At 51.3% G+C, this 57,021-nt stretch carries 58 protein-coding genes (1 of these 58 only partly in view); 33 read left to right on the top strand and 25 right to left on the bottom strand.

The window, feature by feature from the left end; all coding sequences use genetic code 11:
* Positions 1-2,199, top strand: the 3' portion of a protein-coding gene (gene rapA, locus ACW73I_RS13720; RefSeq protein ID WP_458029952.1) for an RNA polymerase-associated protein RapA. It extends 573 nt beyond the left edge of the window; the window shows 2,199 of its 2,772 coding nt (coding positions 574-2,772); the start codon falls outside the window, past its left edge; the stop codon is at positions 2,197-2,199.
* A gap of 49 nt (positions 2,200-2,248) precedes the next feature.
* On the opposite strand, the gene ACW73I_RS13715 is transcribed toward rapA, so the two are convergent.
* Entirely contained in the window at positions 2,249-2,608 is a 360-nt protein-coding gene (locus tag ACW73I_RS13715; protein WP_458029951.1) for a PilZ domain-containing protein, read from the bottom strand.
* 104 nt (positions 2,609-2,712) lie between these two features.
* Between ACW73I_RS13715 and ACW73I_RS13710 the strand changes: the two genes are divergently transcribed.
* Positions 2,713-4,032, top strand: coding sequence for a DEAD/DEAH box helicase (locus ACW73I_RS13710; RefSeq protein WP_458029950.1), 1,320 nt, complete (start codon positions 2,713-2,715; stop codon positions 4,030-4,032).
* On the opposite strand, the gene ACW73I_RS13705 is transcribed toward ACW73I_RS13710, so the two are convergent.
* Entirely contained in the window at positions 4,029-4,355 is a 327-nt protein-coding gene (locus ACW73I_RS13705; protein WP_458029949.1) for a cupin domain-containing protein, read from the bottom strand. The genes ACW73I_RS13710 and ACW73I_RS13705 overlap by 4 nt on opposite strands.
* Positions 4,356-4,384: 29 nt before the next feature.
* Between ACW73I_RS13705 and ACW73I_RS13700 the strand changes: the two genes are divergently transcribed.
* Positions 4,385-5,029: an HvfX family Cu-binding RiPP maturation protein gene (locus ACW73I_RS13700; RefSeq protein ID WP_458029948.1), complete on the top strand. Its 645-nt coding sequence runs from the start codon at positions 4,385-4,387 to the stop codon at positions 5,027-5,029.
* 5 nt (positions 5,030-5,034) lie between these two features.
* Here the strand turns inward: ACW73I_RS13700 and ACW73I_RS13695 are convergent, their stop codons facing one another.
* A complete protein-coding gene (locus tag ACW73I_RS13695) occupies positions 5,035-5,346 on the bottom strand; it encodes a DUF2288 domain-containing protein (protein ID WP_458029947.1) in 312 nt (103 codons plus the stop codon).
* An 89-nt stretch (positions 5,347-5,435) separates the two neighbouring features.
* On the opposite strand from ACW73I_RS13695, the gene ACW73I_RS13690 reads away from it, so the two are divergent.
* Positions 5,436-6,146 carry a TPR end-of-group domain-containing protein gene (locus ACW73I_RS13690; protein ID WP_458029946.1) on the top strand — a complete coding sequence of 237 codons (711 nt, stop codon included), beginning with the start codon at positions 5,436-5,438 and terminating at the stop codon, positions 6,144-6,146.
* 141 nt (positions 6,147-6,287) lie between these two features.
* On the opposite strand, the gene ACW73I_RS13685 is transcribed toward ACW73I_RS13690, so the two are convergent.
* Positions 6,288-7,403, bottom strand: coding sequence for an outer membrane beta-barrel protein (locus ACW73I_RS13685; RefSeq protein ID WP_458029945.1), 1,116 nt, complete (start codon positions 7,401-7,403; stop codon positions 6,288-6,290).
* A gap of 131 nt (positions 7,404-7,534) precedes the next feature.
* Between ACW73I_RS13685 and ACW73I_RS13680 the strand changes: the two genes are divergently transcribed.
* The 7 genes from ACW73I_RS13680 to ACW73I_RS13650 all read left to right on the top strand — a co-directional run bounded on the left by ACW73I_RS13680 (position 7,535) and on the right by ACW73I_RS13650 (position 14,579).
* Positions 7,535-8,833, top strand: a complete 1,299-nt coding sequence (locus ACW73I_RS13680) for an ammonium transporter (RefSeq protein ID WP_458029944.1) — start codon at positions 7,535-7,537, stop codon at positions 8,831-8,833.
* Positions 8,834-8,881: 48 nt separating this feature from the next.
* Positions 8,882-9,247: a hypothetical protein gene (locus ACW73I_RS13675; RefSeq protein ID WP_458029943.1), complete on the top strand. Its 366-nt coding sequence runs from the start codon at positions 8,882-8,884 to the stop codon at positions 9,245-9,247.
* 150 nt (positions 9,248-9,397) lie between these two features.
* Complete coding sequence (glnL, locus tag ACW73I_RS13670) at positions 9,398-10,471, top strand: nitrogen regulation protein NR(II) (protein WP_458029942.1); 1,074 nt, start codon at positions 9,398-9,400, stop codon at positions 10,469-10,471.
* A gap of 36 nt (positions 10,472-10,507) precedes the next feature.
* On the top strand, positions 10,508-11,923 hold the full coding sequence (gene ntrC, locus ACW73I_RS13665; RefSeq protein WP_458029941.1) for a nitrogen regulation protein NR(I): 1,416 nt from the start codon (positions 10,508-10,510) through the stop codon (positions 11,921-11,923).
* 94 nt (positions 11,924-12,017) lie between these two features.
* Positions 12,018-13,376 (top strand): hypothetical protein, encoded by a 1,359-nt coding sequence (locus tag ACW73I_RS13660; protein WP_458029940.1) that lies wholly within the window; start codon positions 12,018-12,020, stop codon positions 13,374-13,376.
* 20 nt (positions 13,377-13,396) lie between these two features.
* Positions 13,397-13,897 carry a hypothetical protein gene (locus ACW73I_RS13655; protein ID WP_458029939.1) on the top strand — a complete coding sequence of 167 codons (501 nt, stop codon included), beginning with the start codon at positions 13,397-13,399 and terminating at the stop codon, positions 13,895-13,897.
* Positions 13,898-14,096: 199 nt separating this feature from the next.
* Positions 14,097-14,579, top strand: coding sequence for a hypothetical protein (locus ACW73I_RS13650; protein ID WP_458029938.1), 483 nt, complete (start codon positions 14,097-14,099; stop codon positions 14,577-14,579).
* On the opposite strand, the gene ACW73I_RS13645 is transcribed toward ACW73I_RS13650, so the two are convergent.
* Genes ACW73I_RS13645 through ACW73I_RS13630 form a run of 4 tightly spaced genes read right to left on the bottom strand, consistent with a single transcriptional unit; the run spans position 14,573 to position 17,278 of the window.
* Positions 14,573-15,037 (bottom strand): nucleoside deaminase, encoded by a 465-nt coding sequence (locus ACW73I_RS13645; RefSeq protein ID WP_458029990.1) that lies wholly within the window; start codon positions 15,035-15,037, stop codon positions 14,573-14,575. The two genes, ACW73I_RS13650 and ACW73I_RS13645, sit on opposite strands and share 7 nt — an antisense overlap.
* Before the next feature lie 2 nt (positions 15,038-15,039).
* Positions 15,040-16,104 (bottom strand): homoserine O-succinyltransferase MetA, encoded by a 1,065-nt coding sequence (gene metA / locus ACW73I_RS13640; RefSeq protein WP_458029937.1) that lies wholly within the window; start codon positions 16,102-16,104, stop codon positions 15,040-15,042.
* 12 nt (positions 16,105-16,116) lie between these two features.
* Entirely contained in the window at positions 16,117-16,965 is an 849-nt protein-coding gene (locus ACW73I_RS13635; protein ID WP_458029936.1) for an ATPase, read from the bottom strand.
* A gap of 10 nt (positions 16,966-16,975) precedes the next feature.
* Positions 16,976-17,278 carry a DUF6763 family protein gene (locus tag ACW73I_RS13630; RefSeq protein WP_458029935.1) on the bottom strand — a complete coding sequence of 101 codons (303 nt, stop codon included), beginning with the start codon at positions 17,276-17,278 and terminating at the stop codon, positions 16,976-16,978.
* Positions 17,279-17,412: 134 nt separating this feature from the next.
* Between ACW73I_RS13630 and ACW73I_RS13625 the strand changes: the two genes are divergently transcribed.
* Positions 17,413-17,619: a SlyX family protein gene (locus ACW73I_RS13625; protein WP_458029934.1), complete on the top strand. Its 207-nt coding sequence runs from the start codon at positions 17,413-17,415 to the stop codon at positions 17,617-17,619.
* 31 nt (positions 17,620-17,650) lie between these two features.
* Here ACW73I_RS13625 and ACW73I_RS13620 read toward each other — a convergent pair whose 3' ends face one another.
* Positions 17,651-18,925, bottom strand: coding sequence for a D-alanyl-D-alanine carboxypeptidase family protein (locus ACW73I_RS13620; RefSeq protein ID WP_458029933.1), 1,275 nt, complete (start codon positions 18,923-18,925; stop codon positions 17,651-17,653).
* Between the two features lie 411 nt (positions 18,926-19,336).
* Here ACW73I_RS13620 and ACW73I_RS13615 point away from each other — a divergent pair, with 411 nt between their 5' ends.
* The 3 genes from ACW73I_RS13615 to ACW73I_RS13605 are packed head-to-tail and all read left to right on the top strand — an operon-like array spanning position 19,337 to position 21,425.
* Complete coding sequence (locus ACW73I_RS13615; protein ID WP_458029932.1) at positions 19,337-20,056, top strand: SIMPL domain-containing protein; 720 nt, start codon at positions 19,337-19,339, stop codon at positions 20,054-20,056.
* Between the two features lie 3 nt (positions 20,057-20,059).
* Positions 20,060-20,599 (top strand): metal-dependent hydrolase, encoded by a 540-nt coding sequence (locus ACW73I_RS13610; RefSeq protein ID WP_458029931.1) that lies wholly within the window; start codon positions 20,060-20,062, stop codon positions 20,597-20,599.
* Between the two features lie 55 nt (positions 20,600-20,654).
* Positions 20,655-21,425, top strand: coding sequence for a M90 family metallopeptidase (locus ACW73I_RS13605; protein WP_458029930.1), 771 nt, complete (start codon positions 20,655-20,657; stop codon positions 21,423-21,425).
* Positions 21,426-21,544: 119 nt separating this feature from the next.
* On the opposite strand, the gene ACW73I_RS13600 is transcribed toward ACW73I_RS13605, so the two are convergent.
* The 11 genes from ACW73I_RS13600 to ACW73I_RS13550 all read right to left on the bottom strand — a co-directional run bounded on the left by ACW73I_RS13600 (position 21,545) and on the right by ACW73I_RS13550 (position 32,351).
* Positions 21,545-21,976 carry a response regulator transcription factor gene (locus ACW73I_RS13600; protein WP_458029929.1) on the bottom strand — a complete coding sequence of 144 codons (432 nt, stop codon included), beginning with the start codon at positions 21,974-21,976 and terminating at the stop codon, positions 21,545-21,547.
* Between the two features lie 26 nt (positions 21,977-22,002).
* A complete protein-coding gene (locus ACW73I_RS13595; RefSeq protein WP_458029928.1) occupies positions 22,003-22,773 on the bottom strand; it encodes a class I SAM-dependent DNA methyltransferase in 771 nt (256 codons plus the stop codon).
* Positions 22,774-22,890: 117 nt separating this feature from the next.
* Positions 22,891-23,697 carry a trypsin-like serine peptidase gene (locus tag ACW73I_RS13590; RefSeq protein ID WP_458029927.1) on the bottom strand — a complete coding sequence of 269 codons (807 nt, stop codon included), beginning with the start codon at positions 23,695-23,697 and terminating at the stop codon, positions 22,891-22,893.
* Position 23,698: 1 nt separating this feature from the next.
* Positions 23,699-24,244: a hypothetical protein gene (locus ACW73I_RS13585; protein WP_458029926.1), complete on the bottom strand. Its 546-nt coding sequence runs from the start codon at positions 24,242-24,244 to the stop codon at positions 23,699-23,701.
* A gap of 30 nt (positions 24,245-24,274) precedes the next feature.
* Positions 24,275-25,321, bottom strand: coding sequence for a DUF4438 domain-containing protein (locus ACW73I_RS13580; protein ID WP_458029925.1), 1,047 nt, complete (start codon positions 25,319-25,321; stop codon positions 24,275-24,277).
* Entirely contained in the window at positions 25,318-26,103 is a 786-nt protein-coding gene (locus ACW73I_RS13575; RefSeq protein ID WP_458029924.1) for a hypothetical protein, read from the bottom strand. Before ACW73I_RS13575 ends, ACW73I_RS13580 begins: the two co-directional genes overlap by 4 nt.
* 10 nt (positions 26,104-26,113) lie before the next feature.
* A complete protein-coding gene (locus ACW73I_RS13570) occupies positions 26,114-27,211 on the bottom strand; it encodes a hypothetical protein (RefSeq protein ID WP_458029923.1) in 1,098 nt (365 codons plus the stop codon).
* Positions 27,212-27,289: 78 nt separating this feature from the next.
* A complete protein-coding gene (locus tag ACW73I_RS13565; RefSeq protein ID WP_458029922.1) occupies positions 27,290-28,312 on the bottom strand; it encodes a hypothetical protein in 1,023 nt (340 codons plus the stop codon).
* 29 nt (positions 28,313-28,341) lie between these two features.
* Entirely contained in the window at positions 28,342-30,078 is a 1,737-nt protein-coding gene (locus tag ACW73I_RS13560; RefSeq protein WP_458029921.1) for a hypothetical protein, read from the bottom strand.
* Positions 30,079-30,088: 10 nt separating this feature from the next.
* Positions 30,089-31,384 carry a hypothetical protein gene (locus ACW73I_RS13555; RefSeq protein WP_458029920.1) on the bottom strand — a complete coding sequence of 432 codons (1,296 nt, stop codon included), beginning with the start codon at positions 31,382-31,384 and terminating at the stop codon, positions 30,089-30,091.
* A gap of 28 nt (positions 31,385-31,412) precedes the next feature.
* Positions 31,413-32,351: a hypothetical protein gene (locus ACW73I_RS13550; protein WP_458029919.1), complete on the bottom strand. Its 939-nt coding sequence runs from the start codon at positions 32,349-32,351 to the stop codon at positions 31,413-31,415.
* 334 nt (positions 32,352-32,685) lie between these two features.
* Between ACW73I_RS13550 and ACW73I_RS13545 the strand changes: the two genes are divergently transcribed.
* From ACW73I_RS13545 to ACW73I_RS13515, 7 genes are all read left to right on the top strand, one after another.
* Complete coding sequence (locus ACW73I_RS13545; protein ID WP_458029918.1) at positions 32,686-33,480, top strand: hypothetical protein; 795 nt, start codon at positions 32,686-32,688, stop codon at positions 33,478-33,480.
* A gap of 390 nt (positions 33,481-33,870) precedes the next feature.
* A complete protein-coding gene (locus tag ACW73I_RS13540) occupies positions 33,871-34,887 on the top strand; it encodes an NAD-dependent epimerase/dehydratase family protein (RefSeq protein WP_458029917.1) in 1,017 nt (338 codons plus the stop codon).
* A 48-nt stretch (positions 34,888-34,935) separates the two neighbouring features.
* The gene (locus tag ACW73I_RS13535; RefSeq protein WP_458029916.1) at positions 34,936-36,054 is read left to right on the top strand and encodes a Rieske 2Fe-2S domain-containing protein; all 1,119 of its coding nucleotides are present in this window, start codon (positions 34,936-34,938) and stop codon (positions 36,052-36,054) included.
* 410 nt (positions 36,055-36,464) lie between these two features.
* Entirely contained in the window at positions 36,465-37,214 is a 750-nt protein-coding gene (locus tag ACW73I_RS13530; protein WP_458029915.1) for a TIGR04255 family protein, read from the top strand.
* Complete coding sequence (locus ACW73I_RS13525) at positions 37,207-37,551, top strand: hypothetical protein (RefSeq protein WP_458029914.1); 345 nt, start codon at positions 37,207-37,209, stop codon at positions 37,549-37,551. The genes ACW73I_RS13530 and ACW73I_RS13525 overlap by 8 nt, the downstream gene beginning before the upstream one ends.
* 7 nt (positions 37,552-37,558) lie before the next feature.
* Complete coding sequence (locus ACW73I_RS13520; protein ID WP_458029913.1) at positions 37,559-38,173, top strand: hypothetical protein; 615 nt, start codon at positions 37,559-37,561, stop codon at positions 38,171-38,173.
* Positions 38,174-38,432: 259 nt separating this feature from the next.
* The gene (locus tag ACW73I_RS13515) at positions 38,433-39,188 is read left to right on the top strand and encodes a Mut7-C RNAse domain-containing protein (protein WP_458029912.1); all 756 of its coding nucleotides are present in this window, start codon (positions 38,433-38,435) and stop codon (positions 39,186-39,188) included.
* Positions 39,189-39,199: 11 nt separating this feature from the next.
* On the opposite strand, the gene ACW73I_RS13510 is transcribed toward ACW73I_RS13515, so the two are convergent.
* Entirely contained in the window at positions 39,200-39,667 is a 468-nt protein-coding gene (locus ACW73I_RS13510) for a YbhB/YbcL family Raf kinase inhibitor-like protein (RefSeq protein ID WP_458029911.1), read from the bottom strand.
* Between the two features lie 277 nt (positions 39,668-39,944).
* Here ACW73I_RS13510 and ACW73I_RS13505 point away from each other — a divergent pair, with 277 nt between their 5' ends.
* The 6 genes from ACW73I_RS13505 to ACW73I_RS13480 are packed head-to-tail and all read left to right on the top strand — an operon-like array spanning position 39,945 to position 47,188.
* Complete coding sequence (locus tag ACW73I_RS13505) at positions 39,945-40,691, top strand: protein-L-isoaspartate(D-aspartate) O-methyltransferase (RefSeq protein WP_458029910.1); 747 nt, start codon at positions 39,945-39,947, stop codon at positions 40,689-40,691.
* Position 40,692: 1 nt separating this feature from the next.
* The gene (locus ACW73I_RS13500) at positions 40,693-43,164 is read left to right on the top strand and encodes a spermine/spermidine synthase domain-containing protein (RefSeq protein WP_458029909.1); all 2,472 of its coding nucleotides are present in this window, start codon (positions 40,693-40,695) and stop codon (positions 43,162-43,164) included.
* Positions 43,165-43,182: 18 nt separating this feature from the next.
* A complete protein-coding gene (locus ACW73I_RS13495) occupies positions 43,183-44,520 on the top strand; it encodes a KamA family radical SAM protein (protein WP_458029908.1) in 1,338 nt (445 codons plus the stop codon).
* Positions 44,521-44,532: 12 nt separating this feature from the next.
* Positions 44,533-44,967: an archease gene (locus ACW73I_RS13490; protein ID WP_458029907.1), complete on the top strand. Its 435-nt coding sequence runs from the start codon at positions 44,533-44,535 to the stop codon at positions 44,965-44,967.
* A gap of 45 nt (positions 44,968-45,012) precedes the next feature.
* Positions 45,013-46,443, top strand: coding sequence for an RtcB family protein (locus ACW73I_RS13485; protein WP_458029906.1), 1,431 nt, complete (start codon positions 45,013-45,015; stop codon positions 46,441-46,443).
* Position 46,444: 1 nt separating this feature from the next.
* Complete coding sequence (locus ACW73I_RS13480) at positions 46,445-47,188, top strand: DUF72 domain-containing protein (protein WP_458029905.1); 744 nt, start codon at positions 46,445-46,447, stop codon at positions 47,186-47,188.
* A gap of 119 nt (positions 47,189-47,307) precedes the next feature.
* Here the strand turns inward: ACW73I_RS13480 and ahcY are convergent, their stop codons facing one another.
* The 4 genes from ahcY to ACW73I_RS13460 form a co-directional block, all read right to left on the bottom strand.
* On the bottom strand, positions 47,308-48,561 hold the full coding sequence (gene ahcY, locus ACW73I_RS13475; protein WP_458029904.1) for an adenosylhomocysteinase: 1,254 nt from the start codon (positions 48,559-48,561) through the stop codon (positions 47,308-47,310).
* A gap of 97 nt (positions 48,562-48,658) precedes the next feature.
* Positions 48,659-50,287 (bottom strand): ABC transporter ATP-binding protein, encoded by a 1,629-nt coding sequence (locus ACW73I_RS13470; RefSeq protein WP_458029903.1) that lies wholly within the window; start codon positions 50,285-50,287, stop codon positions 48,659-48,661.
* On the bottom strand, positions 50,280-51,623 hold the full coding sequence (locus ACW73I_RS13465; protein WP_458029902.1) for an ABC transporter permease: 1,344 nt from the start codon (positions 51,621-51,623) through the stop codon (positions 50,280-50,282). Before ACW73I_RS13465 ends, ACW73I_RS13470 begins: the two co-directional genes overlap by 8 nt.
* Positions 51,623-52,600: an ABC transporter permease gene (locus tag ACW73I_RS13460; protein ID WP_458029901.1), complete on the bottom strand. Its 978-nt coding sequence runs from the start codon at positions 52,598-52,600 to the stop codon at positions 51,623-51,625. The genes ACW73I_RS13465 and ACW73I_RS13460 overlap by 1 nt, the downstream gene beginning before the upstream one ends.
* A 340-nt stretch (positions 52,601-52,940) precedes the next feature.
* On the opposite strand from ACW73I_RS13460, the gene lptM reads away from it, so the two are divergent.
* From lptM to xerC, 5 genes are read left to right on the top strand one after another with little or no spacing between them, the layout of a single operon-like run.
* Complete coding sequence (lptM, locus tag ACW73I_RS13455; RefSeq protein WP_458029900.1) at positions 52,941-53,090, top strand: LPS translocon maturation chaperone LptM; 150 nt, start codon at positions 52,941-52,943, stop codon at positions 53,088-53,090.
* 5 nt (positions 53,091-53,095) lie between these two features.
* On the top strand, positions 53,096-54,346 hold the full coding sequence (gene lysA, locus ACW73I_RS13450; protein WP_458029899.1) for a diaminopimelate decarboxylase: 1,251 nt from the start codon (positions 53,096-53,098) through the stop codon (positions 54,344-54,346).
* 7 nt (positions 54,347-54,353) lie between these two features.
* Positions 54,354-55,181 (top strand): diaminopimelate epimerase, encoded by an 828-nt coding sequence (dapF, locus tag ACW73I_RS13445; RefSeq protein WP_458029989.1) that lies wholly within the window; start codon positions 54,354-54,356, stop codon positions 55,179-55,181.
* On the top strand, positions 55,178-55,867 hold the full coding sequence (locus tag ACW73I_RS13440) for a DUF484 family protein (protein WP_458029898.1): 690 nt from the start codon (positions 55,178-55,180) through the stop codon (positions 55,865-55,867). Before dapF ends, ACW73I_RS13440 begins: the two co-directional genes overlap by 4 nt.
* Positions 55,868-55,870: 3 nt before the next feature.
* Positions 55,871-56,770 carry a tyrosine recombinase XerC gene (gene xerC, locus ACW73I_RS13435; RefSeq protein ID WP_458029897.1) on the top strand — a complete coding sequence of 300 codons (900 nt, stop codon included), beginning with the start codon at positions 55,871-55,873 and terminating at the stop codon, positions 56,768-56,770.
* Positions 56,771-57,021: the final 251 nt, after the last annotated feature.

The raw sequence follows: 57,021 nt of genomic DNA, 5'->3' as shown, positions 1-57,021 counted from the left end.
CACCGTCTTATTAATGAGCTAAGCCAACGCGTGTTGATCTTGGTGCCTGAGCCGCTGATGTATCAGTGGTTGGTGGAAATGCTGCGTCGTTTCAATTTGCGTTTCAGTTTGCTTGACGAAACGCGCTGTTTGGCTTGCGAGGGTGAGAATCCATTCGCCGCGGAGCAATTGGTGTTGTGCAGCCAGCAATTTTTTGCCGATTTCCCTGATCGGCAAATTCAAGCCTTGGATGCAGGCTGGGATATGGTGGTGGTTGATGAGGCCCATCATTTGGAGTGGAGTGCGGATGCGCCGAGCGCGGATTATTTATTTGTCGAACAGTTAGCCAATGTTGTTGATGGCCTCATTCTATTAACAGCGACTCCGGAGCAGTTAGGTAAAGAAAGCCACTTCGCCCGCTTACGCTTGCTGGACCCCGATCGGTTTTATAGCTTCGAGCAGTTTTTGGAAGAAGAAAGTCAATTTGCTCCGGTCGCGGAACTGGCCAATCAGTTGATTACCGGCCAGGTGTTGACCAAACCACAGCAAAGCCGTTTGAGAACGCTGTTGGAGCACGACAATGTGGAAAAGCTTTTGCAGCAGTTCGCTGAAGAGCCCAACAATAGTGAAATCCGGGAAGAACTCATCAAATTGTTGTTGGATCATCACGGTACGGGACGCATCTTATTCAGAAATTCCCGACATACCGTGCAAGGTTTTCCGGACCGCGAACGACACGCTTATCCTTTGCATGGCGAGGATGCCGCCGATCTGGCTTCCAGCCCGTATTTTATTTGGTTGGTCGATAAGCTCAAGGAATTGGGGCAGGAAAAGGCGCTGTTGATTTGTCAGCGTGCCGACACCGTCATTCGATTGGAACAATTGCTACGTCAGCATGTGGGGCATACCGCCGCGGTATTTCATGAGGGTATGAGCATCGTTGAGCGCGATAGGGCTGCGGCTTTTTTTGCCGACGACGAAAGCAGGGCACAAGTCTTATTGTGCTCCGAAATCGGCAGTGAAGGGAGGAATTTCCAGTTTGTTAGGCATCTGATTCTATTTGATTTGCCATGCAATCCCGATCTATTGCAACAGCGCATAGGGCGATTGGATCGCATTGGACAAAAGCATGTTATTCAAATCCATATACCTTATTTGATTGAAAGTCCGCAGCATCTTCTTTACCGCTGGTATGACGAAGGCTTGGATGCCTTACGCCGCAATTGCTCGGCAGCTGTACAAGTGGCCAAGCAATTGGATGCCGAGTTGAATGCAACACTAGAGGATAGCCGCAACCATGCAAATATCGACAGGCTTATTCAAAAAACCCGGGCGTTGACGGCACGAATAGAAGAGGACCTGCATAACGGGCGCGACCAACTACTTGAGCTGAATTCCTGCCGTCCGGCGGAGGCCGGCGCCTTGATCGCCCAACTTAATGCGATTGATCATGACAAAGGTTTATGGACTTACATGGAGGCGATGTTCGACTGTTATGGCGTTGATGTTGAATATCATTCTAAGGATTGCCATATACTGTGGCCGAGTGAAAACCTGCGCATCGCCCATTTTCCGATGTTGCAGGACGACGGGCTAACGATTACGCTAAGTCGTGACATTGCTTTAGCCAGAGAGGATATGCAGTTTTTGACTCAGGAACATCCCTTGGTATCGTCGGCGATGGATTTGGTATTGTCTAGCGAAACCGGCAACGCCGCGGTCAGTATCGTCAAACAGCCGCAATTAAAAGCCGGTCAGTTTTTATTGGAATTGCTTTTTGTCGTAGAATGCAGCGCGCCGGCGCATTTGCAAATAGGCCGTTTCTTACCGCATACGCCGTTGCGGGTATTGGTTGATCAGGATAAAAAGGACTTAACCGCGGCAATTTCGCATGAGTCCATGCAGGAAACTGCCGACAAAATTGAGAAAGAGCAAATCAGTTTGTTTCTGGGCCGTCAGCGACGACTCGTCCAGGACATGATTCAAGTTGGTGAACAGAAAGCGAGCGCGCGGATGCAAGATTTGATCGTAGAGAGTAACAATTGCATGATTGGGACGATGACTGCGGAAATCAAACGCATGGTTCGTTTGAAAAAGATCAACCCCGGCATTAAGACGCATGAAATCGAGCAGCTAAAGGAAATGACCATGCTGGCGCATGAGTGCATTCGAGATGCTCAGTTGAGACTGGACGCAGTGCGTTTCGTGATTGTTAGTTAACGAAATGAAAATGCTGAAAAATAATTGCTTTCAGCCCGAAACCCGATCCTTAATAAGTTTTGATGAAAACCGTTGTTTCATCGAGTTCCACGCATTCGAACATTAAGTCGTCGATTGAACCATGAATATGATCAACGTAATGCAGGCCGCATTCGTCGTCTGATGTTTGATGCTTTAGAACGCCATGAACACAAAATGGCGTGTTCGATTCAGGCAAAATCATGTTGATTTTAATGTTACCCACCATATCCGCGGCAATGGGTTTTTTCAACTTAACTCGAATTCCGCTGTAACTGATATCCAAAATATCCGCTTCCAGCGCAATCTCTTGGTTATCCGCGTCGAAAGCTAAGTTTGCCTGCAGACCTTTAGGTTTAATGCGTATATGGTTACGTTTTTCAGACTTCATGTTTTTTCCCTGGCTAGTGTTTAGTTTGATCTGCCTCTGCTTGTGGCTGCGCGCTCGGCTAAGTATAGAGCGTTTTAACAATAAAACCATCTTTGAGATAAGCAATGTTATTTTCAGAATTAGGATTGTCGGAACAAGTGTTAAAAGCGGTTGCCGAGCAAGGTTACCAAACGCCTACGCCGGTGCAGGAACAAGCGATTCCGTTTATATTAAAGGGCCGTGATGTTCTGGCGGGAGCGCAGACGGGTACCGGTAAATCCGCCAGTTTCATTTTGCCTTTGTTGTGTCTATTACAGCAACAGCCCATTCCGCAAAAGCCGCGGCCAGTCCGTCTGTTGATCCTGACGCCGACACGAGAATTGACCATGCAAGTCTGCGAAAGCGTTAAAGTTTACGGTAAACATTTGCCCTATTTTGCCGAAGCGATTTTCGGCGGGGTTAGCGTCAAGCCGCAAATTCAGAAAATGCAGCGCGGTGCCGATATTGTCGTGGCGACGCCCGGGCGCCTATTGGACTTGGTTCAGCAAGGACACTTGGAGCTGTCGCGCGTGCAGTATTTTGTGTTAGACGAAGCCGATCGCATGTTAGACATGGGTTTTTTCCGCGATATTAATAAAATCATTGCGTTATTGCCAGTCCGGCGCCAAAACTTGTTCTTTTCGGCGACTTATGCGGCGGAGGTGAGTGCCTTGGCTGAACGGATTCTGAGCGAGCCCGTCGAAATCGCCGTCGCAGGAAAAAATTCCGCTGCAGACACGGTTTCGCAATGGGTTTACCCGGTCAAGCGAGAAAATAAGCGCGAGCTTCTGTCCTATTTGATTGGGGATGGGCGTTGGCGACAGGTGTTGGTGTTCGTGCGAACCAAACACGGCGCCGACCGTTTATGTAAACAATTCATCAAAGACGGCATTCGTTGCGCAGCTTTGCATGGCGATAAAAGTCAAGCAGCGCGTACCCGAGCCTTGGACCAGTTCAAATCCGGTGAAATCACTGCGTTGGTTGCCACCGACGTGGCTGCGAGAGGCTTGGACATTGACCAATTGCCGCACGTCGTCAATTTCGATTTGCCGCGAGTGGCGGAAGATTATATTCATCGTATCGGACGTACCGGCAGGGCGGGCGCCGACGGCGAAGCCATTTCGCTGGTTGACCCGGACGAAGCCGATGCTCTGGCCGCTATCGAAAAGTTGTTGAAACGACAAATTCCACGCGTGGCCGATACCGGTTACGAAAGAGTCGACTTAGATGCTAAAGCGCCTAAAGCCAAACCGCAGATGAAGCACCAATCAGTCGCAAAGCCGCAAGATGGCAAACAGAAGCAATCCGCTCGACGAGTCAACAAGCCGAGAACCCCATCTTGCGTGGCCGGCAAACCGGAAAATGCGAATAAACCGTTAAATCGCCGGCGCTCGCGTGGACGCTAGAAAATATGAATCGCCAGCCAAATGCAAACAGGGTCGCGGGATGTCCAATCCACTCGATGCCTACAATGCGCCGGTAACAGCAAATAATCACCGGCTTTCAATTCAACCGGCTCGGCGTCGGCAAAGCTGAGCTTGGCTTGGCCTTGCAGCAACAATACCCATTCGGTTTGTTCTTGATCATACCATCCTTGCTCGGGGCTAACTTGTCCTTTCGATAGAATGCGCTCGATCCGGCAGGTGGGATTCTCCAGCAAGGTTTGGCATAATTCTAAAGGTAGTTGCCGGGGTATATCGGCAAATAAGGAACCTATTGTGATGTTCATTCTTAAACGGCAAACATGAGGGGGGACATATGAATAATAAGATGTTTTCGGCTTTTTGGGGCGCGGCGGTTGAAAAAACGCCGGATATGGTGAGATTCGTCAGGCATACGTTCGATCAGGCTAGGTATTTGGATTTTATAGCGCCGCTGTTGCTGCGATTGTATTTAGCTCCGGTGTTTTGGATGGCCGGTACCAAGAAGTTTGCAAATTTTTCCGACTCGGCCGAGTGGTTCGGCAATAGCGAATGGGGCTTGGGTTTGCCCGTACCTTATCTACTGGTGTTTTTTGTGGCTCTGTTTGAGACATTAGGCGCTCTGTTTTTGTTGCTCGGCTTCGCGACCCGTTTGATTTCGCTGCCCTTGATGGTCATCATGGCGGTCGCGGCTTTTACAACGCATTGGAGCAACGGTTGGTTGGCCATTGCAAGCGGTAGCGGTATTTTTGCCACGGAAAGAACCATTGGGGCGATTGAGCGTTTAGAACAAGCCAAGCAAATTCTGCAATCGCAAGGAAACTATCAATGGTTGACGGAAAACGGCGACTTCGTAGTGTTGAACAACGGTATCGAATTTGCCGCAACTTATTTTTTGATGTTGCTAGTATTGTTTTTTATGGGAGGCGGCCGCTTTGTCAGCGCCGATTATTGGATCGTACGCAAATATTTCAATGATTGATTAGCTTAAGTCGGCTGCCTTACGTGCTGCACCAATATCCAGGGCTTAACCACAACGGCCCAAACATTTGCGTTGCGGTCGTACCAATCTTGCGCTTGACGATCTGAGACCGGTCCGATCTGCCCGATTTTTAGCCAGTTTTCAACTAAGGTTTTATTGTCGACCGAAAATTGATAGGCCACTTCGACCAGATCAAGTTTATCGTCGACAGCGATGACTAAGCCCGCCGCGAAAAAACGTTGCAACTCCGTCCAAGAGATTTGTGATGTTTCCAAATTAACTTTGGCTTTTCCCAGTTCGTTAATGGTGCCTGTCATTTTTTGGTTCCGGTTATAGTGTGTATGCTGTAGACTTCCCGGCTATTTTATCGCAACCCGTATCGACAAAGACGAGAGAGGAGCTATTCATGTCACTTTTGAGCTCATATAAAAAGCGTTCAACTTTGGATGCTGCGATCAAACAGGTGGCGCAAGCCCGGAAAAGCGAACCCGGAAAAGCCGAACAGCTTTATAAAAGTGCCTATCAAGGTTTTGCCAGTGTGATTGCCGGTAACTTAATGTTTTCCGAAGCCTTGTACCATTGGGGATTCGGCTTGTTGCATCAAGCCCGCGCCGAGCAAGGAGCCGAAGCGACCGAGGTTTATGAGGATGCCATTTCCAAGTTTTCGTTTTGTCTGTTGACCAACCCTCAGTATTTGGGAGCGGCGATCGACGGCGGGGTGGCGTTTATGGAGTTGGCTCGTATCAGCCCGGCCGAGAGCCGGCCCGGTTTGTATGGTTTTGCCGAAGATTTTTTCGAGAAGGCCGGAACTATCCAGAAGGGTAGCGCTGCTTACAATTTAGCCTGTATTTATGCGCTACGCGGCGACGAGCCGGCGTGTCGGAAAGCCCTGGAACAGGCTAAAGATTTCGGCAGTTTGCCGGATATTGCAACCATATTGGAAGATGTGGACATGGACAATGTTAAACAGGCGCAGTGGTTTAAAGATTTCATTGAAGCGGTGAAAGCCCAGCCCAAGGCCACCAGAGAAAAATTGGGCGATGTCGAGATCGACGCCGAACCCAAATTCAAGCTCAAAAAATCCGAAGAGTTTGATTACTACGGCAAGGGCAAATAGTTTTTCTGTCAATGCGTTTAAACGCCGCCGCGGACCGTAAAAATTTCCGTCTTCCGTAGGAGGCGGCGGTTTTCAATTCCTTTAAAGGCAAGCATACTAAACGGGTTTTTCATTTCCGGTTGTTGGATTAATCGGCACTTGTCATGGTGAGTCCAGCGTCAGCAAAAACGAAAGAAACAGCAGATGCTGGTCACGAATAAGCTCGTTGCCGTTGCCGGTTCTGAAAAAACCGCCTTGCGGTCCGGTCGACCGATCGAACCGATATTCTACCCGCAAAATCATTGCGCTCAGTGCCAGGGAAGTCTTGTATTCAGCGGTAGCCGTAACCCCTTTGATCAGTTGTTGGCTGCCGGTCATCTGCCCATCTTTGTCCCAATAAATTTCCGGCCTTATCGCCAGACTCCATGGTCCCTCAATATGCCAACGACTGAAAAGCGCGGAGCCCAGCCAAAAAGTTTGGCGCATATCGGCGTGGTCGAGTTTTTCGGTGCCGACGTCATAGGCAAGTGCGAGCATGAGATCGCCGTCAGACCACTGTAATTGGGTGTCGGAAAAATAGCGCCAGAACCGCGTATCCGTGTTGTTTTGTTCAGGACCCGCGAATATGTTTTGCGTCAATTTCCAATTCGGATCGATTTCCCAACTGATTTGAGATCCATATTTGGGCTTGTCGTTTGTGTAAGCTAAGTAATCAAAATCGCTGACAATATGAAAACTTAACGATAAGCGATCATTAACGGGATATTGTGCGCCTACACCTATCAGGTTATAGGGGGAGTAATCGGCTATCCATGAACGGGTGTAGTTGGGGTTGTCTTTGGCGAATAGGGATTCGAATCCGATAAAGCTTGGCATAAGTCCGGCTTTGATTGTCAGGCCATTGCCGATTTTAGTCAGATACGAGACGTTTGCCCTGGAAACATAACGCAATATGCTATATCCCGGTAAACGTTGTTCTGCGGGGACTTGTCCGTCAGTATCGTATCCGGCCTGGGCGCCGAGTTCGATTCCCCATCGCGAATTTTCTTCAGCCGGTTTTCTCAGATAAAACATACCCATATTGGGCGCAAACTGATTCAGGCGTTGCGTAGTGACTTTGCTGCGCCACAGCATTGGATCGTCGCTTTGAAACGCATTGGCATAGGATAAGTCGACGGCCAGGCCGTATTGCCATGGTTGTGATTTCGCTATGGCTGATGAAGCGAATGTCAGCAAACCAAATGTAAAAAATGCGACACCGAAACGGGAAATGCTCATCGTTGTATCCTACCAGTACCTGGGGCTTTGGGTGGCGAATCGCTATAGTGTTGATTGCCAATTGAACCAAAATGGGGCATTATCTCGCGAAATGCCCCATTTTGGAGCCAACGCCATTTGCCGGAGGAAAAATGCCGAAATATCGCGTCATCATGACATGCGCAGCCTGTCTCAGTTTTGTGTTATGGCCGCACTTAGCCTACGCGGAAGAAATCAATTCCGCCGATACTGCCTGGATATTGACCGCTTCCGGCCTCGTGTTGTTTATGACGGTACCCGGTTTGGCCTTGTTTTACGGAGGCTTGGTCCGGACCAAAAACGTTTTATCGGTGTTGATGCAATGTTTTGCGATTACCTCGCTGGTTTCGGTGCTTTGGTTGTTGGGGGGCTATAGCCTCGCTCTGAGTGACGGCGGTAGTTGGCAGGCTTTGTTGGGCGGTTTTTCCAAGTTGTCGCTCAGTACCCTTGATGCCGACAGTATTAAGGATAATTTGCCGGAAACCGTGTTTTGCATGTATCACCTAACTTTTGCGATTTTCGCACCCGCTTTGATCGTCGGCGGGGTTGCCGAGCGCATGAAATTTTCCGCCTTGCTCTGGTTTGTTGCGTTTTGGGAGTTGTTAATTTATGTGCCTGTCTGCCATTGGTTGTGGGGCGGCGGTTGGTTGTCCGACATGGGCGTGATGGATTTTGCGGGCGGCATCGTCGTACACGTATCCGGCGGTGTTGCTGCTTTGATCGGCGCGGTTATGTTGGGCGCACGCCGCGGATTTCCGCGGGTTCCTATGCCTCCGCATAATTTGACGATGACGGCGACCGGTGCCGGCATTCTTTGGGTCGGTTGGCACGGCTTTAGTGCCGGTAGCGCGTTGATGGCAAACGGTGCGGCCGGTATCGCAATGCTTGCCACGCACATGAGCGCCGCCGCCGGATCATTGGCCTGGATGACGCTTGAATGGATCCGCTTTGGTAAGCCGAGTGGCTTAGGTCTAATTACCGGCATGGTCGCCGGTTTGGGTATGATCGCGCCGTCGGCCGGATTTGTTGCACCTTTGGGCGGTTTAGTCATCGGTTTGCTGGCCGGCTCGTTGTGTTTTTTCACCTTACACTGGATTAAACGGCGTTTTGCAATCGACGACACCTTGGATGTATTCGCCATTCACGGCGTTGGCGGGATGGTTGGCTCCTTGTTGACAGCGGTATTTGCTAGCGAACAGTTGGGCGGTATCGGCACGATTGCCGATAACGGTTTCGTCGGGCAATTCACCGCTCAATTGATCGCAATACTGGTGGTGGCCATTTGGAGCGGTGGGATCAGTTACTTGGTTTTGAAAATACTCGATATGACCCTGGGGCTTCGAGTCGGCGCTAGTGACGAGACGGAAGGGCTGGATATTACTCTTCATAATGAGCAGGGTTACAACTTGTAAAACTTGCGATTAAGAGTTTTAAAACCTTCAACTATCAAAGAGTTTTCTATGCGCCTATCTTCTTTATATTTTCACGCTAAATATCTTACACTGATCGTGAACATTGCGTTATTGGCAAGCTTTTCGCCGAGAGCGATTGCTCTCGATATGCGGCTGGCGGAACAGCAAGTCAAAGCGCTGCCGTGCAAAGACGAAAAAACGGTCGGCCAAGTTTTAGATGCTTCGGTTAGGCGCCGTTCTCAGCGCGACTTGGGTTGGCGCACATTCGAGGATGAAGGCTATTACGATATCGAGCGCGCAGTGCTAATCAACAAGGGTATGGAATTGCGTTATCGCTGGCGGGTTTTTATGGACGGTAATATCGAAGCATACAGCGAGCGCGCCGAGAAATTGTGCCGTTCGGGGGACGACTGAGCCGGCTAAAACGCGGCATATCGAAGTATATATGCACCATATTAGTGCTTCCTGTGTCCGGAGTGGCTTATCCAACCAACTTTTAAGCTTTTTTGAGTTGGTATCTAAATTGCTACATTTTGATTAGCCTTCCTTACAATTTATGAAAACGTGTATAAAAGAATACTCGATCACCTTAACGAAGCGGTTCTGCTTTTCAATAAGGAATTTCGTTTAATCTACATCAATCCCGCCGGGGAAATGTTGCTGGCCGATAGTGCAAAACATTTGCTTGGTAATCACGCAAAGAAACTGTTCAAGTTTTCCCACAACAGTTTTTTCTCTGATTTATTACAACGATTGAATCAACACGAACCTTTAGTTGACAGAGAGCTGATACTGGAAAGCCTGAATAGATCGATAACGGTGAACTTAAGTGCGACCCCTATCTTGGAAGACGGTGAGTTGGCCGAGATTTTGATTGAACTGCAGCAGGTCGATAGGCATCTACGCATTACCAAGGAGGAGCAACTTTTAGCGCAACAGAATACAAGCCGGATGTTAGTGCGCGGCCTGGCCCACGAGATCAAGAATCCCTTGGGAGGTTTACGCGGAGCCGCCCAATTATTGGATTTGGAACTACGCGACCCGGAATTGAAGGAATACACGCAGATTATCATTGCCGAATCGGATCGCCTGCAAGAGCTGATGGATAAAATGCTGGGCCCCAATAAACCGGCGCATAAGAATTTACTGAATATACATGAGGTTTTGGAACGCGTTAGGCAGTTGGTGGCGGTGGAAACCGGGCCGAACATCAAGCTTAAAACCGATTACGACCCGAGCATCCCGGAGCTGTTTGCCGATAAAAATCAGTTGATTCAAGCCTTTCTGAACATAGTGCGCAATGCGATACAGGCCTTGCAATCTTCCGGAAAGATTATTCTTAAAACGCGGATTCAGCGCCATATGACTATAGGCCGAAAACGTTACAAGCTGGCGGTAAAAATCGACATTATTGATAACGGCCCCGGAATACAACCGGGCCTGATGGGGCAGATCTTTTACCCGATGATTACGGGGCGTCCCGAAGGAACCGGTTTGGGCTTGTCGATCGCTCAATCTTTGATCAACCAGCACAATGGTTTGATCGAATGCGAAAGCGAGCCGGGCCACACGGTGTTTTCAATTTATTTGCCTATTCCTATCGAAAGCAATCTCGACAAGATTTTGCCGAATTATTAATTATGAAATTCAATCGTTTAGATTTTGGAGATGCCCATGCTAATGCCCGATAAAGTTTGGGTCGTCGATGATGACAAATCGATACGCTGGGTACTGGAAAGAGCCCTGCAAAAAGCGAGCATTGAAACACGTTGTTTTGCCAATGCGTCCGAAATGCTGAAAGAATTAAAGCATGATCTTCCTCACGTTCTGATTACCGATATTCGGATGCCGGGCATAGACGGTTTTGAATTGCTGAAAAAAATTCAGCAGGATTATCCGTCATTGCCGGTCATCATTATGACTGCGCACTCCGACTTGGAAAGTGCGGTGTCGGCATTTCACGGCGGCGCCTTTGAATATTTGCCCAAGCCGTTTGATATAGGCGATGTGGTCGATACCGTTCAGCGGGCGTGCCTGCATAGCAAACAGCAAAATGGCTTGCAGACACCTATCGACGACGCCGAAACCGCCCCGGAAATCATTGGCGAAGCGCCCGCCATGCAGGAAGTTTTTCGTGCTATAGGCCGATTGGCGCGTTCGCATATCACGGTATTGATTAATGGCGAATCCGGCACCGGCAAGGAATTGGTCGCGAAAGCCTTGCATAGGCACAGTCCCCGCGCCGATCAGCCGTTTGTGGCATTGAATATGGCGGCTATTCCGAGAGATTTGATGGAATCCGAATTATTCGGTCATGAAAAAGGTGCGTTTACCGGCGCTCAGGCCCGTCGTGTAGGGCGCTTCGAGCAAGCTAATCACGGAACGCTTTTCTTGGATGAAATCGGCGATATGCCGGCCGAATTGCAAACCCGCTTGCTCCGGGTTCTGGCGGATAACGAGTTTTATCCCGTGGGCGCTCATTCACCGGTCCGGGTGAATGTTAGAATCATCGCCGCCACTCACCAGAATTTAGAGGCCTTAGTGGAACAAGGCCGCTTTCGCGAGGATTTGTTTCACCGCTTGAACGTCATCCGCATTCATATTCCGCCTTTGCGGGAACGTAGGGAAGACATCGGACTGTTGATGCGGCATTTTCTGTACCAGAGTGCCAAGGAATTAGGTACCGAAGTCAAGAGCTTGAAACCGGAAACCGAAGCGTTTTTGAGCAACTTAAAATGGCCCGGCAATGTCAGGCAACTGGAAAATATTTGCCGCTGGCTTACCGTAATGGCATCGGGACGCGAAATTCATATCGAAGATTTGCCGCCTGAGTTGAGCCAGGGCCACAGTGATGTTTGTTGTGAGGAATCCGATAACGATTGGGAAAATTCCTTACAAAATTGGATCAAACATCAACTGGTAACCGGTAAACACGACATTGCGAAACAAGCGATTGCAAGTGTAGAAACCTTGCTGATTCAAACAGCTTTGAGACACACGCATGGCAGAAAGCACGAGGCCGCTTTATTGCTTGGTTACGGCCGAAATACCTTGACCCGTAAATTGAAGGAGCTTGATATCCAGGAATAAACGCTGTACGCGACTAGAATTTTTATCTGCCGAACGCATCGGTGTATACTCCCTATTCCGGTACCAAATTTTTTTACGGTAGGGTTCAAATCTCATGGCAGATAAAACGGTAAGCAGACATCTGATCAATATAGAAAAACAATTTGCTTCGACGGATCCTGTTTTGCAAAAAGCGGTCAAAGTGTTTCAGGAATTGGATGAGCTGGAATTCGAAATCGGTTTGCTTGAAAACGATGAAACCACTGCGCGCAAGTGTTCGTGGTGGCCGTTGATTAGTACTCTGGGCGGCTATTCACCTGCCAAGTCGGAATTTGTCGATCGTTTTCTGGATAGCCATTTGCATAGCACACGGCATAAGTTCACCGTGCTGCAATATACGCCGCAAGCGGCGAGTGCGACTTTGCCGGGTACGGCGTTGGATGCCGATCATCGCCTGCCTTTTTATCAAATCAGCCGCGAAATTGAGCAAGTCAGTCCGGGCGAGGGGAGTAAAGTCAATAGCTATCTTGAATTAGTTACCGTAAATAGTAACAAGCTCAAAAATAAGCTGATTATTGATACGCCCGTATTGAATCCGTCTGCGGAAACCGCTGTTAACTCTCTACTTCGGCAACACGTCATTGCCATTTCCGATTTGGTTTTGGTGTTTACCGACTTATTTGATTCAGACCCGGAATTGAGCAAAGAGACGATAGCGTCTGTCGTCAAATACCAGGATACCAACAAATTTTTATATGTAGTCGATCATTCCGAGCTTAACTTGGACGCAAACAAAGTTCACGAAATAATCGCATCCTGGCAAAGACGTTTGAACGATTTTGGTATTTTTACCGGCCAATTCGTAGTGCTGTCGCAAAACGGCGACCTAAATCAGATCGAACAGAGGGTCAATAACTTAAGCAGCGATCGCTCTTATCGCGTGCTGGAGTCGCTGGAAAGCAGCATACGAGCGATCGATGACGTTATCATGGATGAGGTGGAAACGGCGATCGCCACTTGGAAGGAACGTTGCAATGCCACGACGTTGATTATCCTTAGCTTTATCATCATGCTGATTTTATTTGCCGAAATTGCGGTCGGGATTTTGGATCTGTTTTTTGATCCTATTATCGGTCCGGCGATTATATTGGTTTTAGCCGCGTTACTGACCCCCCTGCATATCATCGTAAGCCGTGTTCATGCCAAATTCATTATTAAGCAACTTCATAAGCGGCAGAAACAATTAAATTTGAGCGAAGACTTAGCCGGCTTATTCGAAAAAAGTCTGAATTTTTGGCGTATGTTGCTTCCGATTACGCAGCCCGTTGGAAGAAACAAAAAAAACCGCAAAAAAATCAATAACCTGTTGGAGCAAACCAAAGACCTGGTGCAGGCGCTCAACGACCAGTTTAGTCGCACGCAGTTTCCGGATTTCCACGCGCCGTATAATGCACAAACCAGTGAAGAATATTGAACTCTTGAAGTATAACTGTCATGGGCATTATCGGACAGTATTTGGGCTTGTGCTGGTTTGCGGCGTCACCGCTAGAGTTACCCAGTTCAACTCGCTTCTTTAACAATAATCTGGTTTTCAACTTCTTAATCTTCAGTTTCATCCACTTTAACATGACGGATGATATTGAATCGATTACAGAGGTGATTATCGAAACTTTGTTGAATCTCGGTTTTATCGCGGCGACGTTGTGGCTTAATCGGACCATGTCCGCCTACATACAGGCAGCTTCTTCCGTGTTGTTTTGTGAAAACATTGTCGCCATTTTTCTGATACCGATTATGTTCTGGGCCACCGTTGTCGAAGATTGGTGGAGTTACGGTACTTTGGGTTTGGCTTTGCTCTGGGTATGGGGAATGATCGCGGCTATTTTTAGGAAGATGTTACGGATTAATAGGTTGGCGGGACTGGTAATGTCGCTGTTTTATTTTTTATTCAGTTTCGGCGGCGGTTTCGCAATTAACAGCTTTTTGACCGGTTGACCGTGGGCATATGTGTTTAGACCAATAATCCGAATCAGTCAGCAATCGTTTGAATGCCTTGTTTTAGTCGCAGCAGTCCGCTTTAAGTAGCCAAGCGGTTTTTGATAAAACCTTACGGTTTCTGCGTTGAATTGTAGGTCAAAACTGATTAGAGTTCGATGACCGCGTAATAAATAGAATAATAATCAAGAGGTTCATTATGAAATCATCCAACGCTTGGAAAAGTGCTTTGCTACTGACAACCCTGATTTTTACACATGGCGTATTAGCCGTAACGCCCGCTGAAGAGACCGAAAAAAAATGTATAAAGCCTAAATTCAGGGATTTTGCGCCGGAAAACAAATCGGAAGTTGCGCCGGAAACAGAAATTTCTTTTCACATAAACCGATACGCCGATCCCGAACACGTCGCGGCGACTGCAAAAAAAATTCCGATGAAGGTTGAGGTTTTCGATAAACACACCTTTTATTATGTCACAGCCAAATTGCCCGCAGAGCTCACAGAGGGATTCGCACGGATCCATATAGAAGCAAAATCGACCGAAGGGGACTGCGTTGGACAAGACGGCTGGTTGATTAAAATCGCCGATAATAACAAGCCGGGGGGGCAGGAAAAACCTAGCGGGGATAAGTCTGAAGCGTCTGCTGCATCCGGTCAAGCGGAGTCCGGACAGAATCAATAGCGGATTTTGGTTTCCGATGCATTCCAAGCCAGAAAAGGTGAGTCGGCATTAGGTATTTCAAGAGAATACATTGCGATTGCTCGTTGAGCCGGACGTTTGGGAATTTCTTCGTAGATGAAGCTGTCATCGAAACCGGCTGCCGCTGCATCGGAACGGTTGCCCGCATAATAAACATTTTTCAAGCGGGCCCAATATATGGCGCCGAGACACATCGGACAGGGTTCGCAACTCGCGTAAAGAGTGCAACCGGGCAGTCGAAAATCTTCTAGTCGCCGGCAAGCTTCGCGTATTGCGATGATCTCCGCGTGGGCGGTCGGATCCAGGTTCGGTGTCACCCGATTGCCGCTACTGGCGATAACATGTTTATCTTTAACTAAAATCGCTCCGAACGGTCCGCCGCCATTGGTAACGTTTTCACAAGCCAAATCGATAGCGGCTTGCAGAAATTCGGCATGAATGCTCATGAATTCAACGGGTTGTCGGGATCGATGCCTTCCATGAAAGGTAGGCGCCTGTCCTCGTTAGTGATTTGATATACCTTGCCCAACCAGTTGTTGAATACGGCCTTGGCCGAATCGCGCCAGGTGATGTCCAGGTATTTGACGATTTCAGCTTCCGGCATTGCTTGCAAAGGCCGCCCGCTTGTTTTGGCCGATTTGACGTGTTCGGCATAAGAGGCCAATAGGCGTTGGACTTCCTCGTTAAAATAGTGTTCGGGATAAGGCGGATAGTCTTCGCATTCTCCACTGTAATAGCGCAAGACTTCGCGCTTATATTCCTTCAACAAACTGATGTCGTCATATTCGGGGTGGCCTTGGAAAAACACGATGCGAAATCCGTCCGAGCTAACGGCAAGATGTACGCCGGCTTCTTCACTGGCCACTAAAACCCTTAACCCGCATTTTTCCATGTCGCTTTGAAATACTTCGTTGAAGCGGGAGTGCGGTACATCAAAGCGGGTATTGATTTCGGCGATAAGCGGATGATTTCTGTCTGTTACCTTGTGAGAAAATACGCCCCAGCGTTTGGCCGGCAAACGCGTGCGTTCGATACCATAACAGTGTTGAATTAAGGCATGGGTGGCCAAGCAGGAACATAATATCGAGGTCACATTTTGTTTGGCCCACTCGAAAACTTCGGTCAATGGTTGCCAGAACGATTCATCCTGCAAGTGGTCGTGCGTCACATTGGCGCCGCTGATGATCAATGCATCCAGCCCGTCATGCTTGATTTGTTCGAAGCTCTCGTAATATTTACCGATATGTTCCAGCGCGGCGGGGCTTCTCTCAAGGCCGGCTATCGTAAAAGGATGCACATGGAACTGGGCAATCTGATTGCAAGCGCCGACCAATCTGAAGAATTGGCGTTCGGTCGCTTCCAATGCGGCATCGGGCATGATGTTTAGCAGGCCGATATGCAATTCGCGAATCGATTGATGGCTAGCTCGATCGGGCGTCAGAATTTCCTCGCCTTCGTCGTGTAGACGCTGAAACGTCGGTAGATTAGTGTGCGCGACTAGTGGCATGGCGGTAGATATTTAATTGTCATGGCGTGCTATGGCGCGTGCGATCAATTGGATGAAATCGTCTTCGCTCTGAATTTTGGCTACTTCGTCGGCATCCACGGTATAACCGTATTGCTCGGCTATTGCTTCATAGCGAGGCACTCTAGCCTTAAACAGTTCCGGAAACACCCAGCTAACGAAGTCGTCGGGGTTGATTTGATCGGTGGACCGATAGCCGTGCAGATCCATGAAGCGGGTTAATTTCTCATCGACAAATTCAGGCCGATAGTACAGTGGCTTGGGTTCCTTTTTGGCTCTATCGATAATGGTTTGCTCTAATGCCGGCGGAATTTTGATGTAAATCATCAAGGTGTGCTGGGCTAGCGTTTCCAACACCTCCGGGCAGTCCAGCTCGCAAACGCTACCGCCGGCATCGTTGATGAAATGTTTATAGCCGTAAATGACTTCGGCCTTATGGATAAACTCGGGAACATCGTTCATCGCGGCGATCTCTGCGTGCCGATGCAAGGCTTGCCGACGCTTGAATTCCAACAAAGTCAGGCCGCCCTTGTCGGGATCGCCGATTTTGCCTAAAAAACTTGAAACCGGCGCTAAATTTTCGACGGTGATATTGCTGCAAATATAGATCGAATCCGACTTCAACAAGTCTCTAAGAAACGGCACGCCCATCGCTTGTTGTTTGATATTGTCGAGGATGGGCTCTTCCAAATATTTTGTACCTATGCGGTAATCGCCCGAATAATGAAACCATTTGTCTCGCGGCAGTTTGCTTGACAAGGTGGTTTTGCCGGCACCCGACATGGCCAGTAAAGTAATGCTCTTGGACTCCCAGTCCAGAAATTGTTGCGGGGTCATTCTCATAAAGAGTTGTTCAATCCAAAAAATTGCTGATATCTAAATCTTCTTGATCCGGTCGAGCATGCCGATCGGGATCGCTGTAACCTAAATCATCGCTTTCGAGGTCGTCGAACGGCGCACTCCAATCTTCCGGATCTTCTATATAGTCAAAAGTTGAAGCGTACCAAGCTTCGTTATCGTACTCGCCCAAGTCGCCGTTAGCGTATTGCACCTCTATGGTTTCGTCTTTATTGTCTATGGCTACAACTTTGAAGATCAGATTGTTTTCAAAGTCTTTGTACCAACGGCCTATGACCGGATCTGTTACTGTTGTCATCGTCGCATCCTCGCTGTGGTTGATGGTTACGGCTATCATAGCCGAGTTTGTCTGTACCGTGTAAACGACTCCCGATTTTACCGGGTGAATTCAATTAGAATAATAGGAGCCTATTATTTGAAAATAAATAAAGTATGAGTGAAGAACGCATTATCGAACTGGAAATAAAACAAGCTTATCAGGAGGATTTGATTCAAGCGTTGAATCGTGTGGTTGCGGATCAACAAAAACAGCTCGGCAAGTTAGAAGAAACTTGTAAGGTGTTGCACGAAAAAATCAAGAGCTTAGCGCTAAGCGATAGAAATCCGACTGTGATTGACGAGAGGCCGCCGCATTACTGACGGACTTAGAATCAGCATGGCCTTTTTAATATCAGACGTTTCCCGGCAATAAGGCGCACTTGAATCCATTAGCCCTGAGCTTTTTACAAAAAGAACGGGCCTGATTTGCGTCCAGTCCTAACCATTCCGTACGCCAAAATTGTCTGCCTTTCTTCTTTACTCTGACAATCTGAGCTTGTCCCTTCTTAGCCGACACCCCGAGCGTGCGACGAGCCCTATTCAAATCGACGTCCGCGTCGGTTTTTCGAGTGCGGTCGTTCAACATCACCGCCCAGTCGGACGCAGAGCTTTTTTTAGCATGTCCGGACTTTGCAGTAGTCGGGTTTTTTTGCACAATTTTGCCGGATTTGCTCGGTTTTATACGTATCGGTTCCGCCTTGTTTGATGCGCTGTCGGCACCCATCTGTTCGGCACTGCCGGCGCAGCGATTGGATGACAATTGGAATGGAGGCGGCTCCAGGCTGATAGCATTGATTTGTTCGATTTGCGAGCCTAAAAGACCGGCATGGGATTTTTCAAAGCCTAAATCGAGCAAATTGCCCATTTGTTTGAAACGTTCGGCACTGCTATGCGCGCCCAACAGTACGCCGATCAGACGCCGGCCGTCTCGTTTAGCCGATGCAATTAAATTGTAGCCGGAGCCGCAGGTAAAGCCGGTTTTTAAGCCGTCCGCGTCGGGGTAGCTCTTTAAAATTTTGTTGGTACTAGGTAGTACCCGGCCTTTGTATGCAAATTCCTTGGCTGAGAAATAATGATAATACTGCGGAAAATCGCGGATCAACCTGGCTGACAGCAAGGCCAGGTCTCTTGCGCTGCTGATCTGATTTTCGTCCGGCAAACCGCTGGCGTTGTTGAACGAGGTGCTGAACATGCCCATGCTTTGGGCTTTTTGGGTCATCATGACCGCAAAATTCGGCTCGGTGCCGCCGAGTTGCTCGGCTAAAACCACCGCGGCGTCGTTGGCGGAACGAGTTGTGACGGCCATGATGGCTTTTTCGACGCTAATTGTTTGGCCTCTTCCGAGGCCGAGTTTGGAGCTCGGCTGTTTGGCCGCATGGCCTGAAACGGTCAGCGTGTCATTCAGGTGCAGGCGGCCGGCTTCCAATGCAGCGAAGGTCATGTATATGGTCATGACTTTGGTTAGCGAAGCCGGATACCAGCGGTGTGTGGCTTCGACCTCGTGAATCACGCGACCGCTATCGGCGTCTATTACAATGGCGGCATAACGAGCCGACGCCGGTAGGCTGTGAGATAGCAAACAAGCTAAAGATAATAGGAAGAATTTGTTTTTCAGGATAGCGTTCAATGTGTCAAATCTCAGAAGCTAAATAATCCAGCAGATGGATGTTTACATTTAATCAAAATTATCCCATTCAAAAAAGCCCCACCTCAGAAAATTCTGACGATAGGATAACTTAAAAGAGAAAATATCTCTTGGAATGTACCGTTTTTGACTGAATGATGAAGTCAAGCAAGTGACCAAAGGCTTACGGCAGCCGGTTGGTCCGATTCCGGAACTTTCGGTGTTTGGCGCGATAGCCGAGCGAATAGCGTTCGCATTTAGCCGGATCGGGATTATCATGTTGCTTGATCGGAGGACTCTCCGGCGTATTTAATTTTGCGGTTCTAATGATAAGACTCGTCGCTTGGACACCGTGCCTTAAAATAGCCAGTCGGAAGTAAACCGTCGAAATATCATATCCCGGAGGAGGGCTAAGTGCGAACCGAGAACAACACAAGTGCGTTTTTGCTCGGCCTGTTTATTTTTTTGGGCCTGTTATCTGTGGGGTATTTACTCAGCGGTGCCGTCGTTAAAGTCAAAGAATACGAGCGTAGCGTGACCGTCAAAGGACTGTCCGAACGCGAATACGACGCCGACATCGTGATTTGGCCCATACTATTCACCGCCGCCAGCAATGATTTGGGCGATTTGTACAGCAATATCGAAAAGAATACTAAAGAAATAAAGGATTTTCTGAAGTCCAAAGGGATAGATCAGGCGGAAATCACGGTATCGATTCCCGCGATTACCGACAAGTTGGCCCGACAATTCGGCGATACGGAAAGAGCCGAATTTCGCTATACGGCCGTTCAAACCGTTACCGTGTATTCGAAAAACATCAACTTGATTCGCGAGGCTATGAATTCCTTATCGGAATTGGGCAAGAACGGCATCGCATTCAGCGGCGAAGATTACCAAGCCAAAACCGAATATCTATTCACCCGCCTGAATAGCGTCAAACCGGAAATGATAGAAGAAGCGACGCGCAACGCCAGAGAGGTGGCCGGCAAATTCGCTTCCGACTCCAATAGTACTTTGGGAAAAATAAAAACAGCCTCGCAAGGCCAATTCAGCATCGAAGATAGGGATAAAAACAATCCGCATATCAAGAAGGTCCGGGTGGTCTCGACTGTCGAATACTATTTATCGGACTGAGCATTGCCTACCATACTGACCCATCCGGCCGTCCCGCTGGCCTTGCGCTTGGGATTAGGGCGTAAAGCCGTCCCGAAGCGCTTGTTAATCGCCGGCGTAGTCGCTTCCATAGTGCCGGACTTCGATGTGGCGGCCTTCCGTCTCGGTATTCCTTATGCGGCGGAATGGGGGCACAGGGGGGTTAGTCATTCGCTTGCATTTGCTTTGTTGCTTGCCGTTATCGGCGCTTGCCTTGCACGGCCGTTACGGACTGCATCGAAGCGGGCGTTCTGGTTTTTGTTTATTTCAACGGCTTCGCACGGCGTACTGGACGCGTTTACTAACGGAGGACTCGGCATCGCCTTTTTATGGCCCATCTCGCCCGAGCGATTTTTCATGCCGTGGCATCCGATCGAAGTCGCGCCGCTTGGCATTGCGCGCTTTTTGTCGCAAAGGGGCATAGAAGTGATGCGGTCCGAATTGGTTTGGATATGGGTGCCCTGTTTAGGCTTAGCGCTTCTTGTGTTAGTCGTGCGCCGCTTGCGGGGTTTAACCCGTTGCTAAGGACGCAGCGGCCGCACCACGAGCTACGGTCGTTGACGACACAGGCCGGTTCCGGATGAATTTTTTCAAACGCCTGCGAACCCGCTACATTCTGCATCGCTATGCGGTCAAGCACGACGCATGGCAGACGGCGATCGAAGAATTACGGGTGCTTGACGGTCTGACTGCGGTCGAGAAAGCCCATTTGCGAGAATTGAGCACGTTATTTCTACATCAAAAAATCATCATCGGCATAGGGATAGACATTACCGAGGCGATGCGAGTCGCAATCGCGGCACAGGCTTGCCTGCCGGTGTTGCATTTGGGCTTGGGCTTATTGTCCGGCTGGATGGAGATCATCGTATATCCTGCTGCGTTTTTTACCGAGCGGGACGAAACCGATGCAGACGGCATTGTCCATCACCGTGAACGACTGTTGAGCGGCGAAGCTTGGTCTAGAGGTCCGGTCGTGTTGTCCTGGGGCGACATTGAAAACGATAGACTGTACGGCCATCGAGGTCATAATGTCATTATTCATGAAATTGCCCACAAACTGGACATGCTGGACGGCAGCAGCAATGGCATGCCGCCGCTGCATTTCCGTATGCCCATACCGGACTGGACCTATGCATTCAGTGCGGCCTATACGGGCCTGAATAATACGCTTCAGCATCATCGCCATAGCTTGGTGGATGCCTATGCCGCCACCAGTCCTGCCGAGTTTTTCGCCGTATTCAGCGAATACTTCTTCTGCGCGCCCGAAATCTTGTATCAACATTTTTCAGACATCTACCGGCAATTGCGGCTCTATTATCGGCAAGATCCCTATAAACGGCGGACGGGTTGACCTATCGATACCATAGGTCTCCAATTAAATATCCCCTCGAGGTCCGTTTCGGCGAGTACGCATAAAAGCATTGGCCAACGGCAAACTGCACAGTGTGCAGCGCTGCAAAAATCGGCGCGCTATTGGCCTTTGATTTTTGCAGCCAAAGCCGTTCTGTTGTGTACGCCAAACTTGGTGAAAATGCGCCTTAAATGGGTTGATACCGTGTAAACGCTCAACGAAAGTTTATCGGCAATCTGTTTATTTAGAAGCCCTTTGGCGACCAGAACTGCAATTTGCAATTCTCTTTCGGTCAAACAAAAAGCCAGATTCAGATCGATGGTTTCTACCGCTTCCGACAGGTGCTCCGAATTCAGATGTTTTTTTGTCCGGATTTGGTAAACCGTATCGTCGAGTTCGAATTCACCCAGGCAAGAATATTCTTGTCGATAACGGGAGTTTCCGTCCGGTTCTTGTTTTTCCGTAATAACGCAGTCTTTGCCGTTTAGGTTGAAGCACGCTAGCGGTTCGTTCTGTGTTTCCGAGTTTGCTTGCTCTGTAGCTACTTTCATAAGCCATCGTGCCTCCTTGTTAGATACTAATTATTTTTTCTAGCCAGGACCTGAACCCAATAGCTGTGTTCGTTGGCGGGTTTAAGTCGTTCCAGATCAAAACAATCCTGCGTCGTGAAACCGGTTTGAGTCAGCAAACGCAGGACAACTTTCAGAGGGTACCATCGCTGCACATGCATTTCCGAAATGCGCTGATCGCGATTGTCCGCCTCCGTTACAGTGAGTTTGACACGGCTCAAATTTTTTTGGGGGTCCGTATGAGTCGACCAATAACTCATAAAAGGACCATAGCGAATTTTCCTGTTTTGATCGATCGGCAAAGCGCCGCTACCGGTGATAAAGTCAAAAAGCAGATGGCCGTTCGGATTCAAAGCTTGATGACATCTGGTCAGTACCTCGATCAAATCTTCTTGCTTAAGAAAATAATTCAGGGTATCGAACTGACAGGAAATAAAATCGACCGAAATGGGTAATTGTAGTTCACGCAAATCCTGTTGAAAAAACCGGATCGGCAGCTTCTTGATTTTTTTTCTGGCGATATCGAGCATGGCCGAGGAATTGTCCACGCCGACCGCCGTTTTGCCCTTGCGCGAAACATAGCGGAGAAAGTTGCCCGTACCGCAGCCTAAATCGGCGATCGAATCATAAACGATCCGATGGCGGTCCAGCATATGAACAAATGCGCCGCACAACAATGGAAATACGGGTAACGCTACGGCGGAGTCATAAATTTTCGCCAGCACCTCATAATTGGGTGGAGCGGCGGGAATTCCGACTGGCTGAGACAGTTTATTCATGTCATATCACCCAAACCCTCGGTTTTCAGGATTAAACAAGCTTTAAGCAATCAGGTCAACGGACGACGGCGGCTAATTCGGATTAAAATTAGCTTAAAAAACGGCAGCCTGCATGTATCAACTCAAATAAAACCGCTTCATGTACGTTCCGCGATCCTTTACGGCGTCCTTTATATGTCCTAATACCCGAGGACTAAACCGTACCCCGCTGTTTAGCGAGTCCGGCGGCGCCAAGATCGTGCCCTTGCGGCAGCCGTAGGGTCGGCCTTGCTCATCGGTTACTCCGGTTGTGTGAATTCCCACCAAGACGGGCTCTCCGTTTAACACGGTCCAAATCGGGCTGCCGCTGTGTCCAGGGCAGGTGTCGACCGAGTAAAACAAGCGCGTCGCTGTGACTTTCTTAAGAAATTCCTGGTGGTGCCATTGGCTACCGACCGGTTTATCGCCGGGGTATCCGCAAATCGTCAATAAATTTTTAGAAAACAACCGTCGCCATTGAGCGGTGGAGACGGCCCGGGTGGGCATGAATTGTTTGAAGCGGATTCCGGCGCGATCGAACATCACCACGCCGTAATCGTAGCGCCGTCTGAGTAATCCCTTTGACTCGATATAATCCTGCGGCACGTAAAACCGGCTGGCTTTTAATCTGCCGAACGGCTCGGTATCGCGGTCGCTACGTCCCGGTACCGCATACATTGCCCGGGGGCCGCGCCGCAATAGGTGTTTATATAAACAATGGGCGGCCGTCAACACCGTATTAGGCGCGATCAATACGCCGCTGGCGCCTAGCCAACGGCCGTCTCCAAAATCCCTGAGCAAATGGCAAACCGTATTAAACGGATAACGCCGCGTGTCGAAAGTATGCACACGGTTGTCATGCGGGCCGATCACCGCATAATCGAAAGCAGCGCTATTGTGATCCATTTCATTTTTTGCGATCGCCGGCATCCTCATCGCCGCTCGCCTCGGGTTTGGATGGTGCCGATACTTGCGCCGGATCTTCCGTCTCGGCGTCTTCGAAACCATTGTCATCATGCCAATCGAGATCGTCGTCAAACGGCGCCAACAATTCCTCAATATGTTGCAGAATGATAGGGTAATTGTCTTGCTGCATCAGCCAAGAAGCGAAGGCGTCGGCCCGCTCCCGCTGGCGCGAGCTCATGCCGCTTAAGTCATCCGCGTCGAATGCCGCGTCATCGTCCGCATCGAACGACGCTTTCTTGGCGACAGCCGCTTTTCCGGCCGTGCCGCGCCCGGTGTCGGACGTTGCCGGTGGGCGAGGTTTCAAAGGGGTGACCTTGGCCGAAATCAGTTCGTTGGGCTTTTCTTGCCGTTCCTTGCGTTGGCGCTGGCGAACCGTTTTGACTTGCTTGGATGTGGCTATCAAGGTATCGATCGCTTCGATCACAAAGCGGTCCAATTCATTCAAAATATCATCGTCATCATCAGAGTGTTCGCTATTTCGTTTCATAAAATAACCTCATCAGTGTTAAGCCTGCCGTTACCGCGACATTCCGGATCGAACCTCCGCTTTGCGCCTATCTTTTGCGGGTACCTTGACCGCCTTGCAGGTTGGACAGCGGGATAACGACTTGGCTTGGGTTTCTATCAAGGTCAATCTTCCGGGCGATTGCCGCGCCGGCTTTATCCTTAACACTTCGGCAAGATTGGCCTTGGCATCCCTCACCGGCCGCATCAGCTCGGCCGGCCCGCAAATCAGACTGACCACGCCGGGGCCGTGTCCGCTGACGGTGCTGTCGCCGTGCACGACGACGCCGAAAGTCGTATAGCCTCTATGGAAGGAGCGGCCGAAGCGGGTGTCGGCATGCAGAATCGCAATCAAATCGCCGAAACGCAGCGTATCCAGACGAAATTGACGCATGAATTCGCGATCGAACAATTGGATATCGTAATCGCCCCGTTGCACGGTGCTTCGGCCTAGCCCCGAGCCCATCACCCGGGCGGGCAAACAGTGGGTAACCGGTATCCTCAGCACGCCGCGATCCGGCCAAACGCCCCAATTTCTAAGCAGGCGAGGGGCGCAGTTGAACAGTTCGAGCTCCGGAAACTTGCTGATTTTTAGGCCGGTGCCGCAGGCGTATATTTGAATTCTGTCGCCTATGCACAGCCGTTTTAACACGGACGCCGGAAAATCCACCATCACGTGATCGACGCCGCCGTGCTTGCCGGTCACCACGCCTTTGGCGCCTTTGCACGGGCCCGACACCACAAGCGCTTGGTTGCCTATGCAGGCATAGGTGTTCAAGGCCAGATTGAACGCGTCTTTCAGTTTTCCCGGCGCAGGCCGGTAATTTTTTATCGACGCGCCGGGCTCGATGTGGTCGCCTACCAGACCGATGCAAGGGTCGCCCACCCGGTGATTGATGACGATACCGCCGGTGCCCGGCAAAACCCGCGGTACGCCGTCCTGGCCGATCCGATAAGGCGAGGCTTTGTCGCTGGGATGCGACACTTCGCCCATGACCGTCGTCATGACCAGATCGCGTTCGTTGGTATGCAGTCGAAAAGGCGTTAATGCGGTTTTCATGACACGCGCGCATCCACGGTATACCAATGAGCGTAAGCCGCTTCCCAAGCATCGATGGGACGCTCCGCTTCCCAGTCGCCGGCATCCTGCCAATAATATTGTTTGTTGGGTTCGATGGCCGGCATGACCATCGCGAACGGGGCGACCAGGTGTATCACGTTCAGCTTCAGCCCGTTCCAAAGCAATTCGCTGATGCCATTTCGAAAAAACAAATGCTGCAACTGACTGCGCGCGAATTGACTGCCTTGGTTCGGGGCCGGATAAAGTTTCATGTGCTTGCCGATGTAATCCATAAGATTGGAACATTGGCTGTCGCAACTGAAGATGACCGGACGATAAGGCATCAAGGCACCCGCCAGGGCCAGCGTATCCAAACTGGAGCGTTCGGAATCCGAAAGTAACCACGCTTCTCCGGTTTCGTTGTCCAAGGTTTCGGCAAGCGCTTCATAGCGCTGCAGAAACTGCTTGTCTATATAATCCGGCAACAGGGATTCCTGCCTGGAATCACCCACCCAAAAAATACGCAGGCCGTTAAGATGCGAGTCGACCCGGGCGATTTTCCACAATTTGAATTCGGCCTGCCGGGCCGGATCGACGCTGTCCAATTCCTGGCTGTCCAACGTAAACCATAATTCGCGGCCCAGAAATACATTGGCTTCCTCGGCCAAGCGCAAGGTAAACAAGAAACCGCCCGGCGCCAATGCCAACGCCACATCGACCACGCAGCTCAAGCGCGCGCCGTTTACCGCGACTTTCAGAGACGGAAACCACGCCGTGTTCATTCATTACGCCCTAAGAAGCCGCGGCTGCGTAACGTTTCGGCAAGCCGACGGCCCAACGCAGGTTATCGGTTACGCCGGGGAATTTACGCCCTTCTTCGGTCAAGCGGTATGCGGCGATCCAGGCTTCGGCATGTTGCCCGATAGGGCGCGATTCGGCCTTGAACGCCTCCGGATCGACCGTGGTTTGGAAGTCGTTATCGGCCACCCAATACAGCACCCGCCGACCGCTTTCGGCCATTTTGGCCCGGTGAGACAATTCCGGCACGCCGCCCAAATGCCGGTTGGCGACCATTTCGATCACATCCCATTTGTTATTGGCGTCGAAGGATTTTTTAATATCGGGCGTATCCAACAGTTCCAGACATTGTTTCAGATAATTGCCGACTTCGTGGGTCAAGGCCACGATGTTGCCGTAGGTGGCTCTATCCATCGAATAACGCAAATCCGTACCCAGGCGCTGTACGGTGGCGATGTTCCCGTAAGGGCGTTGATCCAGGGTATTCGAACCCCTGATCACATCGCCTATGGTCAAATCCCGGAAATATTGCGCCAGCGACGTCATGAAGGCGACGAATTGGTAATTGAAATTCTTGTTGACGACCGCTCCCGCCGGCGCCGGCGCCTTACCGTAGTTGAACACCCTGCGGTAAGCGATCATGCGGTCCCGGCTGCCGTAGCGCAGCGGCTTCCATTTTTCCAGTATGTACAAGCCGCGCGCGCCCGGCCCCCGCTGTATGCGCATGCGGCCGAGTTGAAACAGGCGCCGCAATACGTCGACCACGGCAAATACTTTCATGCGCTCGTGCTGCCAGCAAAAATACAATTCGGCGGCGGCGTGCAATTGGCTGGGAATAATGGCCGAATCGAAATCCGCCTTCAGAAACGGATACGGTACTTCGCCGAATTCCTTGATGCCTTCGTTGCCGAAGCCGATCAGGTCGATGAAGGCATTGCCGCCGTTTCCGGCGGATTCCTCCAGCAGATATTCAAAGCGCTGTTCAAACTGCTGTTCGATCGCGGCACGCTCGTCCGCCGGCAGTTTGGCTAATTCGTCACGCCAAAAGCGTTGCCAAAGGCGTTTAATCGTTTCATTGTTTTCGAAAGACATAATCCGTGCCTCGCTCTCTTAACCTTGTTTAAATTCTCCGATACCCAACTTCGGTCTGGAGCCCGCAAAAACACCGAATCAACCCGGTTTGGCCCGGGGAGGCGCCTGTTCCGCCGCTTTAATTTTCTGCGTATCCGGCGTTTGGGCGACGGAGGCCGTATTTGCCTTCAGTTCCATCAGGTAAAAAGGCGATTTGAACAGGTTGTCGTGCAAAACAGCCAATTCCTGCTCCAATCGCTCGCTACGGCTTTCGATTTGTTGCCTAGCATTGCAAGGGTCTTCGATTTCAACGAATATTTCCGTCACGCCTTCGGTTTCCAATTCCGTGGTCATGCACAGCGCATTACCCATCTGAATTTCCGTTTGAAAGCACATCAATACGTTGTGCGCCCGTGCCGTAAAGGCTCTGACTTGGGCATTGAAACTTTCCATGGCTTCCGCATCGGTTGCCGCGCATAACGATTGCTTTTGCATGGTCCGGAGTTTTTCCATCAATAATTGCTCGTAACATTCGAAATTGGCTGCCAATAGCATTAGGTGCTCGCGCTTGGCTTTCGTCGCCGTTACATAGCTAGTTGTGAATGCAGCGGTTTGTTGCGTATTAAAATCGGAACGAAAGTGTCCGCAACGACCATGAGCGATGAAAGGGCTCAGCCGGATTTTTTCGTATTGCTCGGTCAATTCGGCCGATAGATTTTCCCTGCGTGTCGAAATTTCCGACCTGATATGGCAGGAATGGGCGATTTCGTTAAATACGGCGCTTACGCCGTCGTATTTCAACACCTCCGCTATGCACAGATCATTGATGGTTTCGACATCGTTCACGAAACATTTCAATAGATTGTGTTTTTGCGAGCGAAAGGTTTTGATTTGGGCATTAAAGGCCATTTTGATGTCTTCCTCGCCGCAATAGGACAGCGCCTTGGCCGCCATGCGCTCGTAACTGGCTAGCAATAAGGCGCCGCGGCCTTGCAGATTGTGCTCGTATTTGGCCAATTGGTGTCTGTCGGATCTATAAACCGCCGGCTCGCTGTAATCGTTCGAGGCCAACTGTTCGAACGCGCCGACCTGTCTATCAAGAATTTTATATAACTCGTTCATTGCCTGTTCCCCATACGGTTAAGTGGAAGTCAAGAACCTTTTCGGCTGCGTCTGTTGGTAATGCCTTCCAACGATGTTTCCATCGTGGTGGGTATATCGACCTGAATATTTCTGCATGCTGCAATGTCGTGATTCAATCCGGACAACGCCAATCCGAGCGTGGCTTCGATGACGTCGGCAGCCAAAGCCGGATTCCGGCATGACGGCGCCATGATCCGCACCAAGCGGCGCCAACTGTCTTCGGTCAAAAGCTGCTGGCACAGGGCGTCGGCAGCGATATCGCTATCTATCACGGCATCGTTGAGACTTAAGTAGCCTGCGGCGTCGGTCAATAGCGCGTCTACCGTCAATTGGTTTACTTCCGGTTCGTCGAACTGCCAGGATTGGGTATGGGTATCGCCGTTTTCGTCGTCCCAGCTGATGCTTGCGCTTGCATTCAGCAAGACATCGAAAAACCGTGCATAGCCGGCCGCGCGATGCCGGTATTCCGGGATGCCGCCGGTTTGTTGCCCTTGAATGAATAGGTCGATCACATGATCGATGTCGTATAGGGCTTTGTCTCCCAAGATCTGGCTAATAATGGTATCGGCGCTGCAATTACAATCCAACAGACAGTCCAGCAAGGCCGCCAGATTGCCGCGAATCCGGATCAAATCGAGCAGGGTTTGGGTATCGCCTTGCGGTGTGGATAGTCCGTACAAGCCGTAATACAGCACCGGCGGCCGAGAGATATAGATCAGCCGGCTGGCGCTATCGCCCATCACGAAGGCGTCCAGCAATAATTGGATGGCGCTTAGAAAGGCGGCGATAGGCGGCGATTCCGGTTCGATATTGCGGTAAGCCGCCAGGAATAGCCGCTGCAACCGTTGCAACGGCACCTGCGCGGACGCGGATAATGCCCTCAATCCTTTCGAGCCGTCCAGCGTTGCCTGATCGAGCAGATCGTCCAGCAGACGGGCCATGTTGTCCTCGTGCAGCAATGCCCGCAGGTCGGACTGGCCGTTGCGGTCCAAGCGCTGCATCAACTCGCGGTAGGCCACCATGCCCCACGGCCATTCGCCGTTGTCATAGGCGACATGTTTCGCTCCCATCAAGGCTCTCAGCGTTTGCATGATGGCGTCCCGGCGGTCTTGCAGCTCGCTGCTCGGCGCCTGTAACACGATGCCGCTGCTGGACAGGCCGATTTCGGCCAATTGTTCGCCCAACATCACCAACAACACGCTGCCGACTTCGTCCAGGCTTTGCCCCAGACGGCGGTAATAGGGATTCACGTGCGGCGATAGGGCGCCGACATAGCGGGCCAGGCGCGCGAAATCGCGCAAGCTGCGCCGTGCCGCGAAGGTATTGTCCCGCTGCCGCGGATCGAGAGCGAAGCGCGCCGAATTGACGCCCTCGCTGACAGTGGCGCGTATCGCGCTGGACCAACCCGTCAGTTCGGGCTGGATATCCTTGAGCAGATTGTTATTGACCAGTGCATTCAAATCCCGCTCCACATCGTCGCGGGCTTGTTCCAAGTCTTTGCTGGTGGCGGTTTCGCGTGCTTTTGGCTGAATCACCATCTTGGCTTGTCTGGCCACCGGAAAACCGGCCGCTTCGTTCGCCAAAGCCGATTCCTCGCCGGCATATAAGCGTTTCAACCCCCCCGCTACTTCTTCGGCGTTCCAAGGGTCTCCGATACGCAGCACGCGCCGGATCAGGCTATCGGCCTTGACGGCGGAAACGCTGCGATCTCTTTGCTTGTTTGAATTGTCGTTTGTTCCACTCATACCCATATCCTCATGCTGCTAAAACCTGCGGCGTAACGAATTGCGCCGTGGGATCGAAAGATGTTGCCAAATGAGAAATTACCAGCCTGGATAACATCGGCAAGTCGGCGCCGGCATGCAGAGCGTGCCGGCTGGCGCTTACCAGATACCTGGGCGATAGTCCCTTCGGCACCCGCCCTTGCAATAACGCTTTGGCGCCGAGACGAATGGCGCGCTCGTCCGCTTCCGAAAACGGAATGATGTCCACCAAGGCCCGCTGCGCCAGATTACGTCGGGTCTGAAAAGCGATTTCGTCGACCACGGCCGGAATCACGCGGCTAGAGGCTTTGACCAGGGAAACCGGCAGCCGGTGGCCCGAACGCAGATCGTAAAGCCGCCGCCAGATCGACCGCATTTTCGCGGCATCGGCGCCGAAGCCCAGCCGCTCCAGCATCTCCGCCAGTATCAGCACCCGGAAATAGCCGGTCGGATGTGCTCCGCCCGGCCGGTAGGTGGTCACCTTGGGAAACGGGTGAGTCAAGAACTCCATCATCCCCCAAGCCGAAGCGGTGCCGCCCAACAGTATGGCCGCCAAGTCGGCAAATATTTCCTTGTGCCAGCGCGAATAGATGCTCACCAATTGCGGATCGCCGAATCCCTGTAAAATCCGTTTGCCTACCGCATCTTTGTTTTCCTGCCAAATTCCCAGGTCGGCTTGCAGATTGTGCGAAACCTCATGCAAGAATACGGATTGCCACGGATTATCCCTATCCCAGGGAATCCGAATAATGGGGAACGGATTTTTTTCGCCGAGCAGACGCACCAGGGATACGCCGCGGCGCATGGTGGCCGGCGAAAAGCCGTGTTCCATATAAGTCAATGGCTTCAATATGCGGCCGCTGAATATTTGCGGAGCCGCCGTTCTGATGGCGGTGTAACAATCGGCCGCAATCATGTCGTGGGCGGCCAGAGCCGGTGCGAATGCGGAGCCGCGTTGGCTGAATACTTCGAAGAACAAGCCGAATGCCCGGCGGGCGCGGTCTACTTCCCGTTCCACGTAGGCGATAGATTGCAAGGTGCGTTGCGGAGGCGCGGCTTTGCTCAAGGCTTCAAGCTTTTGCAGGCGCCGGCGTATCGAGTTATCGATAGCCAGCAGGCGTTGGTTGGCCGCCTTGAAATGTGCCGGAGACGGGGCATAGGGACGGTCTTCCGCTCTCAGGCCGACCTGATGCGGTGTCAGTTTGGTCAAGCGCCGCGCCCTCGATTTGAGCGCGCGCACCTTGGTGCCCAAAAACTGTCGCCACCCTGTCAGACTGCTGCTCGTCATCACCTGAAGACCTCTGTACCAACTTTTGTTAGGCGCGCGATATCGTAATCCGGGTAGGGCCTGGAATCGTATAGCTGAGCGCGGAGCCGCGCCTTCTGATTATTTTTTTCGCAATGGGCGAAGGCTTGGACAGCTTTTTGACGATGACGGGCTTGCGCACGATGCTGCTAACCGCCCGGCGGACGATTTTAGGTTTGACCATCGTCGGTACCGGCCGGGCCGCCGTTTTCCGCTTGACGCTTTTAACCACGCGCGGCAACACCCGTATGGCTTTGCGGCCGCGGGTACGCACCAATTTATTAGCGGTGGATTTCATTTGTTTGACCATGCGTTTACGCGCCGGTTTGGATAATTGAGCGCCTTTGCGTTTCACCAGCGTTCTGGCCGCGATGGTTGCCACGACCGGCAAGGCCCGCGGATTACGCACCGCATATTCCGCCATAGCCTCCAATGCTTCGTCTTCCGACGCCCCGTCGGCCATCAGTTTGCCTAATATACCGGCGACCCGGCCGCCGATTTGGGCGTAAGGATGAGGGATTTTGCTCAAAATCGGCCCCGCAACGCGCGCTACCGAGCCCACGCCCTTGCCGATTTTGCGCAACACCGGAGCGGCTTTCTTGGCTAAGCGTTTGATGCCGCCAAACAGGCGTTTGAAAAATTCGTCGCTATCTTCGGCACCCAAGGCGTAGGCCAGCATTTCGTCCATTTCATCTTCATCGTACTCGTCGAATTCATCGAATTCGTCATACTCATCCATTTCATCGTAAGCATCGAACTCATCGTACTCGTCGAATTCGTCATACTCGTCGAATTCGCTTTCGGCATATTCGTCGTATTCATCATATTCATCGCCTTCGTCGTACTCGTCGTACTCATCGAATTCATCGCCTTCATCATAAAGATCGGATGCGCCTTCGACATCTTCATAGGCGAGATCGTCATATAGATCCTCTTCATATGCAGACATAGCTAATCTCCTTCGGTAGGACTGAGAAAGCAAAGCGGTAAACGTTCCGCTTCAACCGTGGCTACAAGCTAAACAAATTCGCCCCGGCTGTCATTCCCACGTTTTCGGCAGCACATTTGCGCTAGCGGGAATTTAGTATTGACACGGCTAACTTGTTAAATTCAAAGAAAATTACGCTATGGCTTGTGCGGCGGCAATATATGGTTTACTGCATGTTTGGTAGTCTAAAAAGGCGACTTTCATTCATCCGCCTACCGGTATAACGTGCCCGCCAAGCACCCGAATAAAGGCGAAACCGACGCTAGCGCTTTTATCCTTGTACCGGAGAACAGTGATGATGCACGCAGCCGATTATTACGACGAATTCGATGATATGGATGACTATTATCTGTTTGATGAATTCGAGGACGACGACCTGTTTGATGCCTATGACAGCTTCGATGAGGATGACGAATTTCTCGGTAAAGCCTGGAATTGGTTGACTAAGAAAGGGTCGACTCAGCGAAGGGTCGCACTCAGCGCGGCGAAAAATGCGCTAACCGGCGGAGGCGGTGCCATCGGCGGTACGTTGGCGACTATCGGCGGCCTCGGGCCTTGGGGCACCGCGGCAGGCATTACCGGCGGCTCTTTGTTGGGTGGCGCCGCCGCCGGACTGTTGCCGGATCAGATGGATTACCTGGCCGAGATGGCCTATGCCACGGAGGATGAGGACGAAGCCGAGGCCTTTCTCGGTGCGCTGGTCCCGCTCGCCGCCAAACTGTTGCCGCGCTTGGGCGGCGCGGTGTCTCGGGTAACGCCGCAACTGATTTCCGGGGTTTCCCGCGTCGGCAAAACGCTGCGCCGTCATCCGGCTACCCGCAGTATGATTCGTTCCTTGCCCGGAATCGTACGCAACACAACCCGCGACGTGGCGCGGCATTATTCCAAACACGGCACTGTTACAGGGAAACAGGCCGCCAAATATTTGGCCCGCAGGACTTATCAAGGGCTTAGCCGGCCCACTGCCAGCCGGAAGAGATTGTCCGGATCCGCACTCCCTGTGCGCGGCCACCCGATGCCGGTCAAAAGACCGGTCAGAACGCGCATCATCAGAGGGCCCGGCGGATATTGCCGCTGTTATTATCAATGAAAGCCGGGTGATCCCTGGTCCCAATGATTGCTTGGTAGGATTGGAAACGCGCGTTTTTGTTTGAACGGCTTTTTCTCTTTGGATAAGGCTAGCGCTTTACAATATCAAAGTGGTTTGAGAATATGGCCGGGAAAAATTCGAAGCCGGTTGGATAGTTTCGAGCCGTCCCGACGTTTATGGTTTGGGCTGAAGCCTTAAACCAGCTTTCAATTTTCTTGCTCAGTCGGCGGCGGTCTCCAAAATATGGCAAGCGTGTAGACGCGCTACAAATTGGTAGCGCCGACCCGGGGATTCGATTTCAACAAGCTGTTTATTAAACCGCGGTGATTGTCGTCTAAAGCTTATCGATTATTCTCCCCGGACCTCTTTCTCACTTCAAAGCATGAGACTATGACTCAAGGCACTACCCTGCTTACAGGAGCTACCGGTCACCTCGGCGCCAACTTGGTTCGTCGGTTGCTTGCCGACGGCGAGCAGGTGCGGGTGATGATGCGATCGGGACGCGACAATGGGGCGCTCGATGGTCTGGACGTGGAGCGAGTGTTTGCCGACCTGCGCGACAGTGGGGCGGTATCGGCCGCTGTTCGCGGTTGCTCCCGGGTTTATCATTGCGCGGCGCTGGTTTCGACTATCGAAGGCAATGCGGCGCACAAGCGCGACCTGTTCGATACCAACGTGCGCGGCACCATCCACATTCTGCAGGCGGCCAAACACCACGGCGTCGACAAGGTGGTGGTTTCGGGGTCGTTGAGTGCGACCGGCTATGAGCCCGATCAAACCAGCCACGAGGGCATGCCGTTCGATCCTTTCCAACGCCATCTGCCCTACGGCTTTACCAAGCATCTCACCGAGCACGAATGCCTGAAGGCGCACGCCGACGGGCTCAATGTGGTCGTCGCCACCTCCTGCGCCATTGTCGGTCCTCACGATTATGAGCCTTCGCGCATGGGGCGGGTACTGATCGATTATGCCCACGGCCGTCTCCGCGCCTATATACCCGGAGGCTTCGAATTTGTCTCCAGCCGCGATATCGCAGAAGGACATGTATTAGCCATGCGCCATGGGCGTTCCGGCCAGAAATACATCATCAGCAGCGCCTATGCCAGCGTGGACGATCTGATGGCGTTATTCCGGGAGGTCACCGGCCGTCCGCTGCCGAGACTAAAGCTGCCACCGTTGCTGATGGCAGGCTTGGCCGAAGTGGCCGACAAAACCTGGTATCGGGCGTTTCCGAACTTGCCCCGCCGCTTCACGCCGGCAGCCGTGCGCTTGCTGCAGATGAGGCGGCAGGCCGATCATGACAAGGCCAAGCGGGAGCTGGGCTATCAGCCCACCCAATTGTCCCTGGCGGTGCGCGAAGCCTACGATGATTTCGTGCGCAGGGGCCTGATCGTTCCTGATAAATAGTGAGTCGATCAATCTCCCCCACTTTGACTAAAAGCCTGAGTACCCGATATGAACAGTAGACAGACAAAATCCCCGCTTCCTTCCTTTGCATCGGCTAAAAATTCTCGGCAAAAGGCCCGCGCCGCCGGTTTGGATCCCGATCGCTGGTATGTGGTCGAATACGATAGCGCCGTGAAAAAAGGCCAAGTGAAAGAGGTGATCTTCTGGAACACCTCCATCGCGCTTTATCGCGGCGAGGACGGCAAACTCGCGGCCATGCGTAACCTCTGCATGCATCGCCAACTCAAGTTGACTAATGGCGTGGTCGACAAGTGCAGCTTACGCTGCGCCTATCATGGCTGGTCTTACAACAGGGACGGAGTGCTGGAGGACTACTCGCACGACAGCTTCGGCAATCCGCTGATCAAGAAACAGATGCAAACCTATCCCGTGCAAGTCCGCTACGGACTGATCTGGTTATTTCCTGGTAATCCGGAACTGGCCGGCGAGCGCAAGATACCGCTAATACCGGAACTCACGGGAGACGACACCTGGGCCAACTTTGCCGTCGACTACACCTGGCGCACCCACCACTCCATGGTGATCGACAATATCTGCGATTTCTCCCATGCCTTCCTGCACCGGAAATACCGGCCTTTCATCGATGCCAAACTGACACACCACGAGGCCGATGACGACAGGGTTTACCTGACATACGATGCCTATATGGCCGGCGGCAGAATCTCCGGAATTTTCGTCGATCGGAAGCGGGTCAATACCCGCTCCATCGAATTGTGCTACGAATACCCTTACCAATGGACCAACACCGGCGATAGCATCAAGAACTGGTCGTTCATGCTGCCTATCGACGAAAAGAACACGCGGGTGTTTTTCCTGTTTTATTTCGACGCCCTGAAGATTCCGCTGATTTCGATGAAAACGCCGAAGTGGCTGACCCAGTTGGTGCTCAATCTGGCCAAGCCCCTGGTATTCAAGCCCATACTCGACGAAGACGGCGTCGCCCTGGAAGCGGAAATGCTGGGCTACGAAGCGTATTGGGATGCGCCGCCCATAGAACTGAATCCCGTGGTTCCGATGTTCCAACGCCTTAGCGCCCGCAAATGGGAGGAACATCTGGCCAGAAATGAAAATACTGAGGCCGCTTGCAATCAAGAGCCTGTAGCTTAACCTGGCGGGCGGCTAAGACCCATTGCGGTCTGTCGCTTCATCTGGTTTAATGACTTCGCTTTGATCTTTACCGGCCATTGCTAGTGCTTAATTGCATAAATAAGCGATATGAAAATTAATCCTAACATTTTAATCATAAAATTATTTTAGTTATCGCCAATTAACGCAATTAAGCACTAGCTCGTGGCAATGATATACGGATAGATAAAAACATACGCAGATTTAATCGATATTATATCGAAGTAAATTTGGTGGTATATCTACGATTAAATATTTAATTCCTTGTATTGCTTGCAGTCTGCAGGCACGACACAGTTCGTCTTTATCTGTGAAGGTAACATTGGGGTATAATAGTTGGTTAAGCTATCCATGCCGTTTAAATTCAGAAAACACATACACTTAGCGTAAATATGGCTAATAGACTTCCAAAGCGACTTTGCAAAGAACCACTATTGGATGCCCTTTTTGAGTGTCGTTTTATTACTCATTTTCCCGTGTCCAGTATACTGCCTGGAATTCTGTTTTCGGAATTTGAAGGAGAAAAGCAGCTAGAACGGCTTCCACATTCCGAAATACCAGAAGCGGTACGAAATAGCGATCCAAATTTACAATATGTTCCACTCGTCCGTATTCGTTTGGATAATTATAGTTTTTTAATTGGTGATCGCAGTCTAGCTATTTCTTGCAACTTGCCATATAAAGGATGGAATGATTTTAAGCCAACAATTATTAAATTGATTGGGGTTTTAAAGAAAAGTGGATTAATTAACAAGGTTATACGCTATTCGACCAAATATGTTGATCTTATAGAATCTGATGACTTCGCTGATCAAGTTAGTTTAGCTGATTTATCGTTGAGAATTGGAAGCCATAACTTAACTAAGGAGCCTTATCAGGTACGAATGGAAATTTCCGTGGAGGGGTTCATCAATATCCTCCAGATTATTTCTGGAGCGAAAGTGCTTATGCCAGACAACTCTGAACGTCACGGTGTTGTGATTGATATTGATACCATAAAGGACACTGGCGGCATTTCCGTTGAACAGCTTGAGGTAGATTTTGATAACGCACTTGAACATATTCACCGGATAAACAAAGAAACATTTTTCGATTGCATTACTGAACAGACTATCGCGCGACTGGAGCCAGAATATGAATAAATACCATACTGCACAGACATCACGAACATTTGGCACCGTTGTGATAGCAGGAATATTGGCCGGCACCTCCTTGCCTTCCGATTGCAATAGTGAGCCATCCTCAAGTACATTAAATTTCACCGATAGTAATAATTATGCTTTTGTTCTGCTTGGAACATCTCCAACGCATGAACCAAACAAGAATATTTTGACCAGACAATACGCCGCATCAGAGGAAACAATATTTGAAGTTGCTATTACTGGTTTTTATGAGGAGCTTTCTTCAAATCAAGAAGCTCTAGGCCATGAATTTCAGCGGGTTTTATTTGATAATTTATGGGACTTGTATCAAAGCTAACTTATTTATGGGTATTACTTTAGAGAACATTAACGATCACATCCCATATTATTTGACTCAGGAAGCCAAGAATGGCCTTGTTAAAGCACTTAAAGATTTTCCTGAGAAAATTAATTATTACACGACAAAATGCCAAGATGAATTATTGCAAGGCGATGGCTGGAACCGTCTAGATATAATTAATCTAGAAAGCGGTGACCGGAAATCAATAAGAGGAATTATTCTTAGCAACAGTTGCGATATTAGCCCGGAAAATCCAAGAGAGGTTCCTGCGCGTATGATATTTGCCCCCATCATTCCTCTTTCTCTATATGAAGATTTGCTTACTAGGAACGGAATTGATGTAGAGAAAGTTTCAACGAAAGTTAGCTCAATTAAACTACAACGAGTGACTTCCTTGTTCTATCTTCCCAAAGGAGGATGTTTGGAGTCAGATCATATTGCTGTGCTAGATGACTTGCACACATTGCCCGTACAGCTTTTCTGCAAAAAAACAGATAGAAAAAAACAATTTACCCTTAGTCAAGCTGGGTTTTACTTATTTCTGTTTAAGCTGTCTATACATTTCTGCAGATTTCATGAAAACGTATTTCGTGATTATGATCAGCAACAGGCATCCTAGAATACTCAGGGTTGATGGGGCTTATGTAATCTTAAGCGGTCATTCAAAAAAATAGGTTACTGACAGCTTTTGGCCGGGTAGAGCCAAAGAAGACGCAAGGTTGCTTGCCGAAAGGCGGCTATTTCGCTGATCTTAGAGAAGGAAAATTTCGATGACATTCTCAACAGCCGGTTATGGCCGATTGCCTCTGACCACTTTGGCTTGACTCAGATTAAAACCTAGTACAATCGATCAAGCATAGGTTTTGACGAGTGAAAATATGCCAACCGGATTCACCGCCGAATTTCGTTTTTACGGAGCGCTCAACGATTTTTTGCCTCCCAAGCGGCGGCAAAGGGCGCTGGCTTACGCGTTTAACAATCATCCCGGTATCAAAGACCCCATCGAAGCCTTCGGCGTACCGCATACCGAGGTGGATTTGATTGTCGTCAATGGCGAAATTGTCGGATTCGATTATCAGCTACAGGCGGCTGACCGGGTGGCGGTCTTTCCGGTTTTTCACCGTTTGGATGTTAGCCCGGTACTTTGCTTGCGCGATCCGCTTATGACTGTTCCGCGTTTCGTGCTGGACGTCAATTTAGGCAAGTTGGTGAAACGCTTGCGGATGCTGGGTTTCGATTGTCTTTATCGAAATGATTACCATGATGCGGAGATCGCGGATATTGCCGCGCATGATCAACGCATCGTGCTGACCCGCGATAGGCGCTTGCTGTTTGCCAAGCGCATCAGCTATGGCTATTGGGTGCGCGCCGTTCACGTGGCGCTGCAAGTCGAAGAAGTGGTGCGCCGCTTTGACTTGCAACGGACGATAAGGCCTTTCAAACGCTGCTTGGTTTGTAACGGGCTGTTGGCGCCCGCGGCCAAAGCCGACGTATTGGATCAGTTGGAGCCCAAGACCCGCCTGTATTACGAACTGTTCTATCGCTGCGCCGATTGCGGGCGGGTCTACTGGGAAGGCACTCATATCGAGGATATGCGGCAACGTTTCGAAGCGCTGTTGCCGTCCTCGCGCTGAGCGCCTTGTCGTCATCGCCGCCGATAAGTCCCGATCAACTCCGCCTTTTCCAGGATATGCCCGGCCATGGCGGCTTCCAGTTGCGCTTTGTTGGGTTGGTCCAGGTCGGGAAGTACGGTGTCCAGGGCATAGAGTTTATGGAAATACCGGTGCCGGCCTATCGGCGGACAAGGACCGCCATAGCCGGTGCGCTTCCAGTCGTTTTTGCCTTGCAGCGTGCCCGCCGGCAGTTGCGCAACGGCATGTGGCAATGCGGTCGTGGTTGGCGGAAGGTTGTACAGCAGCCAATGGACCCAGGTCATTTTGGGGTTGGCCGGGTCCGGTGCGTCGGGATCGTCGACGATCAATACCAAGCTCTTGGTTTGGGCGGGCATCCCGGACCAGCTCAATGAAGGCGATTGGTCGCCGCCGTCGCAGGTGCAGGCCGGCGGAATTTCGCCTTGGTGGCTAAAGTCGTCGGATTTTAACGTTAAAGTCATGTTGTAATCTCCTTCGGCCCAAATACTCGAACCAGAAACTAGGTTGAATAGCAGAAAAGCCAGGTAGAAGAAGGAACGTTGCCGGAAAAAATTCATAAAAAATCCTCCAATAACAACTATTTTTGCGAATGTTCGGAACTGTCCATTCGGATCGCTTTTCAAACATAAACCGAAATGTATGGCTTGGCAATAGAACAAGACCTGATAAGCGGACTCGGGCGAAAGGGTTTCTACCCGGCTTAGTCCGCATCGTTAACGGCATCGGGAGGTTGCGAAAATGAATAAGACCCTACGTCTGATTTTTTGGCTGATTGTGATCGGCATGATATTGCTGCTGTTTTCCGGCCACGTTGTTGCCGAACAGGATTGGCAACGCCGGCGTCTGGCTCTAATCGATGAAATCGAAGCGATGGTTAGTTCGACCAGCGATTATCTGCAACAGGATACCTTGGATAAGTCGGTACTGGATGCCATGCGCAAGGTGCCCAGGCATGAATTTATCCCCGCCAATCGGCGCAGTTACGCTTATCTGAATCAACCCGTCGCCATCGGTTACGGTCAGACGATTTCACAGCCTTACATCGTCGCGATCATGACCGATTTAATCAAGCCTAAGCCCGGAGACAAGGTATTGGAAGTCGGCACCGGTTCCGGTTATCAGGCCGCGGTTTTGGCCGAATTGGGCGTCGATATGTATAGTATCGAAATCATAGAGCCTTTGGCCGAGCAGGCTGCGCTTAATCTGAAGCAGGCCGGCTATGCCAACGTCCATACCCGTACCGGCGACGGTTATTACGGTTGGGAAAGCCGGGCGCCGTTCGACGCTGTCGTGGTGACCGCGGTGGCCAGCCATATTCCGCCGCCGTTGATCAAACAATTGAAACCGGGCGGGCGTATGATCATTCCGGTAGGCGCGGCGTTTATGACCCAATATTTGGTGTTGGTGAACAAGGACGATCAGGGCAAGATCACTACCCGGCAAATCTTGCCGGTCAGTTTCGTGCCACTCACAGGGGAGCATTGATATGGACGCATCGCCCAGACCGAGTTACGCATTTCTGTTGGGCGTTTCGATGATTTCGGCGTCCGCGCTGGCTTACGAAGTGTTGCTGATGCGTTTGTTTTCCATCATCCAATGGCATCATTTCGCCTATATGATCATCAGTCTGGCGCTGTTGGGCTACGGGTTCAGCGGCGTGGTGCTGGCGCTGAACCGCGAGCGATGGTTGCGAAACTTTCCAACGGCCATTATCGCCAACATGTTGCTGTTCGGCTTTTCCGCCCCGTGCTGCTTTTTGTTGGCCCAGCACATCGAATTTCATCCGGCCCAAATGCTGTGGGTACCGTCGCGATGGCTGTCTTTATGCGCGATTTATCTGCTGTTGGCGATACCGTTTTTCTTTGCGGCCAATGTGGTCGGCTTGTCTTTTTACTTTTACAAGGCGCGGGTTTCATTGGTCTATACGGCCGATTTGTTAGGGGCCGGAACCGGCAGTATCGGCATCATACTATTGCTGTTTCTGATTTTTCCCGAAAAGGTGTTGTTGGTCGTGATGCTAACGGCCATTGCCGCGGCTACGATTTTGGTCATTTACGCGTTTCCGGAACCGAGTACCATCGAAACCGGCGCTTGGTTCGGCGTTCCGACGATATTCGCAGCGGCCTCCATTTTGTTGCTGGTCGTTTTGACGCCGCTGGATGTCTCGCCGTATAAAAGTCAAAATCAGCTGTTACGCGTGCCGGGGACTAAGGTTATCGACCGCTATTCCAGCCCGCTCGGGGTGGTTAGCGTGGTGAGTAGCGGCGTCACGCCCTTGCGTCACGCACCGGGGCTTAGTTTGAACGCCACGGCCGAGCCGCCGGAGCAGCTGGCGGTATTTACCGATGCCGACAATATGACGGCAATCACCGCATTTGCCGGCAATCGGCAAAGTATCGCGTATCTGGATCAAACCACTTCGGCGCTGCCTTATCATCTGAAGCCGCTTTCGAACATTCTGATTTTGGGCGCGGGGACGGGCAGCGACGTATTGCAAGCGGATTACCATGCGGTGCCATCGATCGACGCGGTCGAATTGAACCCGCAAGTCGCCGATTTGGTACGCGGCAAATACGCCGATTTTGCCGGCCATCTGTATCGGCAGCCCAATGTAAGCCTGCATATCGATGAAGCGCGCGGCTATCTGGCCGGCAGCAGCAAGGTTTACGACTTGATCGAGCTGTCGCTGTTGGATGCATTCGGCGCTTCGGCGGCCGGACTCTATGCGATGTCCGAAACCTATCTTTATACCGAACAGGCCGTGCGGGAATATCTGCGGCATCTAAAGCCCGATGGCTATTTGAGTTTGACGCGCTGGGTCAAAATGCCGCCGCGAGACGAGGTGAAATTGTTGGCGACGGTGATCAAGGCGATGCGGCAAAGCGGCATGGACGATCCGGGCCGGCAAATGCTGGTGATACGCGGCTGGCAGACCAGCACGCTGGTGGTCAAGAATGGCCGTCTGAGCGCCGATGAAATCGTACGGCTCAAACAATTTTGCAACGAACGCAGTTTCGACCCGGTCTATTTTCCCGGCATCGCCGAGGCCGAGGTCAATCGCTTCAATATCCAGCAACAGCCTTATCTTTACCAAGCGATGACGGCGTTGCTGGGGCCGCAGAGCCGGCGCTTTATCGAGCATTACAAATTCGACATCGAACCCGTTTCCGACGATAAGCCTTATTTATTCCACTTTTTCAAATGGCGTACCCTGCCGGAAAGCCTGGCATTATTCGGCAAAGGCGGCAGTTTTTTGCTGGAGAGCGGTTATTTGCTGTCGATCGCGGCATTGTCGCAGGCGCTATGTATCAGCCTGCTGCTCATTGTACTGCCGTTGTGGCTATGGAAAGACAAGCTCGGCATTCCGGGCGATGTTAAAAAGCACTTGCCGGTGTGGTCGTATTTTTTCTGTTTGGGTTTGGCATTCTTATTTGTCGAGATCGGCTTTATTCAGAAATTTATTTTGATATTGCATCATCCGTTGTATGCGATTACCGTGGTGTTGAGTACTTTCTTGCTGGCGGCCGGGCTCGGCAGCTATTTCTCGCGGCGTTTTTCGGAACTCGAGTCCTCGACCCACGTTCATTGGCCGATCGCTATCTTGGTCGTGCTGTGTTTACTCTATGCGTGGAATTTCGATTTGATTGCCGCAGCCTTGTTGAAGGCGAGTCTGCCCGGACGTTATGTCTTTTCAGTCTTGTTGATCGCATTAATGGCGTTTTTTATGGGGATGCCGTTTCCGATGGGCTTGGCTAAGTTGGCCAAAACCGTGCCGTCAATGTTACCCTGGGTCTGGGGAATAAACGGCTTTGCCTCGGTAATCAGTGCGATTTTAGCGACATTGATCGCCATGCAGTTCGGTTTTACGGTACTGATTGGGCTGGCAATCGCGCTGTATTTACTGGCGGCGGGCTGTTTTCTTTTTTTTAACAAGAGGCTGCTGGAGGAGTCTTGCTAAAAACTAGAGAGCTATCAAATGCAATATAGAGCTTATTCGCTTGCCAATTTTCGGAAGATTCCACAGATGGAGCGCTTGAGCGAAGAACAAAAACATGCCATCGAAGTGGTAGGGCGGGTACTGCCTTTTAAGGTTAACAATTTTGTATTGGATCATCTGATCGATTGGGACGACGTGCCCAACGATCCATTGTTCGTGTTAACGTTTCCGCAGCGCGAAATGTTGCAGCCGCAGCATTTCGATCAAATCTCCAAGTTACTGCGGCGGGACGCGGATTCGGCTACGATCAAAGCGGCCGCCGACAAAATTCGGTTGGAACTGAACCCGCATCCTGCCGGGCAGATGAAACACAATGTGCCTCAAGTGGACGGCGAACTTTTGGCCGGCGTGCAGCATAAATACAAGCAGACCGTCCTGTTTTTTCCGGGCCGAGGCCAAACCTGTCATGCCTATTGTTCGTTCTGTTTCCGCTGGCCGCAGTTTACCGGTATGTCGGAACTGCGTTTTGCCGGACGCGAAATCGAGCTGTTGGTGGATTATGTGAGAGAACATCCGGAGATTACCGACGTGCTGTTTACCGGCGGCGACCCCTTGATCATGTCGGCTCAGCATCTGGCGGCTTGCATTCAACCTTTGCTGGATGCCAAACTGCCCAACTTGCGCCGCATCCGTATCGGTACCAAATCTTTGAGTTATTGGCCGTTTCGGTATCTGACGGACGACGATGCCGACGAGATATTGGCCTTGTTCAAAAAGGTAACGGCCTCCGGACTGCATTTGGCGATCATGGCCCATTTCAATCATTGCAATGAACTGCATTCGGCATTCGTGCGCAATGCATTGCAGCGGATACGCGAAACCGGGGCTGTCATACGCACGCAATCGCCGTTATTGCGGCATATCAACGACGATGCCGAAGTATGGAAACGCATGTGGGACACGCAAGTCGATTTGGGCTGCGTGCCGTATTACATGTTCCTGGCGCGCGATACCGGAGCGCATGATTATTTCAGCGTGCCTTTGCTTAGGGCTTGGGAAATCTTCCGGGAAGCGTATCAGCAAGTCAGCGGCTTGTGCCGTACCGTTCGGGGCCCCGTGATGTCCGCCAATCCCGGCAAGGTCCAGGTATTGGGCATTTCGGATGTGATGGGCGAAAAAGTGTTCCAACTGCGCTTTCTGCAGGGCCGCGACCCGGATTGGGTGCACAGGCCGTTCTTTGCCCATTACGACGAACAAGCGACCTGGCTCAACGAACTGAAGCCCGCCTTCGGCGAAACGCGCTTTTTCTTCGAGGACGAGTTGGAGCGGCATTACCGCGAAAATCTGCAAACGTCGACCGTCGACGACTATGAATGATGGAGCTCGGCGTTGAACGACAGCTTGCCGTCGCCACGTTGGGAACATTTCGAACACGGCGCCGATATCGGGATTCGCGGCCTGGCGCCAACCTTGGATCAGGCCTTCGAACAGGCGGCATTAGCCATGACGGCCGTGGTTACCGATCTTGAACGGGTGTCGGCGTCGGTGGCGGTTCGCATAGATTGCGATGCGCGCGATAAGGAACTATTGTTTATCGACTGGATCAACGAATTGATTTATCAGATGGCGGTGCGGCGCCTACTGTTCAGCTGTTTTCAGGTCTCGATCCGGAACGATCATTTATCGGCAAGCGCCTTCGGCGAAACAGTCGATCGAGACAAGCATCAACCCGCAGTCGAAATCAAAGGCGCCACCTTTACCGAATTGAAGGTGCGGCAACGTGATGACGGCGTGTGGTTAGCCCAGTGTGTGGTAGACGTTTAACCGGTCGCCGATCTATCAGGCGTTTCTCGGGTGAGGGATGGGAACATGGAAATTAGCCAACTGATACAGCGCGACGAAACCTGCTGGGAAATCCCTTCCCACGGCACCATGCGCGTGCCGGCGGTCATTTATGCGGACGTCACTTTGCTGCGCGACATGGAGCAAAAAGTCTATGAACAGCTCAGCAACGTCGCGACCTTGCCGGGCATCGTCGAGGCGGCCTATGCGATGCCCGACGCGCATTGGGGTTACGGTTTTCCGATCGGCGGGGTCGCGGCTTTCGATCCCGACCAGGGCGGCGTGGTGTCGGCCGGCGGTGTGGGTTTCGACATATCCTGCGGCGTGCGCACCTTGCATACCGGTTTGAAAATGGCCGAACTTGGCCCATTTAAGCAAAAATTGGCCGATGTCTTATACAAGGCGATCCCGGCCGGCGTGGGCAGCAAGGGGCGGATACATCTCAATCACGACCGCATGCACGGCATGTTGACTGGGGGCGCTCAATGGGCTCTGGAACAAGGATACGGCGAGGAACGCGATTTGGAACGCATCGAAGAGCATGGCCGCATGGCAGGCGCCGTCGCGACATACGTTTCGGCTAAAGCACGCGAGCGGCAGAAAGACGAAATGGGTACTCTGGGATCCGGCAATCATTATCTGGAAGTGCAAAGAGTCGCCGAAATCTACGATCAAAATGTCGGCGGCGTGTTCGGTTTAAAAGTCGACGATGTCGTGATCAGCATCCATTGCGGTTCCCGAGGCTTAGGACACCAGATCGGCACCGAGTTTTTGAAAGACATGGCGGTCGCGGCCGGACGGCATCAAATCAACCTGCCTGACCGCGAACTGGCCTGCGCGCCGTTGAATTCGCCTTTGGGCAAACAATATCTGGGAGCGATGCGGGCGGGCATCAATTGCGCATTGGCCAACCGGCAGATCATCACCCATTTGACCCGCGAAGCCGTCGAGTCGGTGTTTCCGGGACTACGACTAAGCTTACTGTATGACGTCTCGCATAACACCTGTAAGCTGGAACAACATTCGATAGCAGGCCGGAAAAAATGGCTATTCGTGCATCGCAAGGGGGCGACCCGCGCCTTCGGTCCCGGACATCCGGATTTGCCGGACGTATTTAGAGATGTCGGCCAGCCGGTGCTGATCGGCGGCTCGATGGGCACCAGTTCTTATGTCCTGTGCGGCAGCAGGGAAAGCGAGCGGCGCGCCTTCAATTCCGCCTGCCATGGCGCGGGCAGGGCGATGAGCCGGCATCAGGCCGCCAAGCAATGGCAGGGCAGGGATTTGGTCGATGCCTTGGCTACCCGAGGCATTATCGTTCGCAGCCCGTCTCTGCGCGGCGTAGCCGAAGAGGCCCCGGGCGCGTACAAGGATGTCAGCGCGGTGGTCGAGGTCGCCGATCGAGCCGGCCTGGCCCGCAAAGTCGCCCGGCTGGAACCTTTGATTTGCATCAAGGGCTGATGTGTCCGCCTTGCGCATCGGCACCAGCGGCTGGAGCTACGCCCATTGGCGCGATTGTTTCTACCGGGGAGTGCCTCGAAGAGACTGGCTCAAATTTTATGCGGAGCGCTTCTCGGCATTGGAAATCAATGCCAGTTTTTATCGCTTGCAATCGCCGGAAACCTACCGAAAATGGTACGAGCAAACCCCGGCCGATTTTCGTTTCGCCTTAAAAGCCAACCGCTATCTGACTCATAACAGAAAACTGCTGACTCCCGAAGCTTCGGTGCTGATCGAGAAACAACATGCCGAAGCGTTGGGCGAAAAATTGGCCGCCGTCCTGTGGCAATTGCCCGGCAATTTGAAAAAGGATTTGCCTCGCCTGCAAGGTTTTATCGAGGCTTTGCAAACATGGAACGAAGTCAGGCACGCTCTGGAATTCAGGCATCCGAGTTGGTTTGACGATGAAACGGCCGATTGTCTAACGCAAGCCAATATCGCCGTTTGCCAGTCCGATGCCGAAACCTGGCCTATTTGGCCGCGCATCACCGCCGATTTGGTTTACTTACGGTTGCACGGTCATGCGCGCACCTATGCATCCTCTTACGGCGATTTGGAATTGGCCGAATGGGCCGGCTGCATCGCCGGTTGGTTAGCTCTAGGCAAGGATGTTCACGTCTATTTCGACAACGACGCCGAATGTGCCGCGCCATTCAATGCCTTGACTTTGCAGGGTTTATTGGATGGCCGAGGCTATCCAATATGAAAAAAGACGTTACCGAAACCATAGCCGGTCTTGTTTGAACCGATTGACGCCAGGACGTTTACTGTCTCTCCGTATATTGTCGTTAAAGCCGCCGGAAATTGGGGATGGTCGCGGTAAGTTCAAGTCCCTTCGCGCCACGAAGTCAGATACTTTTGCTGTTCCGGGCTCAACCTATCAATGCCTATTCCCATTGCCGCCAGCTTCATTCGGGCGACCTGATGGTCTAGTTCTTCCGGTACCGGATGCACCGCTTTTTCAAGGTTTGCGCCATTCCGCCACAAATAAGCCATACACAAGGCTTGATTGGCGAAACTCATGTCCATCACTGCGGCCGGATGACCCTCAGCGGCTGCCAGGTTAACTAGGCGGCCTTCGGCCAGCAAGCGAACCCGCCGACCGTTCTTCAAGGTATAGGTTTCGACATCGGCGCGCGGTTTGTGTTTGTCGACGGCCAACGCAGCCAAGGCCGGAATGTTGATTTCGACGTTGAAATGGCCGGAATTGGCGATGACGCAACCGTCCTTAATGAGCTCGAAATGCGCGCTATCCAGGACATGCTTGTCGCCGGTGGCGGTGACGATGAAATCCGAGACCGGCGCGGCCTGCAGCATGGGCATGACCCGAAAACCGTCCATTGCCGCTTCCAGAGCCCGGAGCGGGTCGACTTCGGTGACGATTACCTGGGCACCGTGACCCTTGGCACGCATCGCGATGCCTCGCCCGCACCAGCCGTAGCCGGCAACGGTCAATATTTTGCCGGCCAACAAAATGTTGGTCGCGCGGATAATGCCGTCCAGCGTGCTTTGCCCGGTGCCATAACGGTTGTCGAACAGATGCTTGGTCATTGCGTCGTTGACGGCAACCACCGGAAATTCCAGCGCCTTGTCGGCCGCCATGGCCCGGAGGCGTATCACGCCGGTGGTGGTTTCCTCGCTGCCGCCTATCATGTCGGGTAGTAAATCCCGGCGATTCTTATGTAACTCGCTGACCAAATCGGCGCCGTCGTCCATCGTCAGTTGCGGCCTGTGATCCAATGCCCTGCCGATGTGACGGTAATAGCTGGCGTTATCCTCGCCGCGTATCGCGAAGGTTGGAATTTTGTAATGCTTGACCAAGCAAGCGGCCACATCGTCTTGAGTGCTGAGCGGGTTGCTGGCGCACATTACGATATCGGCTCCCCCCGCTTGCAGCGTGCGGGCCAGATTGGCGGTTTCGGTGGTGATATGCAGGCAAGCCGAAATGCGCGCGCCTTCCAACGGTTTTTCTTCGGAAAAAACTGTATGCAAGGTCTGCAACACCGGCATTTCGGAAAACGCCCAATCTATGCGATCTCGGCCCTGGTCGGCCAACGATAAATCTTTGATGTCATGCATTGTTTCCAACATAAGCCATACCTCACTTGTTGTAACGAAGGGCTTTATAGCGACTCGAGCGGAATCGGAGCCGATTTGCGGCCATTCCGTTGTCGCTTCATTTATTCGCGGTTAAAGTCGCGGGGGACGCACTGCGTAATGTTGGTACGGCTGCGAGCAAGCTACGGGTGTATGCGTGCCCGGGTTGGGTCAATACTTGTTCGACGGCGCCGTGTTCGACGATTTTGCCTTGATACATTACCGCCACTTCATCGGCCATTTCGGCGACGACGCCAAAGCTATGCGTGATTAACAAATAACTTAAACCCCGTTGTTTTTGCAGCTGTTTCAGCAATTCGATAATCTGAGCCTGCACCGATACGTCCAGCGCGCTGGTGGGCTCGTCGCAGATGATCAGTTTGGGTTCGACGGCCAGCGCGCGGGCGATACAGATGCGTTGGCGCTGGCCGCCGGAAAATTCGTGCGGATAGCGCAAAGCGGCATCCTCCGGCAAATCGACTTGTCTTAATAATTCGGCCACGCGCCTTAGTCTTTCTTCTGGACCGACGTCGATCCGGAGTGAAACGATACCTTCGGCAATGATGTCGCTAACCAGCATGCGAGGGTTCATCGACGCAAAAGGATCCTGGAATACGATTTGCATTGCGGTCCGTTGCCGGCGTAGGGCTTCGCCTTTCAATCGCGTCAAATCCTTGCCGTCGAATAAAACCCGCCCGGCATGGGCCGGAATCAGATTTAAAAGACCTTTGCCCATGCTGGTCTTGCCGCAGCCGGATTCGCCGACCAGGGCCAGCGTCGTGCCGGCATGCAATTCAAAATTGACATTGTCGACCGCCTTGACGTGGCCGACTACTCTTTTGAACACGCCCTTGCGGATAGGGTAATAAACTTTAAAGTCTTCCACCTTCAAGAGCGGTGCCGTCGGTTTGCCTTGTTTGCCGATGCAGCTTTCCAATTTCGGTAAAGCCGCCAGTAATTTTAGGCTATAGGGATGTTGAGCTTGCCGGAAAAATTCATCGGTGTTGCCGCTTTCGACGATCTGACCGTTTTGCATCACGGCAATACGGTCGGCGATGTTGGAGACCAAGGCCAGGTCGTGACTGATCAACCATAAAGCCATGCCGGTTTGCTGTTGCAAATGTTTCAATAATTCCAGAATCTGCGCTTGTATCGTCACGTCCAGCGCGGTGGTCGGTTCGTCGGCAATCAACAAATCCGGCTCGCCGGCCAAGGCGATCGCTATCATGACCCGCTGGCGCTGGCCGCCGGACAATTGATGCGGATATTCGTTGACGCGGCGCTCGGGGTCCGGAATCTCGACCTGTTTGATCAGCTCCAATACCCGCTGTTTGACTTCCCGTTGAGTCAGTTCAAAATGCAGTTGCAATACTTCGGCGATCTGCTCGCCTATCGTCATGACCGGATTCAATGAAGACATCGGGTCTTGGAAAATCAAACCGATGCGCTGGCCGCGCAATTTGCAGAACTCGATTTCCGGTATTTTTGTCAATTCGCTGTCTTGCAGCGTAATCGACTGCGCCCGCATCTTGGCCGCATTCGGCAATAGCCGCAGCACCGACAAGGCTGTGATGGACTTGCCGGAGCCGGATTCGCCGACCAAGGCGAAGGTTTCGCCGGGGTTGATATGAAAACTAATGTCGTTGACGGCTTTGTTACTGCCGAATGCAACATTCAACCCTTCGATTTTCAATAAGTTATTAGCCACGCGCGGCCCTCCGTGGATCAAACGCATCCCTAACGCTGTCGGCAAACAAATTCGCCGCCAGCACCAGCGCGAACATAAATACGAAGGCGGCGGTCAAAGACCACCAGACCACCGGTTCTCTGGCCATTTCCAGGCGGGCGCCGTTGATCATGTTGCCCCAGCTGTATGTGGTGGGATCAACGCCGATGTTGATATAGGACAATACCGCCTCGGCCAGTACCAGAGAGCTGAAATCCAGCACTACGCTGATTAACACGATGTGCATGGTGTTGGGCAGGATGTGGCGAAACAATATCATCGCCGGCTTAACGCCGAGCGCTTGCGCGGCCAGGACGTATTCCATTTCTCTCAGTTTCAGCGTTTCGGCGCGCAGCATGCGGCATAAACCGGTCCAGCTGGTGACACCCAAAATCAAACACAGAAACAGCAAGCGCATGTCGGCGCGCACTAGTGGGTTGTTGAAGTTTTCGGGATGGTTGGCCATATAGACCTGTACCGTCAGGACGGACGCGGCTATTAACAACACGCTGGGAATGGAGTTTAAGGTCGTGTATATGAATTGAATGACGTCGTCTATCCAGCCCTTGAAAAAGCCGGCCATGATGCCGAATAGTATGGCCAGAGGAAGCATGACCAGAGTGGTTAACGAGCCTATCACCAAACCGGTGCGTATGCTTTTCAAGGTTTGATAAAACACGTCTTCGCCGACCTTGTCGGTTCCGAGCACGTGGTAATATTCCGATAGCGAGAACAGGGTGTAAAAAACGGAAACGACGGCAAACATCACAGTCCAAACCGCCTTTGCGCCGGGGCTGCGCAGGAGGCGCTGCTTGCGTTCGTGTTTGTCGCCCCAGGCCAGTATTAAGATCATCAACATAAGGCCGGCGCCTTTGGCGAATGCGCTTAAGGTTTTTTTCAATACGTCGCCGGTCAATTCTTGTTCGGGATTTTTCAGATGGGCGCCGCCGAATTGAAGGCGCGGATAGCTCCAGCGCATAGCGCCGTCATCCGAACTAAGGTTTTCTTTTGTATAGCTATAGGCCGAAAATGGCGGTGAATAGGTTTTTTCGCCGTGTTTACGCATCGTGTTGCAGGCTATGTCCAATAAGCTGACGGCTTCGTTGCTTTCGGTGTCGCCGCCTCTGAAATGAATCGAGTCGGCTAGGCCGATCAGCACGAAACATAACAATAAGGTTGAGGAAGCCATGGCGATCGGGTCGCTTGCGATTTTATGCAAGGGTCTGCGCATATGAGCTTGCCGCGTCATGTAAACAGCTAAAACCGCGGCGGCGGCGATAAGTAAGTAGATCAGTGCATCGGTCCAAAGCACAAGCATTAGCTCAACCTCACGCGCGGGTCGACTAATGTGTAGGAAACGTCGGTTATCAATAAACCGGCAATGTAAAGCGCGGAGCCCAAAAAGACCATGGAGCGGACGATGGCGAAATCCTGCATGTTAATCGCATCTATTGTGTAACTGCCGAGACCCGGAATACTGAAAAAGGACTCCATGATTAAGCTACCCATGAACAGTAGCGGTAATACCACCACCACGCCGGTCAATATCGGGATCATGGCGTTTTTCAATACGTGCTTGAACAATACCTGCGTTTCGGTCAGGCCCTTGGCGCGCGCGGTGCGTACATAGTCTTTTTCGACTTCTTCTAAAAATAATGTACGGTACCAGCGTACGCCGGAACCGATACCGCCCACCACACTGATAATCACCGGCAAAATCAGAAATTTGATCGCAGACAATCCGCTGTCGTAGCCGGAAATCGGCACTAATTTAAGTAGTTTGCCTATGAAGAATTGGCCGCCTATGATGTAAAACAGCGACGACACCGACATTAACATCACCAGTAATACGCTGCCGCCTAACTCCAAGTAACTGTTGCGGAACAGCACGATCAGCATGGCTAATGTTATATTCACTAATAGTCCGATGATTAAAGACGGCAATGCCAGGGCCAAACTGGGCCACATGCGTTGCCGTATGTCGGCGCCGATGTTGCGCCCGCTGTCGGAGATGCCGAAATCGAACAAAAACAGATGGATCGATTTTTGGAAAAAGATGGTGTCGGTCAGACGTTTGCCGCCGTCCTGTCGGCCATTCCACAACAAGGGTAAGTGATAGCCGTGTTGGTGTTTCCAATTTTGGATGGCTTGTTCGGTGACGTGTTTTTGTCCAAGCTGCATGCGGGCCATGTCGTCCGGGCTGTTGACGACGAAGAACAGCACAAACGTCAGCAGGTTGACCGCCAACAGCAGCGGTAGTGCATATAAAAAGCGGCGGATGATATAAGTGATCATTTGCGGCAAGGGATGGTTGGATTGAGCTTTGATCGGAAGGATATTCTAACAGGCCGTGGGTATCGGTGAGCATGCCATGTTGAATAATACAAGCTTGGTATAAAAATCCGGATTGCGACGTTGTTGATGTAAAAAAGGGTTTATAGAAACCTGCCCTAAGGCTAACCATGGAAGTTCGGGTAAGAGTAGCTGCTATAGTTGCTTTGGATTTGGCCGGCTAGGCCGTTCGCCCGAGACTATTGAAAGAGGACGAAGCGCGAAGTTATTTAAAGCGCATCGGAATTAAGAGGCGTCTGTGCTATATTTCTAAAATTTGATTGCGGAGCTTGCGGCGTTTCGGATGAATCCCTTCGTTATGAGTCTTAACAGAATTTTCTTTTTAATTGCGCTTGTCGTATTTCTTCAGGCGTGTGGTCAAACGGGCCCGCTTTATATGCCGGGTAGCCCAGCGCCCATTTACGTGCCTGAAGTTCAGCCTGACGAAGAGTAATAATCATGGATTTTTTTAATTATCGGCGGCGGCAGTTGTTTGCTGAGGATGTCGCGGTCAGCGACATAGCCGCAAAATTCGGCACGCCTTGTTATGTATATTCACGAGCCACTCTGGAACGGCATTGGCATGCGTTCAATGACGCGTTCGGTGGTCATCCCCATATGATTTGTTATGCCGTCAAAGCGAATTCGAATTTGGCAATTTTAAATATGTTGGCGCGTTTGGGTTCGGGCTTCGATATCGTTTCTGTTGGTGAAATGCAGCGCGTTTTAAAGGCCGGCAGTCGTCCTGATAAAATTGTGTTTTCCGGCGTTGGCAAACGTGAGGACGAGATTCTGGCGGCATTGAAAGCGGGGATTCGCTGCTTCAATGTCGAAGTTAGCGGCGAACTCGATCGTATCAATGGTTTGGCGCAGCAATTAGGCGTGGTTGCGCCTGTATCGTTCAGGGTTAATCCGGATGTGGACGCGAAAACCCACCCTTATATTTCCACCGGCCTAAAGGAAAACAAATTCGGCATTGATATTCAGCAGGCCATTCACGAGTATCGGCGAGCGGCACAAATGGCTAATATCAAAGTGGTCGGTATCGACTGCCATATCGGTTCGCAGTTGACGGAAACCGCGCCGTTTCTGGACGCGCTGGAAAGGGTGTTGGCTTTGGTCGATCAACTTGAGGCCGAAGGAATTCGGTTACAGCATCTGGATTTAGGCGGAGGGCTGGGTATTCGTTATCGCGAAGAGGCGCCGCCGTTGCCGTCTGAGTATGTATCGGCTGTCTTGCGGCATTTACAAAGCAGAGAATTCGAAATCATGTTGGAGCCGGGGCGAGCTATCGTCGGTAACGCCGGTATTTTGGTTACCAAGGTGGAATATCTCAAACCCACCTTAGGGAAGAACTTTGCGATCGTGGACGCGGCGATGAACGATTTGGTGCGTCCATCGCTGTATAGCGCCTGGCAAGAGATTATTCCCGTTGACGAGAATAGTGAAGCCGATTCGGTGGTTTGGGATGTTGTCGGTCCGGTCTGCGAAACCGGCGATTTTCTCGGCAAAAATCGGGATTTAAAAATCTTGCAAGGCGATTTGTTGGCTGTTCGATCCGCAGGGGCTTACGGGTTTACGATGAGCTCAAATTATAATTCCCGTCCGCGCCCTGCCGAAGTGATGGTTGACGGCGACCGGGTTCATTTAATCAGAGCCAGAGAAAGTCTTGAATCTTTGTGGAGCGGTGAGCAATTATTGCCCGAGTAGCTCTATGTTGATTAAATTCACCAAAATGCATGGCTTGGGCAATGATTTTGTCGTCATTGATGCGGTCAATCAATCTATTAATTTAGCGCCCGAACAAATTCGGTTCCTGGCTGACCGCCACTTCGGTATCGGCTGCGATCAGCTATTATTGGTCGAAAAGCCAATCAAGGAAAACGCGGATTTCAAGTATCGGATTTTTAATGCCGATGGCGGCGAAGTCGCGCAATGCGGGAATGGTGCCAGATGTTTTGCTCGGTTCGTTCGTGATAAACAGTTATGCGACAAAGAGATCATTACGGTAGATACCGATGCTGGCCGGTTAATTTTACGGATTGATACTGACGGAGTGGTTACGGTGAATATGGGCGTGCCTTTACACGCTCCTGAACAAATTCCGTTATTGACGGCCGATGAAAGAATGCTTTACCGGGCGGAAATCGACGGCAACGTAGTCGAATTTGCCGCGGTTTCAATGGGTAATCCGCATGCGGTCATCCAAGTGGATGATGTGAAAGAAGCGCCGTTGGAAACAACCGGAGCGCGACTGGAGCGTCATTGGCTGTTTCCGCAACGCGTAAATGTCGGCTTCATGCAGATAGTTAGCCGGCAGGAAATTCGATTGCGCGTCTACGAACGTGGCGCCGCGGAAACATTAGCTTGCGGCAGCGGTGCTTGTGCGGCGGTTGTGGTTGGCATCGAGCAAAATTTATTGGATCAAACGGTAAATGTGAGTTTGCCGGGTGGGAATTTGAGAATTGAGTGGGCCGGGCGAGGTCAGCCTGTCATGATGAGTGGGCCTGCCATTTCGGTTTTTGAAGGGCAAATAGAGTTATGAACGACCAGCAGCAATTGTCATTAAGCGAACAACAAGTAGCGGAATATTTGCAGCAGCACCCTGATTTTTTTCAAAATCATCTTGATGTATTAGAACAAATGCACGTTCCTCATCCGACTGGAAATGCGGTATCGTTGATATCCAAGCAGTTGGAGCTTTTCAGAAACAAGCATCAAGAACAAGAGAGCCAGCTTACTGCGCTTATCGATATCGCGCGCGAAAACGATGCCGCTTTTAACCGAATGCACGAATTAACGTTGGCAATGTTGGAAGCGAGTACTCTTGAGGAGGCGATTGCCAACCTGAATGAAGTTCTAGCGGAGTGTTTTTTAACGGATTTTGTTTCGGTCAAAATCGTCGGCGAACGTCCCCAATCGCCAATTAATAACCTTTTCGTCGATCGGGATGACCCGGGATTTACGCTTTTTGCCAATCTGTTGTTGGAAAATCAATCCAAATGCGGGCGACCGACTCTGTCTCAAGCACAATTTCTGTTTGGCGATGCAGCAAGCGAGGTGCGTTCATGTGCAATCATGCCTATGGCTTTTACCCGTTTAGAAGGCTTGTTGGCTATCGGTAGTCGCGATGAAGGTCGTTTTCACTACAGCATGGGAAGCTTGTTTCTGACTCAGATGAGTGAAATTATAGGGACCCGCCTTATTTCCTTGTTACAAAGTCTCGATTAGTGTATGGAGTCCGTTCTCCGGCAAAGCATAACGCAATTTCTGGATTATTTGCGAGGAGAAAAACGGGCTTCGCAGCACACGGTATCTGCTTACCATCGTGATTTAGAACGCCTGCGGCGCTTTTGTTCCGAACGGGATATAGCGCATTGGGGGGGCTTGACGGGGGCGGGCATCCGGTTTTATGTTGCAAACAGGCATAAGGCAGGCCTTTCGGCGAAATCGCTTCAGCGCGAATTGGCGGCAATCCGGAGTTTTTTTCAGTATTTGCTGAAAAAGCAAATCGTCAATCAAAACCCGGCGCAAGGAATTCAGGCTCCAAAATCGGCAAAAAAGCTGCCAAAAATATTGGATGTCGATCAAATGACAGGCATTTTGGATATCGCACCTGATTCTATTCTGGAAATACGGGATTCGGCGATCTTCGAATTGTTCTATTCATCCGGGTTAAGATTGAGTGAGTTAGTCATGCTTGATATTCATGATCTTGATCTTGCTGAAGGGATTTTGAAAGTTCGCTATGGAAAGGGTGGGAAGCAGAGGCAGGTTCCAGTAGGAAGTAAAGCAGTCGATGCCCTGCGTCGATGGCTGCAGTGTAGACCGAGTTCCGATTCGGTTGCGTTATTCATTTCAGGGCGCGGTAGCCGTTTGGGGCAGCGAAGTGTGCAATTGCGATTGGAAAAATGGTGTGTTAAGCACGGTGTGTCGGAGCGTATCCATCCGCACATGCTGCGTCATTCTTTCGCCAGCCATCTGTTGGAAGCGAGTCAAGATATACGCGCAGTGCAAGAATTATTAGGACATGCCGATGTCAGTACGACGCAAATTTATACTCATCTCGACTTTCAGCATTTGGCTAGTGTGTACGATAAGGCACACCCCAGGGCCAAGCGGACGAAAAATTAAAATGACTTTTGATCTCTAATTAGTGAGGGCAGCCCTGTCGTCAGGGGGGATCCTGGTAAAAAAGTTTTTGACAAACATGGTAAGTGTTGTAAAATGGCGAGCTGTTTTGGTCGAGATGGTTTGACCGGAGGCGGCGAGGCAGCGGTTTTGCCGGGTTGGTTGAGTGTTTTTTGAGGTTTTGTTTTCGGTGGTTTAGAAAGCTTTCAAAAAATAAACTTGACAGCGAATTTAGATGCTGTAGAATGCATCGG

The sequence above is a fragment of the Methylomonas sp. MgM2 genome, from assembly GCF_054172045.1.
Note: the sequence above shows the minus strand (reverse complement) of the source record. Positions and strands in the feature narration are given on the sequence as shown.

Coding starts and splice junctions, on each gene's coding strand:
- ACW73I_RS13715 (WP_458029951.1), bottom strand. CDS start 2,608: ATGAAGTCTGAAAAACGTAACCATATACGCATTAAACCTAAAGGTCTG.
- ACW73I_RS13710 (WP_458029950.1), top strand. CDS start 2,713: ATGTTATTTTCAGAATTAGGATTGTCGGAACAAGTGTTAAAAGCGGTT.
- ACW73I_RS13705 (WP_458029949.1), bottom strand. CDS start 4,355: ATGAACATCACAATAGGTTCCTTATTTGCCGATATACCCCGGCAACTA.
- ACW73I_RS13700 (WP_458029948.1), top strand. CDS start 4,385: ATGAATAATAAGATGTTTTCGGCTTTTTGGGGCGCGGCGGTTGAAAAA.
- ACW73I_RS13695 (WP_458029947.1), bottom strand. CDS start 5,346: ATGACAGGCACCATTAACGAACTGGGAAAAGCCAAAGTTAATTTGGAA.
- ACW73I_RS13690 (WP_458029946.1), top strand. CDS start 5,436: ATGTCACTTTTGAGCTCATATAAAAAGCGTTCAACTTTGGATGCTGCG.
- ACW73I_RS13685 (WP_458029945.1), bottom strand. CDS start 7,403: ATGAGCATTTCCCGTTTCGGTGTCGCATTTTTTACATTTGGTTTGCTG.
- ACW73I_RS13680 (WP_458029944.1), top strand. CDS start 7,535: ATGCCGAAATATCGCGTCATCATGACATGCGCAGCCTGTCTCAGTTTT.
- ACW73I_RS13675 (WP_458029943.1), top strand. CDS start 8,882: ATGCGCCTATCTTCTTTATATTTTCACGCTAAATATCTTACACTGATC.
- ntrC (WP_458029941.1), top strand. CDS start 10,508: ATGCTAATGCCCGATAAAGTTTGGGTCGTCGATGATGACAAATCGATA.
- ACW73I_RS13660 (WP_458029940.1), top strand. CDS start 12,018: ATGGCAGATAAAACGGTAAGCAGACATCTGATCAATATAGAAAAACAA.
- ACW73I_RS13655 (WP_458029939.1), top strand. CDS start 13,397: ATGGGCATTATCGGACAGTATTTGGGCTTGTGCTGGTTTGCGGCGTCA.
- ACW73I_RS13650 (WP_458029938.1), top strand. CDS start 14,097: ATGAAATCATCCAACGCTTGGAAAAGTGCTTTGCTACTGACAACCCTG.
- metA (WP_458029937.1), bottom strand. CDS start 16,104: ATGCCACTAGTCGCGCACACTAATCTACCGACGTTTCAGCGTCTACAC.
- ACW73I_RS13635 (WP_458029936.1), bottom strand. CDS start 16,965: ATGAGAATGACCCCGCAACAATTTCTGGACTGGGAGTCCAAGAGCATT.
- ACW73I_RS13630 (WP_458029935.1), bottom strand. CDS start 17,278: ATGACAACAGTAACAGATCCGGTCATAGGCCGTTGGTACAAAGACTTT.
- ACW73I_RS13625 (WP_458029934.1), top strand. CDS start 17,413: ATGAGTGAAGAACGCATTATCGAACTGGAAATAAAACAAGCTTATCAG.
- ACW73I_RS13605 (WP_458029930.1), top strand. CDS start 20,655: ATGAATTTTTTCAAACGCCTGCGAACCCGCTACATTCTGCATCGCTAT.
- ACW73I_RS13600 (WP_458029929.1), bottom strand. CDS start 21,976: ATGAAAGTAGCTACAGAGCAAGCAAACTCGGAAACACAGAACGAACCG.
- ACW73I_RS13595 (WP_458029928.1), bottom strand. CDS start 22,773: ATGAATAAACTGTCTCAGCCAGTCGGAATTCCCGCCGCTCCACCCAAT.
- ACW73I_RS13590 (WP_458029927.1), bottom strand. CDS start 23,697: ATGGATCACAATAGCGCTGCTTTCGATTATGCGGTGATCGGCCCGCAT.
- ACW73I_RS13585 (WP_458029926.1), bottom strand. CDS start 24,244: ATGAAACGAAATAGCGAACACTCTGATGATGACGATGATATTTTGAAT.
- ACW73I_RS13580 (WP_458029925.1), bottom strand. CDS start 25,321: ATGAAAACCGCATTAACGCCTTTTCGACTGCATACCAACGAACGCGAT.
- ACW73I_RS13575 (WP_458029924.1), bottom strand. CDS start 26,103: ATGAACACGGCGTGGTTTCCGTCTCTGAAAGTCGCGGTAAACGGCGCG.
- ACW73I_RS13570 (WP_458029923.1), bottom strand. CDS start 27,211: ATGTCTTTCGAAAACAATGAAACGATTAAACGCCTTTGGCAACGCTTT.
- ACW73I_RS13565 (WP_458029922.1), bottom strand. CDS start 28,312: ATGAACGAGTTATATAAAATTCTTGATAGACAGGTCGGCGCGTTCGAA.
- ACW73I_RS13560 (WP_458029921.1), bottom strand. CDS start 30,078: ATGAGTGGAACAAACGACAATTCAAACAAGCAAAGAGATCGCAGCGTT.
- ACW73I_RS13555 (WP_458029920.1), bottom strand. CDS start 31,384: ATGACGAGCAGCAGTCTGACAGGGTGGCGACAGTTTTTGGGCACCAAG.
- ACW73I_RS13550 (WP_458029919.1), bottom strand. CDS start 32,351: ATGTCTGCATATGAAGAGGATCTATATGACGATCTCGCCTATGAAGAT.
- ACW73I_RS13545 (WP_458029918.1), top strand. CDS start 32,686: ATGATGCACGCAGCCGATTATTACGACGAATTCGATGATATGGATGAC.
- ACW73I_RS13540 (WP_458029917.1), top strand. CDS start 33,871: ATGACTCAAGGCACTACCCTGCTTACAGGAGCTACCGGTCACCTCGGC.
- ACW73I_RS13535 (WP_458029916.1), top strand. CDS start 34,936: ATGAACAGTAGACAGACAAAATCCCCGCTTCCTTCCTTTGCATCGGCT.
- ACW73I_RS13530 (WP_458029915.1), top strand. CDS start 36,465: ATGGCTAATAGACTTCCAAAGCGACTTTGCAAAGAACCACTATTGGAT.
- ACW73I_RS13525 (WP_458029914.1), top strand. CDS start 37,207: ATGAATAAATACCATACTGCACAGACATCACGAACATTTGGCACCGTT.
- ACW73I_RS13520 (WP_458029913.1), top strand. CDS start 37,559: ATGGGTATTACTTTAGAGAACATTAACGATCACATCCCATATTATTTG.
- ACW73I_RS13515 (WP_458029912.1), top strand. CDS start 38,433: ATGCCAACCGGATTCACCGCCGAATTTCGTTTTTACGGAGCGCTCAAC.
- ACW73I_RS13510 (WP_458029911.1), bottom strand. CDS start 39,667: ATGACTTTAACGTTAAAATCCGACGACTTTAGCCACCAAGGCGAAATT.
- ACW73I_RS13505 (WP_458029910.1), top strand. CDS start 39,945: ATGAATAAGACCCTACGTCTGATTTTTTGGCTGATTGTGATCGGCATG.
- ACW73I_RS13500 (WP_458029909.1), top strand. CDS start 40,693: ATGGACGCATCGCCCAGACCGAGTTACGCATTTCTGTTGGGCGTTTCG.
- ACW73I_RS13495 (WP_458029908.1), top strand. CDS start 43,183: ATGCAATATAGAGCTTATTCGCTTGCCAATTTTCGGAAGATTCCACAG.
- ACW73I_RS13485 (WP_458029906.1), top strand. CDS start 45,013: ATGGAAATTAGCCAACTGATACAGCGCGACGAAACCTGCTGGGAAATC.
- ahcY (WP_458029904.1), bottom strand. CDS start 48,561: ATGCATGACATCAAAGATTTATCGTTGGCCGACCAGGGCCGAGATCGC.
- ACW73I_RS13465 (WP_458029902.1), bottom strand. CDS start 51,623: ATGCTTGTGCTTTGGACCGATGCACTGATCTACTTACTTATCGCCGCC.
- ACW73I_RS13460 (WP_458029901.1), bottom strand. CDS start 52,600: ATGATCACTTATATCATCCGCCGCTTTTTATATGCACTACCGCTGCTG.
- lptM (WP_458029900.1), top strand. CDS start 52,941: ATGAATCCCTTCGTTATGAGTCTTAACAGAATTTTCTTTTTAATTGCG.
- lysA (WP_458029899.1), top strand. CDS start 53,096: ATGGATTTTTTTAATTATCGGCGGCGGCAGTTGTTTGCTGAGGATGTC.
- ACW73I_RS13440 (WP_458029898.1), top strand. CDS start 55,178: ATGAACGACCAGCAGCAATTGTCATTAAGCGAACAACAAGTAGCGGAA.
- xerC (WP_458029897.1), top strand. CDS start 55,871: ATGGAGTCCGTTCTCCGGCAAAGCATAACGCAATTTCTGGATTATTTG.